General features: G+C 68.3%; 39 protein-coding genes, 1 tRNA gene and 2 pseudogenes. 23 read left to right on the top strand and 19 right to left on the bottom strand.

The annotated features are described in order from the left end of the window. The coding region (locus TFC3_RS06340; RefSeq protein WP_082771881.1) for a nitrate- and nitrite sensing domain-containing protein at positions 1 to 2,217 on the bottom strand (2,217 nt) is incomplete at its 3' end. Positions 2,218 to 2,412: 195 nt separating this feature from the next. On the opposite strand from TFC3_RS06340, the gene TFC3_RS06335 reads away from it, so the two are divergent. The 3 genes from TFC3_RS06335 to TFC3_RS06325 are packed head-to-tail and all read left to right on the top strand — an operon-like array spanning position 2,413 to position 4,905. Beyond that, complete coding sequence (locus TFC3_RS06335; protein WP_067496873.1) at positions 2,413 to 3,036, top strand: hypothetical protein; 624 nt, start codon at positions 2,413 to 2,415, stop codon at positions 3,034 to 3,036. An 11-nt stretch (positions 3,037 to 3,047) separates the two neighbouring features. Continuing rightward, entirely contained in the window at positions 3,048 to 3,878 is an 831-nt protein-coding gene (locus TFC3_RS06330; RefSeq protein WP_153040114.1) for a hypothetical protein, read from the top strand. A gap of 22 nt (positions 3,879 to 3,900) precedes the next feature. Further along, positions 3,901 to 4,905, top strand: a complete 1,005-nt coding sequence (locus TFC3_RS06325; RefSeq protein WP_067496867.1) for a YafY family protein — start codon at positions 3,901 to 3,903, stop codon at positions 4,903 to 4,905. On the opposite strand, the gene TFC3_RS06320 is transcribed toward TFC3_RS06325, so the two are convergent. The 3 genes from TFC3_RS06320 to TFC3_RS06310 form a co-directional block, all read right to left on the bottom strand. After that, the gene (locus TFC3_RS06320; RefSeq protein WP_236718010.1) at positions 4,863 to 5,606 is read right to left on the bottom strand and encodes a polysaccharide deacetylase family protein; all 744 of its coding nucleotides are present in this window, start codon (positions 5,604 to 5,606) and stop codon (positions 4,863 to 4,865) included. The two genes, TFC3_RS06325 and TFC3_RS06320, sit on opposite strands and share 43 nt — an antisense overlap. Before the next feature lie 170 nt (positions 5,607 to 5,776). After that, a complete protein-coding gene (locus TFC3_RS06315) occupies positions 5,777 to 6,319 on the bottom strand; it encodes a hypothetical protein (protein WP_153040113.1) in 543 nt (180 codons plus the stop codon). 208 nt (positions 6,320 to 6,527) lie between these two features. Then, positions 6,528 to 8,543 (bottom strand): M48 family metallopeptidase, encoded by a 2,016-nt coding sequence (locus TFC3_RS06310; RefSeq protein WP_067496858.1) that lies wholly within the window; start codon positions 8,541 to 8,543, stop codon positions 6,528 to 6,530. Positions 8,544 to 8,722: 179 nt separating this feature from the next. On the opposite strand from TFC3_RS06310, the gene TFC3_RS06305 reads away from it, so the two are divergent. Then, complete coding sequence (locus TFC3_RS06305) at positions 8,723 to 9,937, top strand: cytochrome P450 (protein WP_067496855.1); 1,215 nt, start codon at positions 8,723 to 8,725, stop codon at positions 9,935 to 9,937. On the opposite strand, the gene TFC3_RS06300 is transcribed toward TFC3_RS06305, so the two are convergent. After that, the gene (locus TFC3_RS06300; RefSeq protein ID WP_067506088.1) at positions 9,934 to 11,400 is read right to left on the bottom strand and encodes a beta-N-acetylhexosaminidase; all 1,467 of its coding nucleotides are present in this window, start codon (positions 11,398 to 11,400) and stop codon (positions 9,934 to 9,936) included. The two genes, TFC3_RS06305 and TFC3_RS06300, sit on opposite strands and share 4 nt — an antisense overlap. A gap of 130 nt (positions 11,401 to 11,530) precedes the next feature. Between TFC3_RS06300 and TFC3_RS06295 the strand changes: the two genes are divergently transcribed. After that, a complete protein-coding gene (locus TFC3_RS06295; protein ID WP_067496852.1) occupies positions 11,531 to 12,076 on the top strand; it encodes a GNAT family N-acetyltransferase in 546 nt (181 codons plus the stop codon). 77 nt (positions 12,077 to 12,153) lie between these two features. Here TFC3_RS06295 and TFC3_RS06290 read toward each other — a convergent pair whose 3' ends face one another. Beyond that, the gene (locus TFC3_RS06290) at positions 12,154 to 12,624 is read right to left on the bottom strand and encodes an NUDIX domain-containing protein (RefSeq protein ID WP_067496849.1); all 471 of its coding nucleotides are present in this window, start codon (positions 12,622 to 12,624) and stop codon (positions 12,154 to 12,156) included. Positions 12,625 to 12,627: 3 nt separating this feature from the next. Beyond that, positions 12,628 to 13,473: an LLM class flavin-dependent oxidoreductase gene (locus TFC3_RS06285; RefSeq protein WP_067496846.1), complete on the bottom strand. Its 846-nt coding sequence runs from the start codon at positions 13,471 to 13,473 to the stop codon at positions 12,628 to 12,630. 153 nt (positions 13,474 to 13,626) lie between these two features. Here TFC3_RS06285 and TFC3_RS06280 point away from each other — a divergent pair, with 153 nt between their 5' ends. Then, positions 13,627 to 14,403, top strand: coding sequence for an ATP-binding protein (locus TFC3_RS06280; protein ID WP_067496843.1), 777 nt, complete (start codon positions 13,627 to 13,629; stop codon positions 14,401 to 14,403). Here the strand turns inward: TFC3_RS06280 and TFC3_RS06275 are convergent. Further along, on the bottom strand, positions 14,366 to 14,986 hold the full coding sequence (locus tag TFC3_RS06275) for an NADAR family protein (protein WP_067496841.1): 621 nt from the start codon (positions 14,984 to 14,986) through the stop codon (positions 14,366 to 14,368). The genes TFC3_RS06280 and TFC3_RS06275 overlap by 38 nt on opposite strands. A 471-nt stretch (positions 14,987 to 15,457) precedes the next feature. Next, positions 15,458 to 16,468, bottom strand: coding sequence for a YafY family protein (locus TFC3_RS06270; RefSeq protein ID WP_067496838.1), 1,011 nt, complete (start codon positions 16,466 to 16,468; stop codon positions 15,458 to 15,460). 321 nt (positions 16,469 to 16,789) lie between these two features. Between TFC3_RS06270 and TFC3_RS06265 the strand changes: the two genes are divergently transcribed. From TFC3_RS06265 to TFC3_RS06255, 3 genes are all read left to right on the top strand, one after another. After that, positions 16,790 to 17,875, top strand: a complete 1,086-nt coding sequence (locus TFC3_RS06265) for a magnesium and cobalt transport protein CorA (protein ID WP_067496835.1) — start codon at positions 16,790 to 16,792, stop codon at positions 17,873 to 17,875. Further along, positions 17,872 to 18,378, top strand: coding sequence for a GrpB family protein (locus TFC3_RS06260; protein WP_201787122.1), 507 nt, complete (start codon positions 17,872 to 17,874; stop codon positions 18,376 to 18,378). Before TFC3_RS06265 ends, TFC3_RS06260 begins: the two co-directional genes overlap by 4 nt. A 138-nt stretch (positions 18,379 to 18,516) precedes the next feature. Further along, a complete protein-coding gene (locus tag TFC3_RS06255) occupies positions 18,517 to 21,093 on the top strand; it encodes a lipopolysaccharide biosynthesis protein (protein WP_067496832.1) in 2,577 nt (858 codons plus the stop codon). A 10-nt stretch (positions 21,094 to 21,103) separates the two neighbouring features. On the opposite strand, the gene TFC3_RS06250 is transcribed toward TFC3_RS06255, so the two are convergent. The 3 genes from TFC3_RS06250 to TFC3_RS06240 form a co-directional block, all read right to left on the bottom strand. After that, complete coding sequence (locus TFC3_RS06250; protein WP_067496829.1) at positions 21,104 to 21,550, bottom strand: hypothetical protein; 447 nt, start codon at positions 21,548 to 21,550, stop codon at positions 21,104 to 21,106. Between the two features lie 71 nt (positions 21,551 to 21,621). Further along, on the bottom strand, positions 21,622 to 22,107 hold the full coding sequence (locus TFC3_RS06245; RefSeq protein WP_067496827.1) for a GNAT family N-acetyltransferase: 486 nt from the start codon (positions 22,105 to 22,107) through the stop codon (positions 21,622 to 21,624). Positions 22,108 to 22,111: 4 nt separating this feature from the next. After that, positions 22,112 to 22,582, bottom strand: a complete 471-nt coding sequence (locus TFC3_RS06240; protein WP_067496824.1) for an Lrp/AsnC family transcriptional regulator — start codon at positions 22,580 to 22,582, stop codon at positions 22,112 to 22,114. A gap of 71 nt (positions 22,583 to 22,653) precedes the next feature. Here TFC3_RS06240 and TFC3_RS06235 point away from each other — a divergent pair, with 71 nt between their 5' ends. From TFC3_RS06235 to TFC3_RS06190, 10 genes are all read left to right on the top strand, one after another. Further along, positions 22,654 to 23,121: a DUF2000 domain-containing protein gene (locus TFC3_RS06235; protein WP_067496821.1), complete on the top strand. Its 468-nt coding sequence runs from the start codon at positions 22,654 to 22,656 to the stop codon at positions 23,119 to 23,121. Positions 23,122 to 23,196: 75 nt separating this feature from the next. Next, positions 23,197 to 23,547 (top strand): DUF2750 domain-containing protein, encoded by a 351-nt coding sequence (locus TFC3_RS06230; RefSeq protein WP_067496818.1) that lies wholly within the window; start codon positions 23,197 to 23,199, stop codon positions 23,545 to 23,547. Positions 23,548 to 23,649: 102 nt separating this feature from the next. Then, complete coding sequence (locus tag TFC3_RS06225; protein ID WP_082771879.1) at positions 23,650 to 23,853, top strand: Flp family type IVb pilin; 204 nt, start codon at positions 23,650 to 23,652, stop codon at positions 23,851 to 23,853. Further along, positions 23,850 to 24,269, top strand: a complete 420-nt coding sequence (locus tag TFC3_RS06220) for a TadE/TadG family type IV pilus assembly protein (RefSeq protein WP_255363800.1) — start codon at positions 23,850 to 23,852, stop codon at positions 24,267 to 24,269. The genes TFC3_RS06225 and TFC3_RS06220 overlap by 4 nt, the downstream gene beginning before the upstream one ends. Further along, complete coding sequence (locus TFC3_RS06215) at positions 24,257 to 25,324, top strand: pilus assembly protein TadG-related protein (RefSeq protein WP_067496810.1); 1,068 nt, start codon at positions 24,257 to 24,259, stop codon at positions 25,322 to 25,324. The genes TFC3_RS06220 and TFC3_RS06215 overlap by 13 nt, the downstream gene beginning before the upstream one ends. Before the next feature lie 10 nt (positions 25,325 to 25,334). Beyond that, a complete protein-coding gene (locus TFC3_RS06210) occupies positions 25,335 to 26,093 on the top strand; it encodes a Flp pilus assembly protein CpaB (protein ID WP_067496807.1) in 759 nt (252 codons plus the stop codon). Then, positions 26,090 to 27,262, top strand: a complete 1,173-nt coding sequence (locus TFC3_RS06205; RefSeq protein ID WP_067496799.1) for a P-loop NTPase — start codon at positions 26,090 to 26,092, stop codon at positions 27,260 to 27,262. The genes TFC3_RS06210 and TFC3_RS06205 overlap by 4 nt, the downstream gene beginning before the upstream one ends. Then, positions 27,259 to 28,653, top strand: a complete 1,395-nt coding sequence (locus tag TFC3_RS06200; RefSeq protein WP_067496796.1) for a CpaF family protein — start codon at positions 27,259 to 27,261, stop codon at positions 28,651 to 28,653. Before TFC3_RS06205 ends, TFC3_RS06200 begins: the two co-directional genes overlap by 4 nt. Further along, complete coding sequence (locus TFC3_RS06195) at positions 28,650 to 29,606, top strand: type II secretion system F family protein (RefSeq protein ID WP_067496793.1); 957 nt, start codon at positions 28,650 to 28,652, stop codon at positions 29,604 to 29,606. The genes TFC3_RS06200 and TFC3_RS06195 overlap by 4 nt, the downstream gene beginning before the upstream one ends. Next, positions 29,606 to 30,526 carry a type II secretion system F family protein gene (locus tag TFC3_RS06190; protein ID WP_067496791.1) on the top strand — a complete coding sequence of 307 codons (921 nt, stop codon included), beginning with the start codon at positions 29,606 to 29,608 and terminating at the stop codon, positions 30,524 to 30,526. The genes TFC3_RS06195 and TFC3_RS06190 overlap by 1 nt, the downstream gene beginning before the upstream one ends. On the opposite strand, the gene TFC3_RS06185 is transcribed toward TFC3_RS06190, so the two are convergent. Beyond that, positions 30,455 to 33,208, bottom strand: coding sequence for a transglycosylase domain-containing protein (locus TFC3_RS06185; protein ID WP_236718009.1), 2,754 nt, complete (start codon positions 33,206 to 33,208; stop codon positions 30,455 to 30,457). The genes TFC3_RS06190 and TFC3_RS06185 overlap by 72 nt on opposite strands. Positions 33,209 to 33,519: 311 nt before the next feature. Here TFC3_RS06185 and TFC3_RS06180 point away from each other — a divergent pair, with 311 nt between their 5' ends. Together TFC3_RS06180 and TFC3_RS06175 are read left to right on the top strand one after the other, a co-directional pair. Then, complete coding sequence (locus TFC3_RS06180) at positions 33,520 to 33,957, top strand: response regulator (protein WP_067496784.1); 438 nt, start codon at positions 33,520 to 33,522, stop codon at positions 33,955 to 33,957. 34 nt (positions 33,958 to 33,991) lie between these two features. Beyond that, positions 33,992 to 34,336, top strand: coding sequence for a PRC-barrel domain-containing protein (locus tag TFC3_RS06175; protein ID WP_067496781.1), 345 nt, complete (start codon positions 33,992 to 33,994; stop codon positions 34,334 to 34,336). Between the two features lie 3 nt (positions 34,337 to 34,339). Here TFC3_RS06175 and TFC3_RS06170 read toward each other — a convergent pair whose 3' ends face one another. After that, a complete protein-coding gene (locus TFC3_RS06170) occupies positions 34,340 to 34,729 on the bottom strand; it encodes a hypothetical protein (RefSeq protein WP_236718008.1) in 390 nt (129 codons plus the stop codon). A 46-nt stretch (positions 34,730 to 34,775) separates the two neighbouring features. On the opposite strand from TFC3_RS06170, the gene TFC3_RS06165 reads away from it, so the two are divergent. After that, positions 34,776 to 35,507: a hypothetical protein gene (locus tag TFC3_RS06165; protein ID WP_067496778.1), complete on the top strand. Its 732-nt coding sequence runs from the start codon at positions 34,776 to 34,778 to the stop codon at positions 35,505 to 35,507. 22 nt (positions 35,508 to 35,529) lie between these two features. On the opposite strand, the gene TFC3_RS06160 is transcribed toward TFC3_RS06165, so the two are convergent. Together TFC3_RS06160 and TFC3_RS06155 are read right to left on the bottom strand one after the other, a co-directional pair. Further along, entirely contained in the window at positions 35,530 to 36,777 is a 1,248-nt protein-coding gene (locus tag TFC3_RS06160) for an Ig-like domain-containing protein (protein ID WP_082771878.1), read from the bottom strand. Between the two features lie 129 nt (positions 36,778 to 36,906). Then, complete coding sequence (locus tag TFC3_RS06155) at positions 36,907 to 38,184, bottom strand: Ig-like domain-containing protein (RefSeq protein ID WP_067496772.1); 1,278 nt, start codon at positions 38,182 to 38,184, stop codon at positions 36,907 to 36,909. A gap of 155 nt (positions 38,185 to 38,339) precedes the next feature. Here TFC3_RS06155 and TFC3_RS06150 point away from each other — a divergent pair. Next, positions 38,340 to 38,412: transfer RNA gene (locus TFC3_RS06150), tRNA-Lys, on the top strand. A 320-nt stretch (positions 38,413 to 38,732) separates the two neighbouring features. Here TFC3_RS06150 and TFC3_RS35390 read toward each other — a convergent pair. The 3 genes and pseudogenes from TFC3_RS35390 to TFC3_RS39105 all read right to left on the bottom strand — a co-directional run. After that, positions 38,733 to 39,432, bottom strand: a pseudogene (locus TFC3_RS35390) (transposase family protein); the annotation flags it as partial. Positions 39,433 to 40,629: 1,197 nt separating this feature from the next. Continuing rightward, positions 40,630 to 40,840 (bottom strand): annotated as a pseudogene (locus TFC3_RS35385) (transposase); the annotation flags it as partial. A gap of 487 nt (positions 40,841 to 41,327) precedes the next feature. After that, positions 41,328 to 42,605: RHS repeat-associated core domain-containing protein (locus tag TFC3_RS39105; RefSeq protein WP_236718007.1), on the bottom strand; the 1,278-nt coding region annotated here is incomplete at its 5' end.

The raw sequence follows: 42,605 nt of genomic DNA, 5'->3' as shown, positions 1-42,605 counted from the left end.
GCGGGACGCTGAGCCGCGGCGTTGGACCAGTCCGTCGGCGCTGAGGCCGGCTGCTACGGCGCTGGGGGCGGGGCCTGTGATCGGCTTGGCGGTGCCGGCCTCCGGGCGCTCGGCGTCGAGGCCAGCGGCGGCAGAAGGGGCTCTCGCAGGACCGCCGGTCAACGGGACCGCGGCGGGCACGTCAGCGGCCGGGTCCGAGACGGGAATCCCAGCGGAAGGAGCCAAGCCAAGGGAATCAGCGGGCGGAGCGGCGGATGGATCCAAGGCTGCGGAGTAGGGAGCGGGGTCGGGGCCGATCTGCAGGGCTCCGGGACCGGGTGGGGCTGCGGTGGTCAAATCGCTCGGAATGAGGACCACTGCGGTTACGCCGCCGTAGGGGCTGGGGCGCAGGCTGACGCGGATGGTGTGACGGGCGGCCAGTTGGGCTACGACGAACAGGCCCAGGCGGGCGCTGTCGGTGGGATCGAACTCGGGGGGTTCGACGAGTTTGCGGTTGGCTTCGGTGATCGCGTCGGCCGACATGCCCAGGCCGCGGTCTTCGATCTCTATCGCGTAGCCGTTGGGGAGGATCTGGCCGCTTACCTGCACGCGGGTTGTGGGCGGGGAGAAGGATGTGGCGTTTTCGAGCAGCTCGGCGATCAGGTGGATGACATCGCCGACCGAGCGGCCGAGGACGGCTGAGGGCTGGATGGCGACGATGTCGATGCGCTTGTAGTCCTCGACCTCGCTGATGGCGCCGCGGATGACGTCGATCAGCGGAACCGGGTTGCGCCAGCCCCGGCCGGGGGCCGCGCCGGCCAGGATGACCAGGTCTTCGGCGTGGCGGCGCATGCGGGTGGCCAGGTGATCGACGCGGTAGAGGTCTTCCAGCTCGGCGGGCTCGGTTTCGCGGCGTTCCATGCGGTCGAGCAGGGCCAGCTGGCGGTGCAGCAGGGTCTGGCTGCGGCGGGCGATGTTGAGGAAGACCTCGTTGATGCCGCGGCGCACGTTGGCCTCGTCCACGGCGGACTGTACGGCGGTTGTCTGCACCTCGCTGAACGCGTGGCCGAGCTGGCCTATCTCGTCGCGGCCGTACTCCAGCGGCGGGGTTTCCGCGTCCACGTCGACGGTTTCGCCGCGCCGGAGCCGGCCGATGACCGAGGGCAGGCGTTCGTCGGCCATCTCCAGGGCCTCGCCGCGCAGCCGGACCAGGCGGCCCACGATGGAGCGGCCGACCCGGAGGGACACCACGATCGACACGATGATGGCGGCCAAGCCGAGCAGGCCCGCGAGAGCGAGCCGGAGCAGGATGGAGATGGCGACCGGGCGGGCGTCCTCGGCGAGGGAGTCGGTTGCGTTGAGCTCGAACGCGCGCAGCTGCTGGGTCGACGTGTCGTATGCGGGTTGCCAGGCGTCCTGAGGAACCGGGGATGCCTGACCGGCTCGGCTCTCGGAGAGCAGTCGGTCCTGCAGCTCGGTGAGCCGGCCGAACGCGGCGCCGTTGCTCAGCTTCTGGTAGGCGCCCCGGTCGCGTTCGGGCAGGTCGGCAACGCCCTGGCTGAACAGGAAGCGGGAGGTGCCGATCGCCTGCAGCAGCTCGACCCGGCTCGCCGCGTTCAGCTTGCCGGCTTCGTTGGCCCCGGCGAGCAGCGCGTCGACCCGGCTGAGGTGCTCCTGACCGCGGCCGACGGTGGTCAGCGCCCGGATCTCCCGGTCGACCTTCTCGTCGCCGAACGTGGCGGTGGCCGCGAACATCTCGAAGCTGGTGTCGATGATGCTGTTGTAGAGGTTTTGCGCGCCCACCACGTCGACATCCCGGGCGTCGATGTAGCCGCGGGCTTTGCCGAGCCCCTCGAGGTCGGTGACGATCTGGCGGATGCGCGTCTCAAGCGTGCCGCTGGCCGCGCGCCAGGCCTCGCCGCTGACCGCGTCCACGGCAGTGCTGGTGAAGTCGGTGGCGGCGCGGTCGGTGACGGCGCGCTGGGCGGTGAGCGACGCCGCATCGGCCTTGGGGTCGGACAGATAGGCGACAGAAAGTTTGCGCTCGCGCTGAAGCTCGCCCACGAGGACCTCGCCCGGATCGCCAACCGATTCGAGCAGCGTGCGCGCCGACAACAGGTTGACCGCCGGGCCTGCGGTGATTGCCGTTGCGAAGGACCAGAGCGCCAGCAGTGCGACCAAGGGGACCACTACCAGCGCAATGATCTTCGAACGGATCGACCAACTCCGGGTTCTCATCAGACTCCGCCCGAACGGGTGCAGGACCGCGTACACGATTCAATATCTGTCTATGACTCGCGTACGCCCCCGCGAGGATACGTAATCATGGCCAGCCCATCCACCACCCCTGTGGATAAGTGGCTTTGATCCGAGCCCGATGATTGATGATCACGGTTGAGTGGGCATATCCACCGGTGAAGAAGGAGGAGACCGATGTCCCCCACATCCGTGATCATTCTCATCGTCGTCCTGCTGGTGGTGATCGCCGCCGTCCTGATCGGTGTGCGCAACTCGCGCCGCAAGAAGCTGCAGCACAAGTTCGGCCCGGAGTACGACCGCGTCGTCGGGGACGCCGACAGCCGCGCCGCCGGGGAGAAGGAGCTGCTGGAACGTCAGAAGCGCGTCTCGCAGTTCGAGCTCAAGGCGTTGCCCGCGCAGGCCAAGGCCCAGTATTCGGTCGCTTGGGAAGAGGTGCAGATCCAGTTCGTCGACGCGCCCAAGGAAGCCGTCAACACCGCCGACGAGCTGGTGACCCGGCTGATTGCCGAGCGGGGATACCCCACCGGCGACTATGACGAGCAGGTGGCCAACCTGTCGGTGCAGCACGCCAAGACGCTGGAGCACTACCGCGACGCGCACGCGATCAGCGAGCGCAACAAGCGGGGTGAGGCGGACACCGAGGACCTGCGCCAGGCTCTCGTGCACTACCGCGCGCTCTTCGCCGACCTGCTCGGCGAAAACCCGGTCCGCTCGGAGGGTGCGGTCGTGCCTGACAGCGAGCCGAAGATTCCGGCCCAGAAGATCAACGACTACGACACCGACGCCACCAGCCGCTGAGGAGCCCGATGATGCGTTTCTTCTCCAACGACGCCCGCGAGGCGCCGGACGACGACCCCGATCACCGCGCCGCCGACGAGCAGCACCCCGACCGGGTGCAGTCCGAGCCGGTCGCGGTGCCCGGCCCCCGCCCGCCGTCGCCGTGGGCCACTCCGGCCGAAGCGAGCGCCCCGGCCGCCGTACCCGCGGAAGACCACCACCGAGATGACACCCAGGTGATCGACGACCCGGAGCGTACGCAGGCCTACGAGCCCGGCCCGGTTGCGGAGACAGTCGAGTCACCCTCGGAGACCAACACGACGACGTACGCGGCAAGCATCGCCGGTGATCGGCCGGAAGCGCACCACGATGATGTTGTGGACGTACCGCTTGACGACACGGACACGACCGAGGAGCCGAAGGGCGGCAACGACGTGACGGACCGGGTGCTCAAGGATGAGGGCGGCTTCGAGGACCCGCAGGCGATCGACCCGGCCACGGCACGACCGCTGGAGACCCGGGCGCACGACGAGCAGGCGATCCCCGGCGAGCAGCCCCCGGTGGTGCCGGTCCCGGTGCCCGCGGCGCAGCCCGAACAGCAGCAAGCTCCGGACACGTTGTTCGCGGCGAACGACGCCACCGCCCTCAAGGAACGTTGGCGTGACGTGCAGTTGCGCTTCGTGGACAGCCCGAAGGAAGCGACCGAGGAGGCGGCCAAGCTGGTCGAGGAGGCGGTCGACCAACTGACCGCGAGCCTGAAGTCCCGTAAGGACGGGCTCGGCGGTGCCAGCGACGACACCGAGACGCTGCGCGTGCAGCTACGCGGCTACCGCGACATTCTCAACCGCATCACGGGACTGTGAGCCACTGAGGGAGACTGGGCGGGTGCGTGCATCTCGCCTGGTCTCCCTGTTGTTGCTGCTGCAGACGCGTGGGCGGATGACCGCGCGGGAACTCGCCGACCAGCTTGAGGTCTCGATCCGCACGGTTTACCGCGATGTTGAGTCGCTGGGGGCGTCCGGGGTGCCGGTGTACGCCGATCGCGGGCCTACCGGTGGCTATCAGTTGCTGGACGGCTATCGCACCCGGCTGACCGGGTTGACCGAGGCCGAGGCGGGCACACTGTTCCTGGCCGGCGTGCCGGGGCCGGCTGCTGAGCTGGGGCTCGGGTCGGTGCTGGCGGCCGCCGAACTCAAGCTGCGGGCCGCATTGCCAGGTGAGCTGGCCGATCGGGCCGACCAGGTGCGCGACCGGTTCCACTTGGACGCTCCGGGCTGGTTCCGCGCCGACGAATCCACCCCTTACCTGGCTACCGTGGCCGGCGCGGTGTGGCAGGAACGTCAGCTCGAAGTCAGGTACCGCCGGTGGCGGGCGCCGCGGGAAGTGACCCGTACCTTGTCTCCGTTGGGCGTGGTCCTCAAAGCCGGACGCTGGTATCTGGTCGCGAAGTCGGGCGACCGCGTGACCGCCTACCGCGTCGTCAACATTCTTGAGGCGCAACTTCTGGAAGCTGTGGTCGTACGGCCGAAAGAATTTGATCTTGCGCGCTTCTGGCGGGATTGGACTGACCGGTACGAACAAAGCGTCTACACCGGGCGAGCCATCGTCCGGCTGACCCCCGAGGCGCTGGCGCGGATGCCGTTCATTTTTCCGCCGGAGATGGCCCGCACGGCCCAGGCGTACGCGTCGGAGCCCGGTCCGGACGGCTGGCTGACCACCGAAGTGCCGATCGAATCAGCGAAGCATGGGCACATCGAGCTGCTCAAACTGGGGGCCGATGCCGAGGTGCTGGAACCCGCTGAGCTGCGATCCTTGTTCGTGGGCACCGCGCGGGGCCTGGCCGCGACCTACTTGGATCGCCACAGCTCGGACAGGGTGACGAACTCGTAGCCGCGCGTCTTGAGGCCAGCGATCATGGCGGGTAGCGAGTTCAACGCGATCAGGCGGCGCTTGTCACCGGCATCGTGAGCCAGCACGATCGAACCCGGACGCACCGTCTCGATCAGGTTGCGCGCCTGACCGGCGGGGTCATCGGCGAAGTTGCGCTCGTGCATCTGGTGCGACCACAGCGCGATGTCGTAACCCATCGTGTCGGCCGCCAGCACGGTCGAGCCGCCGAGATGACCGTACGGCGGGCGCATCACCGTGACCTCGCGGCCGAGGTGCCGCTTGATGGCCTCGTGCGTGCGCTCCAGCTCGCGGCGGGCGCCGTCCAGGTCCAGCGTGGCCAGATCGTCGTGCGACCAGGAATGATTGCCCACCTCGTGCCGGTCGAGGCGGCCGCGAACCAGGTCGGCATGCTCTTCCAGATGGCTGCCGACGAGGAAGAAGGTGGCGGGCACCTGAGCCGTGTCGAGGGCGTCGAGGAACCGCGGCGTGTAGTCCGGCAGCGGCCCGTCATCGAAGGTCAGCGCCACAACTTTCTCGGCGGTCGGCTGGAAGTAGTGAATTTTCACGCCACCATGAGCCACCGCACCGAGGTTGTCGGCCGCCGAGGCGTACCCGCCACCCAGCGGTGGCCGGTCCCAGCCCAGCCAGTGCTTGACCTGATCGGTGCCGGCGAAGGCGGTGGCCGCACCACCGGCAGCCAACAGACCTCCACGCATTATTGCCCGACGAGTGACCATCGATCTCCCCCATGAACGTCTCCGGCCTCGCAGCCTGCTTGATCATGGGAGGTACACGCTTCGGCCGGAGGGCGGGTTTCGCTGGGCTTGGTGATCGGCCATAAGTAGTAGGCGGGGGTGCGGCCCTCGCGCCCTCAGGACGGATCGTAAGCCGCCGGAACGCCGTCGCCGGCAGCCCCGTCCGGAGTCGAAATATCCGGATCGGTGGGCTCGTCGGAGGTTCCGCCGGTCGGGTCGCCAGCCGGGTTGGTTGTCGACTCGGTGGGCGGCGTGGCCGGGTCGGAGGTGTCGTCGCCGGTCGGCGGGGATTGCGAGCTCGCCGGTTCCTTGGCCGACGGGTCTGCATCCTCCGATGCGGACGGCGAAGCCGACTCCGACGGGCTTGCTGTCGGCGTGGCCTCCGAGCGGGTCTTCCGTGGCCCCGCGTTCTTTTTGGGGTTATTCGCGACGATTTGGGCCGGGTCGGTGGGCGTATCGCCTGCGCCCGTGCCGCCGTCACCGCTGCCGCCGGTTTCATCGCCACCAGCGGGCGGGATGACCTCGTTCTGCTGGACTGTCACCGCCGGGGGACGCTGCGGCGTCACCGTTGACTCACCGAATTGCGCGCCCAGCCACAACGCCGGTCCCAGGCCCACCGCCAGGATGGCCCCGAAGAGCGCCAAAGGTCCCCGTTCCATCGACGCCCTCTCCCCCCGTGTTACGACGATTTTCGCTAGATCGCGGGAAAACTCTCTACCCATTTCCACGAACGGTAAGCAAACGTCGCCGGATCTTCATTGTGACGCCGAGTGATGTCCCGGTTACGCCTCAGTCGCCGATGCGACTCCGGCCGGAGCGACACGACCTGGCTTCACCCAAGGAGCACGGGCCGGAGACCTCGAAGGTTCATCTCGTACGGGACAAGAAGTCGACGGCGTTGTCCAGGGCGGACCATCCACCGGGCAGTTCGTCGGAATCCAGCGCGCTGCGCACACTCAGCGTGCCGCCGTCGCGCAGATCAAGTGTCCACGAGCGCCGCTTGAGCTGGGTCGCGTTCACCACGTCGGCGTACGCCACGAACCGCGTCTGCAAAGAACGCTGCGCTGGATCCTCAGCGGCGACGCGGGCGAGCCGGCTTTTCGCCGAACCGTTCTGCGTCCGGGGCAGGCCGGGCACCAGGACCAGTCCCGTGTCGACAATCAGAACGTCGGTGCGCGAACCGTCCACGACCAGGTTGACCACCCCGCCCACCACCTCGGGCCGGGCCGGCGGCAGGTCGGCCGAGGGTGCGGTGGCCACGTCGATGTCCAGCGCTGTCAGCCGTTCCCGAGCCGTGTCCACGGTCGCCGGGTCAACAGCCAGGGCAGCCAGTCCTCCGAGATCAAGATGTGACCCGTCTACGGCCACCAGCTCGGCCGTACCGGTCCAGCTGTGCCGCCAGCGGGCCGCGCCGCTGCGCAGGGCGGCCAGGGCCAGCAGCAGGGTGACCAACTCGACGGTCCGGCCGGTGGTCTTGTCGGGCGGCAGGTCGGGGAAGACCTGTTCGGCGATCTTGTGCAGGCGACCGTCGGCGGCCAGGTCGAGCACGTCGGCGGGGGTGGTGACGGGGCTGCCGGCCGCGCGGGAGAGCGTGGTCAGCGCGGCGTCGGCCTCGCGTTGCATCTCCACGGTGCGCGCGGCGCCGAAGAACTCGTCCCAGCCCACCCGGGTGCGGCCTTGCGGCGGGTACGCCACCTGCTGCAGCACCTTTCCGAGCCCAGGCAGGTCCGGGACCAGCGTCAACGCCGGGGCAGAACGTTCCCGGCGCGGCGCCCGGGAATCAGCAGGCGCCCGGGAATCGGCCGGCGGCGGAGAGTCAGCCGGCGGCAGGGAGTCAGGGGCCGGTCCGGTCGCGGATTCTTCCGGGGCCCGGTCGGCGACCGCTACCGAACTCGCGGTGGAGGCGCCCGCGGCCACGGCGGCGAGGTCTTCGGCGGGAGCCGGTGACACCGGTGCGGGCGGCGCGGAGCTGGCCAGCGCGGCCAGCCGCTCCTGGCGTGCCGGGTGAGTGTCCCAGGTGGACGGCGGTGCGGGTTCGCGGGCGCGCAGGATAGCGACGTCCTCGGCCCGGGCTGACAGCACGCGCAGGAAGCCGCCGAAGATGTCGTCCGGTACGTGACCGGCCTGGAAGCCGGGTCCGAGGTATTCGGCGTGGAACACCCGGTGGACCGCGTCGAGCGCCGGGAGGTCGCGCAGCACCGCAGCCGCCGCGGCCGGCCCGGCGAACTCGGCGGCGATGCGGTCGGCCTGCAGTTCCTGGGCGCGGCTGAAGGGGGCGTCGACGCGGCGGTAGAAGGTGGCGTACGTACGCAGGAGCGGGCCGGCTGGGTTGCGGCGGGAGATGCGCGGAGCGACCCGGGCGATGGCGGCGCGCCCACGCCAAGCGAGCGGGGCCAGACGGCCGAGGCGGGGTGAGTAGTGGGCCAGCTCGTGGGCGGCTACCGCGCGCAGGTGCTTGATGTCCCAGGCTTGCAGCAGCGGTAGTCCGAGGTAGAAGTCGCGGCGACCGCCGATCACCCCGAGCAGGTGGGTGCGTTCCACGACCCGGGCCACGGCGTCGGCCACGATGGTCAGGCGGTCGGGGGCCCGGGTGCCGGCGGCAACGGCTGCCGCGTCCAGAACGGCCCACAGGTCGGGCGCGTCCTGGCGGCTCACCGGGATGCCGACCGGTTCGGGGCGGCGATGGTGCAGGGCGCGCCAGGTCGCGTACGCCATCACGCCAACCGTGGCTGTGCACACGGGCACGCCGATCCGTGCCGCTGCCGAGCCCGGCAAGGTCGTGAGCACCAGCATGACCGGCACGACAACCACCACGAGCTGCAGCGCAGCCACCGTCAGGAAGCCGGCCAGCGCGAGGACCGACGTCCACACCAACTTTCGCACCCGAGCAACAGTAGGGCGGGGGTGGGACACTCCGGCATGGGGTAGATCGACTGTGATCCTCATGAAGGCGGCTTGAACTGGGAGAACATCGTCGCCGCCGGTTGTCGAGATTTAAGAAAGATTTCGGACGCTCGTGGCGGCGGTCGTTTCGCCGGGTCCCTGGCGGGGATGCAGGGATCATGGCTCAGCTTGATCAGACTGCCCTGGCCGCGCTCAAGGGATACGCCTGGCTGCCTGACCTGCGACGCGAGGCGGGCGGCGGCCCGGTGCACCTGCGCGTCATGGGACAGCCGGCGGTCGGGATCTGCGGTACCGAGGCGACCCGCTTCTTCTATGCGGCCAACAATGTGGAGCGGCACACGGCGCTGCCCAGCCTGGTCGTCAGCACGCTGTTCGGCAAGGGCGCGGTGCATACGCTGGATCGCGAGGCTCATCGGGCGCGCAAGGCTTTGTTCGTACCGTTGCTGATGGGTGACGGGATCGATGCGGCCGCCAAGCTTGTGGGTGAGGCTTTTGACCAGGCCGCGGACTCGTGGCGCGGCGGGGGCGAGATCACCCTGATGGACGAGTCGGCGCGGGCGATCACCCGGGGCGTGACGCGCTGGACCGGCATACCGCTGGAAGATGACGAGATGGACGGCCTGGCGGCGGATCTCCTGGCGATGGTTGACGGTTTTGCGACGGTTGGTCCGCGCCATTGGCGGGCGCTGCGGGCGAGGCACCGGCGGGAGCGGTGGCTGGCGTCCCTGATTGACCAGGTACGAACAAAGCGCTCCCCCGCCGCCCCCGATTCGGCCCTGGCCCAGGTGGCCTTCTTCGAGCAGGACGGCGGACCCCTCGACCCGCGCACCGCCGCTGTCGAACTGCTCAACATCATCCGCCCGGCAACAGCGGTGGCCTGGTTTGTCGCCTATACCGCCCACGCCCTCGACCGCTGGCCGCAGCACGCCGCCCGCCTGCGTTCCGGCGACGACGCGTTCACCACGGCCTTCGTGCACGAGGTTCGCCGCTTCTACCCGTTCGCCCCGTTCCTCGGCGGGCGGGCCACCCACGACATGCTCTTCGAGGGCGAGGAGGTCCCGCGGGGCACCCTGGTCCTGCTCGACGTGTACGGCCAGAACCACGATCCCAAGCTGTGGCCCGACCCGTACGCGTTCAGTCCCGAGCGCTTCCTGGATCGCCCGATCGGCGAGTTCGAGCTCATCCCGCAGGGCGGCGGCGACCCGCGAACAGGTCACCGCTGCCCCGGCGAGCAGCTGACGATCGCGATCCTCGGCACGCTCGTGCAACGCCTGGCCCAGTTGGACTACTACGTGCCGCCGCAGAACATGGCTGTCGACCTGAGCCGGATCCCGGCCCGGGTGGCCAGCGGCGCCAAGATCGTGGTGACCTAGGGCCAGTCGATCTCCGGCGAGGGGTGGAACGCGATGCCCTGCTGCCGCCAGCGTGGGCCGTACTCGGCGAGCCGGGCGCGGAAGGACTCCCAGTCCCGGGAATCGCGCGGTGACCAGCCGATCTCCGCGATCGCCGGGAGCCGTGGGAACGTCATCGTCTCCGCGTCGGTGAGGCTGCGCAGCGTTTCGGACCACAGCGGTGCTTCCACGCCGAGCAGGGCTTCCTCCCCCACCCCGGGCAGCCGTTCGGCCGGCTCCCATCCGTACGCGGTCTTGACGTCGATCAGTCCGGCCCACTCCAGGCCGGGCCGGGTGTCGGCGGCGTAGCGCATGTCCAGGTAGGTCTTGTCGGCCGGCGACATGATGATCTTGTTGCCGCGCGCCGCGGCCCGAGCGGTGCCCTCGTCGGCTTCCTCGATGCGCCAGAACTGTGCGACGGCGGCGGTGGGCAGGTCAACGGCGGCCATCTCGTGCCAGCCGATGGGCCGCTTGCCGTATTTGGTCACCAGCGGCAGCACCCGCACGATGAAGGTGCGGTAGTCCTCGGCCGTGGTGGCCTGCGCCTCGTCGCCACCGATGTGCAGGTAGGGCCCGGGGGTCAGCGCGGCCATCTCGCGGATCACGTCGTCGGCGAACGCGTAAGTCTCGTCCTTGCCGGCCACCAGCGAGCTGTAGCCGACCTCCATGTCGGTGCGCGGCATGGGCGCGACGCCGTCTGCAGTCAGCTCGGGATAGGCAACCTGCACGGCGTTGACGTGCCCCGGCATGTCGATCTCGGGGACAATCGTGACAAAGAGCTTCTCCGCGTACGAGATGAGCTCCTCGTAGTCGCCCTTGCTGTAACAGCCGCCGCCGAGTCCGTCCACGCCCGTGCCATCGCCGCCACTCAGCGCGGTCAGCTTGGGCCAGCTCTCGATGTCAATGCGCCAGCCCTGGTCATCGGTCAGGTGCAGGTGCAGGTGGTTGATCTTGAACTGGACGAGCGCGTCGAGGTAGGTCTTGACCTCGTCGACGGTGAAGAAGTGCCGCGCGACGTCGAGCATGGCCCCGCGATAGCTGAAGCGCGGCCGGTCCACGATCACCCCGCCGGGCACGATCCAGTCGGCCTGCTGCGCACTGTCGGCGTAGATCTCCACGGGCAGCAGTTGGCGCAGTGTCTGCACGGCGTAGAAGACCCCCGCCGGGTCACCGCCGGTGAGCACGATCCGCTGCGAGGAAACGTCCATCCGGTACGACTCAGAGCCCAGTTCCGGGTCCACGGCCAGCGCGATCGCCCCGGCACCGGAGTTGATCGCCAGCTCGAAGCCGGTGGCCGGGCGCAGGACTGCGACCAGGTAGTCGGCCACTTGTTCGAGGCCCGGAGCCGCACTTATGGACGTACCGGAATCAATGGCGAAGTCAACGGCCGCATCGGGCCGCACCTCGGCGGGGACGGGTATGACATCGCCCAGTTCTCTCGTCACCACTACGCCCTTCTCGCAGGAACCGCCGGCCGGTCCGCCCGAAATATTAAACCCTCTTTCCAGTTTCCGGTCACGGCCTCTGGGATCGCTCCCATCCCAGGGTCGCCGACCCGGTCGATAAAGTGACAAGATGGCAATCTCAACGCGGCGCGCGACCCTTGAGGACGCGGCCGTCCTGCACGATGTCGCGGCGCGCACCTTCGGGCTGGCCACGCCGGCGGGCACTGCGCAGAGCGACATCGACGCGTTCATCGCGCTCAGGCTGTCCCGCGAAAGCTTCGAGAACTACCTCACCGACCCGCTACGGGTGCTGCTGCTCGCCGAGAACGAAGACCGGCCGGTTGGCTACTCGATGCTGGTGGGCGGCGAGATCGCGGACGCCGACCTCGCCGCGACCGTGAAGCCGGCCACACCGGACGGTGGCAGCGCGATCGAACTCAGCAAGTTCTACGTGCTGCTCGACAACCACGGCTCCGGGTTGGCCGCGACGCTGATGACGGCTACCGTGCAGGCCGCGGCGGCTACGGGCGCGACGCTGTGCTGGCTCGGCGTGAACCAGCAGAACGAGCGGGCCGCGAGGTTCTACACCAAGCACGGCTTCGAGATCGTCGGCACGAAGCGGTTCCTGGTCGGCTGCACCTGGTTCGACGATCACGTCCGCGCCCGCCAGATCTAGCTGCTCTTCGCCGGCTTCCCGCTCTTCGCCGGCTTTCCACCGGCGCGCGGGCGCTTCAACACCGGTGCGTGGGCGCTTCAGACCTGGAAATGGGCGGCCGCGTCGGGTTGTTGTGCCCATTCGATGCGGGTGCGTTGCCGGTCGGACAGCGGCGGCAAAGCGTCCACGGCGAACCAGCCCACCTCCAAGGACTCGTCGTCGTTCACCCGCGCCTGTCCGCCGGTGGCCCGGCAGCGGAACGTGATGTCGACGTACTCGGTGCGGTCGCCGTTCGGGTAGACGTTCGGCGGATGCGTGGTCACGGCGACGATACGTTCGGGCACGACGTGGACGGCCGTCTCCTCCCACACCTCACGCACGACCGTTTGCGCAGGCTGCTCCCCCGGGTCCATCACCCCGGCGATCAAGGCCCACGTGCCGTCGTCCGCGCGGCGCCCCAGCAGCACCCTCCCCTCCTCATCAAAGACGACGGCGGTCACTCCCGGCAGAAACAGCAGGCGGGTGCCGACAACAGCACGCAGCTCCCTCAGGTACGGCGAAATGGCCACGCCTCATTCAACGAGCGCGCGTACATCCTTGGCCACGAATTGCACGAACTCTTCCACCGGGTACGGGTCCTCGTTGGTCGGCTCCAGCACCACACTGGTCGCGCCCGCTTCGGCCACCGCACGCACGCCGGCGGCGATCTCCTCGGCTGTGCCGCTCACCCCGGGCCAGTCCGAGCGGAAGTATTCCTGCTTGCGGGCGAGCCGGTCGGCCGCTCCGGGGCCGAAAGCGGCCGGAAGGAACACTACGATCTCGTGCTTGTCGCCGGGCTTGATGTGCTCGACGGCTGCCCGGACGGCCGCTGGGGACGTGCCCCCCGCAAGGATTGTGCCGTCCGCAAGCTCGCCCGCGAGTTGCAAGGTCTTGGGCTTCATGCCCCCGATCAGCACCCGCGGCGGCGAGGCCGGCGGCCAGTCGAGTTTGACCTTGTCGAGCTTGACGTACCGGCCGTCGGTGGTCACCTCCTCGCCGTTGAGCAGCGACTTCAGCGCCGTGGTGTATTCGCGCAGCAGCGTCATCGGCGACTGCGCGCGGGCGCCGACCTGGCCCATCCAGTCCTGCACGCCGTGACCGAAGCCGGCGATTGCCCGGTCACCGAAGAGCCGGTGCAGCGTGGCGACCTCCATCGCGGCCAGGGCTGCATTGCGGAACGGCACCGGCATCAGACCGATGCCGACCTGCAGGTTCGTGGTGCCGGCGAGCGCCGCCGAGGCCGCCGCGATGCCGCTGTTGAGGAAGCAGTCCTCCCACAGCCAGAGCTGGTCCAGGCCGGCCGCGTCGGCGGCGCGGGCCACCTCGGGCAGCCGTTCGGGAGGGTTCTGGGGGAGGAAAATCGCGCCTAGGTTCGTCACGCCACCATCTTGCCGGGGCCCTGTGACAAAACCCGGCCGGAACCGCCCCGCCAATCCCCGCCGAAGGGACTAATCCTTTGCGGTGATGCATACGTTGACGAGTTCCGATCCGCACCGAAAGATCTGAGTACTCGACCACGGGGAGGCCGCGCCATGGAGGAAGAACCTCCGTACCTTTTCGATTCCCGTGACACCAGCGTGAGGGTGACCACCGATGACGACGGCGCGGTGATCGACATCGTCGTCCGGGGACCCTGGACGGCAGCACTCGCGGCGACCCTGCCCGCCATGATCCGCCAATGCCTGGCCGAGTGCCCCTCCGGCATCACCGTCGACCTGGCCGAACTCGACGACCCGCAAGGCCAGAGCGCGCCAACCTGGCTGGCCCTGGCCCGCGATGCCGAACCCACAAGACTGGCCGTGTGCCTGCCGCCGCACAGCATCCTGCGCGACCACATCGAGAACGCGTTCCCGACGGTGGCGGCTGCGCGGGACTCACTCGTGGACTGCCCGCCCGGCACAGCCCCGATCCGGCTGTCCCTGCCCCCGGCTCCGGAATCCTCCAGCGCGGCCCGCAACCTGGTCGGCGAGGCCTGCCATCAGTGGCAGTTGCCGAGCCTGCTGCACCCGGGCCGAGCCGTCATGTCGGAACTTGTCGGAAACGCGATCGAGCACGCCCGTACGCCCATGGAAGTCTCGGTCTCCCGCCGTGGCACCGGCTTGCACTTGGCGGTCCGCGATCACGATCCGGCGCTGCCACACGTTCGAGCATTGGCCCCGGTGATCGCCGGACGACCGCTGGACGAGCGGGGCCATGGGTTGCTGGTGGTGGATGCGGATTCGGTGGCTTGGGGCGCCATGCGAACGGTGGGCGGCAAGGTGGTTTGGGCGACTATTCGGGATCGGGGTGGCTCTCCGCGGCGCTGGTGAGGTCTTCCCTCGCGGCCATGAGGGAGTTGTCCCTCGCGGCCATGAGAGAGTTGTCCCTCGCGGCCATGAGGGCGAAGCCGAGCAGATTGAGGCCGCGCCAGCGCGAGGGATTTCCGGCGCGCTCGTCGGTGGCGGCCAGCCCGATGCCCCAGATACGGTCCGTGGGGCTGGCTTCGACGAGCACTCGGTTGGCCGTACCTGTCAAAAAGGTTTGCATGTCCTTTTGCTGGCCGAACTTCTGCACGCTGGCCTCGGTGACAATGGCGAACCGCTCACGCTCCCACACCTGTTCATCGAAACCGCGAACCCGCCCGCCGAGCAGCTTGGCCTCGCGCGGATGCCGAGCGGCAAGAATGCGCTCAGCCGCTTCCTGGTCATCGAACAGCCTGGCCTTACGCCACATCATGTAATGCTCAGCGGTCGCAAACGCCAATCCGTCCACAACAAACTCGGCCGGAAACCACTGACTCAAGCAACTCGCGCCAATACCGCCGTCCCGCTGCGGCTGATGCCCCCAGAAGAACAGATATTTGACACGCCGCCCGGAATTCGTCGCCCGAACCAACTCATCGACGGATCGCATAGCCGTCCCACCTCACTCTCGCCTCGCGAATAATGCCACCCCGAGCACCAAGCAAGCCCCAGGTTTTTCCGGTACGCAGTAAGCGCGCGACTTTCGTTGCCGCTGTGGCGTCTCGTCGGCAGTCAGGTTCTGTCGGCGATCTCCTTTGCGGCACCTCGGTCGTCTTGCCGGCGAACCGGTCGTCGTCTCGGCGGAGACGGGTCACCGCCTTGCCGCTGCGCTTTGCCGGCAGGTCGATCAGCGCATTGCCACCGGTCAGCGCCCTGCCGCCGGGCCGGTCAGCGTCCTGCCGCCGGGCCGGTTTTCGTCTCGCCGCCGGGCCGATCGGTTGTCGCAGCTCCGAGCCACTGTGGATGGTCGCCGCAGAAAAATGTCAGAGGGGGCCGCTAGGTTCGTTGCCGTGGATCGGCGCCACGGGGGTGCCGATCCACGGCGGTCGCCTGCCCGGTTGCCGGGCAGGCGGCGCGCCTACTACTGGACTGGTGGCGCGGCTGTTGGCGGGCCGGCGGTCTGGGTTCCTTGCATGAGGGTTTCGGCGACTTGGCGAACCTTGGTGTGCAACTCGGGAGGGGACTCGATGACGAAGGCGGCACCCAGCGAGCCCAGGACCATGGCCGGCCAGTTCAGGTCGTCCACGTTCATGCGCAGCCGGCACCCCTCATCGATCGGCTCGACCTGGCCCCAATGCCCCACGAAGTCGCGCACGACTCCGGCCTCGCGACCAATCAGGATCGACACCTCGTAACGCTGCCCTGCACCGGACAGGCGGGACTGCAACCACGCAGCGGCGTCCCCGCCCGGGATGTCGCGTGGGCGGAACCGGGCGCCGGTGGGGGCGGGCTTGCTGAGGCGGTCCACGCGGAAGCTGCGCCAATCGGTGCGGTCCAGGTCCCAGGCGAGGAGGTACCAGCGGCGGCCCAGCGAAACCAGCCGATGCGGCTCCACGTGACGCTCGGTCATCGGGGGTGCTGGGCTGGTGGAGTCGGAGGTACGCGGGGTGTAGGCGAAGCGGAGGCGTTCTTCGGCGCGGCAAGCCAGGGCGATGGTGGTCAGGGTGGTGGCGTCGAGGGGTGGGCTATCGGCGGAGAAGGCGCCAGGGGCGGTGGCTGCACGCAGGGCGTCGATGCGTTTGCGGAGGCGGGGTGGAAGAAGCTGGGTGACTTTGGCGAGGGCGCGGACGGAGGTTTCCTCGAAGCCGGCTACCGCGCCGGCCGCTGCGGTGCGCAAACCGACGGCAATGGCCACGGCTTCCTCGTCATCGAGCAGCAGTGGAGGCATGGCCGCGCCTGCTTGGAGCTGGTAACCGCCCGCTACGCCGCGGCTGGCGTCCACCGGGTAGCCCAGTTCGCGCAGGCGGTCCACGTCTCGGCGCAGGGTCCGAGGGCTTACCTCCAGGCGGTCCGCAAGTTCCGCACCGGGCCAGTAGCGGTGGGTCTGCAGCAAGGAGAGCAGCCGGAGCATCCGCGCGCTGGTGTTCGCCATGCGTCCAGGATGCCCCTGATTGCGGCCACAACCTGACCGGAGGTGAGAAGACGAAGATCGGGATCAGATCAGCACGGACTGATGATCGCGGAGCTAGCGGCCGAAGCCGGGCACGGACAGGCCGGGCACGGACAGGCCGGGCACGGACAGGCCGGGCACGGACAGGCCGGGCCGGGACGACAGGCGGCCGGAGCACGGAAGGGCGCAGGTGAGATCGACGGAGTTGGACGCCGGGTCTGTGGGGGGCTGCGGGCGCCCGCTAACGTCAAGGCTCGTGAGTGTGCATTTGCTGTGCAGGCTTGAGCGGAGGAGTGCGGGCGGATGGTCGGGTGGCGGCGGGAGCCGTATGCGATTCCGCGCGCGTTCGGCCGGTTGATCGGGCAGCTCAGTGGGGCTCGGCGGGTTGTTCCTCAGCAGCGGGGGCGCAATCCCGGGGCTGTTGTTGACTGTGCCGTCTACTCCGGCGGTGGGCGGCGGCCGGGGGCTGTGCACTACGCCGATGCCGTTCGCGGGGTGCGGCGCCAGCGCAACTCCTTTGTCTGGCTGGGATTGCATGAGCCGGACGAGTTGACCATGACCTCGATCGCCGCTGCGTTCGGGTTGCATGAGTTGACCGCCAGCCAGGCCTCCTCCGGTGGGCACCGGCCCGCCGTGGAAATCATCGGGGATGTGACCCGGCTGGTGCTGCGGACGGCCGAGTACGTCGAGCATGAGCAGCTGACCGCCACCTCCGAGGTGGTCGACACCGGGGACGTGACCGTGCTCGTGGGTGCGACCTTCGTCATCACGATCCGGCATGGGGCGGCGGGCGCGCTTCGTACCGTACGGAAAAATCTTGAAGGGCGACCGGCTCTGCTGGCTGAAGGTCCGTGGGCCGTTGCCTTTGCGGTGTGCGACCGGATGGTGGAGCTGTACCTCGACGTGGCCGGGCGGGTGGAACGCGATCTCGAGGCCGTGGAAGCCAGCGACGCCCCCGACATCGCGCAGATCTACCAGCTCAAGCGGGAGTTGGTGGAGTTCAAGCGGGCCGTGCTGCCGCTTCGCGACCCCGTACAACGGCTGGTGGAGGGCGACCTCCTTCCTTCCTCTCTGGTCCCCTACCTGGTGGATGTGCGCAGCCGGCTGACCCGGGCCGTGGAACGCGTCGCCGGGTACGACGACCTGATCAACTCCATCCTGCAGGCGCGGCTGGCCCAGGTGTCGGTGGATCAGAACAACGACATGCGCAAGATCGCTTCGTGGGCGGCCATCGCGGCCGTGCAGACCGCCATCGCCGGTGTGTACGGCATGAACTTCGCGAACCTGCCCGGCCTGAACTGGAAGTACGGCTATCCCGCCGCGCTGCTGGCCATGGCGGTGGCCGCCGTAGCGCTTCATCGACGACTGAAGAAAGCAGGCTGGTTGTGACTGTCGCCGAGCCGGATCCGCGTTGGGTCGAGCGCGGGCAGCAGGCGGTCTCGGTGCTGGCCCCGCTGTTCGATGAGATCGAACACATCGGGAGCACGGCGGTGCCCGGACTGGCCGCGAAGCCGGTGATTGATCTTCTCGCCGCAGCCCCCGACCTGGACGAGGTGAACGACGACGCGCTCGCGTCGCTCGGCTACCGCCACGAGCCGAGCAGCATGCCCGACCGCCTGCTGTACCGACGCGAGGACTACGACAGCCTGCGCTACCACTTGCACGTGGTGACGACCGTGAGCTGGCCCGAACGCAACCAGCGGCTGCTGCGCGACTACCTGCGGGCGCACCCGGAGGCCCGCGACCGTTACGCGGCGCTCAAACGCGACCTGATGCGCCGGTTCGGAGAGGGCGAGGCTTATACGCGCGGTAAGACCAATTTGATCCAGGAATTTACCGATGCCGCCCGAGCCGAGCTCGGTCTGCCCCCGGTTCCGGTGTGGGAGGAATAGTCCCTGGTCACAGCCGTCACTGAGGCCCCATCGCCTCCCCCTTTCGGCCAGCCGGGACTGCCCCGATTCGCCCTGGCAACTCACTACGCGGCGTAACTACCGTTGACAGTCGATCACGTCGACGGGGGTGCAGTTTTGGTGGAGACCGCGACAGCCGAGGTGCCTGGGCGTACCGGCATCATTGCTGTCCTGCGCGGCCACCTGGACCTGGTGATGAACGCCGGGTCGCTGATGGCGACGACGGCGATCACCTCGCTGTTCGGGTTCGCGTACTGGTGGCTGGCCGCCCGCGCCGCTCCGGCCGAGGCCGTCGGTCAGGCCTCCGCGGCGGTGTCGGCGATGACGCTGATCGGGACCATCGGCATGTTCGGCATGGGCACCATGCTGATCTCCGACCTGCCGACGCTGCGCGGGCGTAAGTGGGAGCTGATCACCACCTGCCTGCTGGTCGCCGGGTCCGCCGCGACGGCCGGCGGGTTGATCTATGTGGGTTTGGCGCACTGGGCGTTCCCCGGGCTGCGCGATGCGCTCGGCAGCACGCCCGCGACCCTGCTGCTGGTTGTCGGAACAGCCCTCAACGCGATGACTCTGGTGCTCGATGAGGCGCTGGTCGGCCTGCTGCAAGGCCCGATGCAGCTGATGCGCAACGCCTGGTTCTCGGTGATCAAGCTGGTGCTGCTCGGCGCGGTGGTGCTGCTGCCGATCACCGTCAGCGGCGGCGAGCTGCTGCTGACGTGGGTCGCGGGCATGGTGGCTTCGATCGCCATTCTGGGGCGGGGCCTGAGGACCAGAGGCCTGATTGATTCGGTACGGCCACACGCCCACCTCCTGCGCGGACGCGGCCGGTCAACCTTTGATCACAACCTGCTGAACCTGGCCACCTATCTGCCCCGGGCCGCGCTGCCCCTGGTGGTGACCGCGGTGCTGTCGGCCGAGGCGAACGCGTCTTTCTACACCGCGTTCATGGTCATCTCGTTCCTGTCGATGATTCCGGGCAACGTGGCCATCACCCTGTTCGCGGTGGCCAGCGGCGACAAGGCGGCCCTGCGCTCCAAGGTCCGCGTCGGGCTGGCGATCTGCCTGGTGGTGGGGCTGCCCGCTTCGCTGCTGACGGCCCTGCTGGCCCGGCCGATCATGTCGATCTTCGGCGCCGGCTACGCCGAGTCCGCCGGCTCCGCGCTGGCGATCCTTGCGCTGACCTACATCCCGTTCGTGTTCCACCACTTCTTCCTGGCGATCTCCCGCGTGCAGGGCACCGTGCGCGGCGCCGGCATCTTCGCCGTCTTCGCCGGGGCGGCCGAGCTGATCGCGGCCTGGTACGGCGGCAGCCAGGGCAGCCTCACCGACCTGGTCGTCTGGGTCGCAGCCGTGATGGCCATCGAGACCGTGCTCGTGGCGCCGACCGTGTTGCGTGTCGTGTTCGCCCGAGGAGCCAAGGAAGTCCCGGAAGGGGTCACTCTCATGTCCGCTACGAGCCTGACGCTGCATGAGCGCGCGTGGTTGCCGCTGGAGTACATCCGTACGGTCGGGCCGTTGACCGGGGTGAGCGCGGAACGGCTGCGCCAGGCAATGATCGGGCTGCACGCCGCCGACCCGGCGCACCGGGCGGTGTCGAGCCTCGACCGCAGCGGCGCGCGGTGGCTGCACATGGATGCTCCCGCCTTCGCCCGCTACGTGCGTGACGCGGTGACCGATCTGGGCGACGAGCCGGCCGATTTCGACGCCATGACCCGGGAACTGCAGGCCGAGCAGCGCGCGCATCACCCGGTGCGGATCCTGGCCGGCGGCGGCTACGTGGCGATGAAGGTGTCCCACGCGTATGGCGACGCCGGACCGGTGAACGTGCTGCTGCGCGAGCTGATCCGGGCCGCCGCCGAGGATCGGGCCGCGGTGGTCGCCCCCTCGGTGCGCCATCGCTGGGCGTTGCCGCTGGCCTGGTGGAAGCAGTTCGGCACCAAGCCGGGCCGCTGGAAGCAGGGGCTGAGCTTCGCGCGCCCGCCGCACACCGAGCCCGGCCCGATGCAACCGTGGACTGCGAGCCTGACCGTGGTGACGGACCGCTCGGCCACCGTGCTCGGCACCATGCGCACCTGGCGGGATCAGCACGCCCCCGGGGTGACCACGTCTGCCATCACGTTTGCGGCGTTCACGACGGCGCTGCGCGAGCTGGGGCTGGAGCCGGATCTGCGGGGCGGGGTGTTCCTCGCCGATGCGCGGCGCTACACCGGCAAGGACGTCAGCATCGACAGCAACTTCGTGATGGGCCCGTACCTGTCGCCGGCGGATCTGACCGATCCGAAGTCGATCCACACGACGCTCAAGGCCGAGCTGGCCACCGGCCGGATCCTGAGCATGATGGTGCTGCGCGAGGGCAAGATCCTGCTGTCCGGGGCGCCGGGTCTGCCGGATCCGTACCCGTCGCAGGCCCCGGCCACCCCGCGGCCGGCGCTGACGTTCAGCAACCAGGGCCGCCATGACGTGCTCAGCGATCTGCCGTGGGCCGGGCCGGCGGCGGGCCGGGTGAACCAGAGCGTGCCGACGGCCAGCAGCCCGGAGGGCATCACGCTGACCACCTCGGAGATGAACGGGGTGCTGCACCTCGAAGCGACGTTCCACGCCTCGACCTACGACCCGGCAGTGGTGGCCCGGGCGTTGGCGATGGTGCTGGATGCGGAGACTTACGCGCGGCCGGCCGCCCCCGCCGGCCGCGCGTAACCGCCGGTTCCTAGAAGACGTCGTCGACGATGACAGGCAGGTTGACGGAGACCTTCTCGGTCTTCTCCACCGCGTTCTTGCCACAGGTGTTGTAGACCATCTTTGCCTTGAGCTTGACCACTGTGGTCTTGTCGTAGTGCGCGGTCACGTTGATCGCCGTCCGGTCGGTTTTGCCGGCCTTGAGCGACGAGCCCTTGGCGAACGAGGAGTACCGCTCGGTGTTGTCCGGGTAGATCACGTCGACATCCGTTCCGCTGAGGGTGACCTCGGCGTCGCACACCGCCTTGCCGGTCTTCCAGTACAGCTGGATCCACGTGCCCTGGTGCGCCGGGACCGCGCGGGCCCAGTCGGTGATCAGGTGCGGGCCCTTGACCGCCGCGACCGCTGGCGCTCCCGTGACAACCGTTGCCAGGCCCACCGCCGCCGCGACCGCGGCGACCCACCGAATCTTGCGCATGCCGATACCTCCGAATGCCGCTGGCTGGAACACCCCGAGGTTAGGCGACAAATGGGACTCGCGTGCCGAACTTACAGTTTTTGGTACATAACATGCAGCCCTACGAGACCCTCCGAAGCCGAATCGAACGCTTCCGGAATCGTGGTCATCACGGCAAAACCCAGAGACTTCCACAGGTGTACGGCCGCAGCATTGCTTTCCACAACGGCGTTGAACTGGATCCCGCGGTAGCCCTCCCGGCGCGCCCAGTCGATCACGTAACCGCCCAGCGCCCGGCCCACCCCGCGCCCGTGCACGGCCGGGTCGACCATGAAGCTGCCGGTAGCGATGTGCGACCCACGCCCCGGCCGATTCGGTCCCATCTTGGCCGACCCCAGCACCGCGTCCCCGTCCACAGCCACCACCACGTGCCCTGGCTCCGGCTCCATCCACCAGCCCCGGGCATCCTCGCTGCTGGCCCCGAGCGGGTAAGCGTAGGTCTCCCCCGCCTCGACGATGGCGGACCAGAACGGGTAGATCGCCGGCCAGTCCTGCTCGGTCGCTTCCCTGATCTCCATGCGCTTATTGTGGCTTGATGGGCGCGATCCGGTCGTTGCGCAGGTGCTCGTAGACGACCGAGGTACGCACGTCGGCCACGTGGGCGTGCTCGGTGAGCCGGTCGATGACGAAGGCGTACAGGCTGTCGTTGTCGGCCACCGCGACGTGGATGAGGAAGTCCTCGGTGCCCGTAGTGACGAAGACGCCGAGCGTGTCCGGCAACGCGGTCACCCAGTTGCGGAACGCCTCGATGTTGCGGCGCGACGGGGGACGGATCCGTACCGCGATCAGGGCTTGCACCGGCCGCCCGATGGCCGCCAGGTCGAGCTGCAGGCTGGCCCCGCGGATCACGCCACGCTCGCGCAGGGCCCGCGTCCGGTCCAGTGCCGTGGTCGGCGAGACGCCCACCGCGGCGGCGATGTCGCGGTTGGTGCGCCGTGCATCCACCTGCAACTCCCGCAGCAGCGCCGTATCAAGTTCGTCCAGGTCAGCCATCCGGCCACCCTAACCGAATCAAGTACGGAATCCTTGCCTTAGGACCGTAGTCCTGCCTACCGTTTTCGGACATGAGCGACGTTTATCAGGTGGGCTTCGAGCCCGGCGAGATCCGCACCGGCGAGCCGACCCGCAGCGCGCGGCTCAAGTGGGTCATCGTGGTCGACGAGGCTCTGCCGGCCGGGCGGGCAGCCAACGCGGCGATCTGCGTGGCCGCCGCAACCGCCACGTCGGTGACCGGGTTGCTCGGCCCGGACGGCAAGGACGCCGGCGGCACGATCCATCCCGGGTTGCCATGGGCCGGGTGCACGGTGCTGGGTGCGCCCGCCGACAAGCTTGCGGCCATCCGGGTCAAGGCCGCAGCCAGCATCGGTGTCTACGTTGCCGACATGCCGGCCCAGGCCCAGAGCACCAGGGTCTACGACGAATACCTGAGCCAGCTCCAAGATGCCGACGCCCTCACCTATCACGCGATCAGCCTGGTGGGACCCCGGAACCGGATCGACAAGCTGGTGCACCGCCTGCCTCTACTCGGCTGATTTACCTGAACAAATCACCTAGAACCTCCTGACAGGCGACGATAAGGAACAGCGTCGGTTCAGGAGGTACGGCACATGTCGGTCAGCGCGGCCCACACCGCGGCATTTCGCCGTGAGGTGCCTCAGGAAGGCCGGGTTTATGCGATCCGGGACCCGCGTGGCTTCCCCGCCCCCCGCGCGGCGGATGGTTCCCGTGCCATGCCGTTCTGGTCCAAGCAGTCACGCGCCCGGCGTGTGGTCGGCGCGGTACCGGCGTACCAGGGGTTCGACGTGGTCGAGATCCCCGTCTCCGACTGGCTGGACAGCTGGCTGCCCGGCCTGCGCCGCGATGACCTGCTGGTGGGGGTCAACTGGGCCGGCGCCCGGGCCACCGGCTTTGATCTGACGCCCGCCCAGGTTGCCGGTTGGTTTGCCGAGCTGCCATGAATGCGCCAAAAGCTTCAGTGATTCCGCCAGGGACCGATACACATTGCGACAGGCTGACCATGCCGGCGCAAACAGTCGCGGCACCCTCGAAGGAGAACCACGATGCTCATCATCCTGCTGCGCGAGATGGCGCGTCGCTGGCCCTCGCACGACGACGAGGGCGCGACCGCCGTGGAGTACGCCCTGCTCGTCGGGCTGATCGCCGTGATCATCATCTCCAGCGTGACGCTGCTGGGCGGCAACATCGACGCCATGTTCGACGACGTGGCGAACCAGCTCGGCGGCGGGACCGACGACGGTTCCTGACCGGCCCGGCGCCGCGACGCAATGACGATCGGGGAGCGGCCGCCGTTGAGATGGCGGTCGTCCTGCCCCTGCTGCTGCTGATCGTCCTGGGCATCATCGAGTTCGGGCTGGGCTGGAACCGCCAGCTCAACCTGACCGAGGCGGCCCACCAGGGCGCCCGGGTGGCCGCGATCAACGGCGATCCCGCTGCGGTGACCCAGACCGTCCAGCAGATCCTCGGCGCATCGGCCGGCAACACCCAGCTGGACACCAGCATCACCACGTGCGACGACGACTCCGCGGAGTCCGCGACAGTCGACCTCACGCTGTACTACGACTCGCCAACCGGCCTGGGCAGCCTCATGGCGCACTTCGGCCGGCGCAACGTCACATCTTTCGAGCTGCATGCCACCGGCGTGATGCCATGCGTGGGCTGAAGCGGCTGTTCCGACGCGACGACGACCGTGGCGCGGTCGCCGTCCTCGCTGCCGTGCTGCTGTCCGGCGGCGTGCTGATCGGCGCGACCGCGATCGTGGTGGACGTCGGCAACCTCTACGCCAAGCGCGAGCAGTTGCAGGCCGGCGCGGACGCCGCAGCCTGGGCGATCGCGCAGGCCTGCATCGACTCGCCGGACGCCTGCACCAACCAGGAGCAGCAGCCCAAGGCCGATGAGTTGGTGGCGGCTCAAATGTACGGCCCGCAACCCGGCAACAACCTGAGCGCAGCCGTGGCCGCCCAGGTGTGCATCGAGGGCATCGACTGCGCCGTCTGGAACACCGATGTCGAGTGCCCGTCGCTGCGGATGACCTTCGGCCCGTACGTCGAGGTGCGCGCCTACTACGACGACGCTGGTGACACAATCATGCCCGCGCCGCTCGCCGGGGCCTTCTCCGGTGAGGACAAAGGCTCCCGGGTCGGCGCGTGCTCCCGGGTGTCGTGGGGCACGGCCGAGTCGCTGCGGCTCAGCTCGCTCGCACTGCAAGCTGCCTGCATACCGTCGGCGTTCTACAGCGTGCCCGGCATCCCGGACGACACCGAGGACACGATCGGCGCGGTGCCCCGCCGCCTTTCCCCGCCTCCCGCGAACGCGGCGACGGCCATCCCCGAGGACGACGGAACCGGCACGACGTGCGGCTTCACCTGGCTGGACAGCGGTGGGACCTGCGCGGTGGAGCCCACTCCCCCGCTGGACATGGCCGCCGCTGCCACCTCGTGTCCCGATGCGCTGGCCGAGGCCCGTGACCAGCACCTGCCGCTGCTCGTACCGGTCTACGACAGCCGCGCCGGAATGCAGGTGCACGTCGTGGGCTACGCCGCTTACGCGCTCACCGAGTACGCCGGGCAGGCCGATCCGGCGGCGGTGTGCACCGACCCGGTCATGCCCTGCGTGGCCGGCTACTTCACGCAGATGCTGGCGCCACGCTCGCAGCCCCGGTTCTCCGTCGAGGGGGCCCTGGACTACGGCGTGACGGTGATCGGACGGACCGGATGACGGGGGAACAATGCGACGCCGGGTTCTGATCGTGCTGGCCGCGCTGGTGCTGGCCGGGTTCAGCGGGATATCGATGCTGCTCTACACCCGCGGCGTGGACCAGCGGGCCGTGGACGGGCGGCGGGCGGTGAGTGTGCTGCTGGCCACCAAGCAAATTCCCGCGGGTACGACCGCAGCGCAGATCCGCAAGGCCAAGCTGGCCCGCACCGTCGTCATGCCGGCCGGCACGGTGCCCGAGGGTGCCCTGACGAGTTTGGATCCGGCGCTGGATTCGTTGCGCCTGACCAGCGATCTGGCCCCGCAGCAGCTCGTGATGCGGGGGCTGTTCAGCAGCTCGGTGAGCAACTCGGCGAGCACTGTGGGCGTACCGGATGAACAGCTCGGCATCAGCGTGGAGGTCTCCATGGCTCCCGGCGTCGCCGAGAAGGTCACCGCCGGCGACCGCGTCACGGTTTTCGTCACCTATCCCCGCGACGCGCGCGCCAGCGACCAGCAGACCCGGGTGCTCATCCCGGCGGCCACGGTCATCAGCATCACCAGCGGCCAGCCCGCCGACGTGCGCCCGGCCCCCACGCCCACCCGCTCGACCCGCACCGCCTCGGCGCAGTCGTATCCCGTGACGCTCGCCGTCGACCAGCAGAACGCCACCCGGCTGGTGCACGCCGCGCAGACCGCCGAGATCTACCTCGGCCTGATCGGCGAAGGCGCCCAGGTCACCCCGTCGGCGGCGGTGAACTACGACTCGCTCTGGCCGAAGGAGACGCCGTGACGTTCTACGTCTATGTGGAGTCCGACGCCGAACGGCGCAGCACGGCCGGAGCGGTCTACCGCGAGTACGGCTTCGACATCGTCGACGACCTGGCCGGGCTGGAAAGCCATCTGCCGCGCAACCCCGAGACGCTGCTGGTGATGATCGGCGCGGCCGTGGACCTCGACGAAGCGCTGACCTTCACGGCGTACCAGCGGGTGCAACGGCCCTTGATCGGGGTTTTGCTCCTGCGCCGCAGTCTGGAACCCGATGTGCTGGCGCGGGCGATGCGGGCCGGGGTCCGCGAGGTGGTCGATGAGCTGGACGCCGAGGGGATCCGGGTCGCCTCGGCGCGCTCGATCGACCTGTCCAAGGCTTTGAGCACGACGTTGCGCAGCTCGAACGAGGTGCAACGCGCCAAGGTCGTGACGGTCTTCGCGGGCAAGGGCGGGTGCGGCAAGAGCGTGGTGGCCACCAACCTGGCCGCAGCGCTCAGCGCCGATGGCAGCCGTCGCGTGCTGCTGATCGACCTGGCCCTGCAGTTCGGTGACGTGGCGATCATGCTGCAGCTACCGCCCAACCGCAGCATCTCCGACGCGATCTCGATGGGCGGCAAGCTCGACGAGGCCGGGCTGCGCTCGGTGATCACGCCGTATCGGCCGGGCTTCGACGCGCTGCTGGCTCCCTCCAGCCCGGCCGAGGGTGAGCACGTCGGCCGGGAGCTGGTCTCCGAGGTCATCGAGGTGGCCCGCAACATGTACGACTACATCGTGCTGGACACCCCGCCAGCGGTCACCGACCAGGTGCTCTCGGCGCTGGATCTGACCGACTGGTTCGTGCCGATCGTGACCCCGGATCTGCCCACGTTGAAAAGCGTGCGGCTGACCATCGAGATGTTCGACCTGCTCGAGTACGCCCGGGATCGCCGGCTCGTGGTGTTCAACCGGGCCAACACCGAGGTCGGGCTGAGCCTGGAGGACGTCGAGGAGGCGGTCGGCGCGTACCTGTCCGTGCACGTGCCGTCGTCGCGCGACGTCACCGTGTCGGTCAACCGGGGCGTGCCGCTGGTGTTGCAGGACCCGACGCACCCGGTGAGCCTGGCGATCCGCAAGCTGGCCGACCGCTGCGCCGGGGTGTCCAGCGCGGTCGAGTCACGCCGCCGGATCTTCGCCCTCGGCAGGCGCAAATGAGCCTCTCCGCGCGGATCGCAGCCCGGACACAGTCGCAGGCCCCGCCCTCGGAACCGGCCGAGCAGGGGCCGTTGTCGGCGACCACCGAGCGCTACCGGGCGGCCGGCATGCAGACCGGGGACTCGGTCACCGAGGTCCGGCTGCGCATCCAACGTCAGCTCGCCGACGAGCTCGGGCCCACCCTGTACGCGGCCGGCGCGGCCGGGGACGACCTGGATGCCCGGGTCAGGCAGACGCTCACCGAGCTGATCGCGCGGGAGCAGACCCCGCTCGCGGGCGCGGACAAGGCCCGCATCATCCGCGACGTCACCGACGACGTGCTCGGGCACGGGCCGATCGAGTCGCTGCTGCGTGACCCGTCGGTCAGCGAGGTCATGGTCAACGGGCCGGACCTGATCTTCGTGGAGCGCTTCGGCCGGCTCGAACGCGCCGATGTGGAGTTCGACGACGAGGCCCACCTGCGGCGCATCATCGACCGGATCTGCTCGCGGGTGGGCCGGCGGGTGGACGAGGCCAGCCCGATGGTCGACGCGCGCCTGCCCGACGGCAGCCGGGTCAACGCCGTCGTACCGCCGGTGGCTCTGGACGGCTCCTCGCTGACCATCCGCAAGTTCTCGGCGTCGCCGCTGACCGTTGACGACCTGATCCGCTTCGGCACGCTGACCGCCCGGACCGCCGAGTTCCTGGAGACCTGTGTACGGGGACGCCGCAACATCGTGGTCAGCGGTGGCACCGGCTCCGGCAAGACCACGATGCTCAACGTGCTCAGCGCGTACGTGCCCTACGACGAGCGGATCGTCACCGTTGAGGACGCGGCCGAGCTGCAGCTACGGCAGGACCACGTGGTCCGGTTGGAGTCGCGCCCCAACAACTCCGAGGGCCGCGGCTCGATCAGCACCCGCGACCTGGTGCGCAACGCGCTGCGGATGCGCCCCGACCGGATCGTGGTCGGCGAGGTGCGCGATGCCGCCGCGCTGGACATGCTGCAGGCGATGAACACCGGGCACGACGGCTCGCTGACCACCCTGCACGCCAACGCACCCCGCGACGCCATCGCCCGGATGGAGACCATGGTGCTGATGGGAGGCATGGACCTGCCGGTGCGCGCGATCCGCGACCAGATCGCCTCGGCGGTCGACGTGATCCTGCAGATCAGCCGGCTCAAGGACGGCAGCCGCCGGATCACCCACATCTCCGAGGTGGTCGGCATGGAGTCGGACGTGGTCAGCGTGCAGGACCTGTTCCTGTTCGACTTCAAGGCCGGTACGGACAGCGCCGGACGGTTCCGGGGCACGCTGGAACCCACCGGGCTGCGCCCCCGCTTCGCCGACGACTTGGCCGTGTACGGCGTCACCATGCCGGCCGCGCTGTTCACCAAGGGCCGCCGGTGATCTGGCTCGCGCTCGCGGTGATCGGGCTGACCGCTGCGGTCTTCCTCATCGCGTACGTCATCCTGGATGCGCTCTTCGGCCGTACCTCCTTCCAGCGCCGCCTCGCCTCGCTGCGCCGCTTCGCCGTGCAGAACCCGATCCAGAACGGGCGCTGGCTCGTCCTGCTGCGCACCGAGGTGACCCGGCTCGGCGAGTGGCTGGCGCGGATCATCCGGCTTGACAGCCACGCCCTGCTGGACGCGGCAGCCGTGCCCATCCGCCCGGCCGAGTGGCTGGTTATCAGGGCCGCCGCCGCGCTCGCCCTGGCCCTGGTGCTGGGCCTGATTCTGCCCTGGTACCTGGGGGTGCCGGCCGGGCTGGCCGCCGGTCTGCTGCTGCCCAACGCGCTGTTGCAGGGCCGGGTCGAGCGCCGCAAACAGCGCTTCGCCGAGGAGTTGCCGGACACGCTGCAGATGGTGGTCAGCTCGCTGCGCTCGGGTTTCACGCTGCAGCACGGCTTGGAGAACGCGGTGCGTGACAGCACCGGCCCGGTTCCCGCGGAGCTGCGGCGGGCGTTGTCGGAGACCCGGCTGGGCGCCGAGCTGGAGGACGCGCTGGAGGGCGTCGGGCAGCGCACCGGCAACCACGACATGCAGTGGCTCGTCATGGCAATCAAGCTGCAGCGTGAGGTGGGTGGCAGCCTGTCCGAGGTGCTGCAGACCACCGCCGACACCATGCGCGACCGGCAGAACCTGCGGCGCAACGTGCGGACCCTGTCCGCCGAGGGCCGGCTGTCCGCGGGGATCCTGCTGGCCATGCCGCTGATCCTGGGCACCTGGATGCTGCTGTTCCGACGCGAGTACATCCGGCCCCTGTACACCGATCCGCGCGGGCTGCTGATGCTCGGGATCGCGGCGGTGCTGCTGGTAGTGGGTGGCCTGTGGCTGCGCCGAGTGGTCAAGGTTGAGGTCTGATGGGGCTGCTCGTCGTCCAGATCGTCGCGGTGCTGACCGCGGCCGCGTCCGTGGGCATGTTCGTGCTGGCGGTCGCACTGCCGCCCACCCGGGGCGAGCGGATGATGCGCACGCTGGGCATGTTCGGGGCCCGCGGCAGGCTCGTCGACGAGCGCGGCCCGGCTCTGGATCAACGGCTGCGGGCGGCCACCCTCGCGTTTTTCGACCGGCTGGGGCGCGCGGTCACGCCGGCGGGCGCCCGGGTACGGCTGGAGCGCCTGCTCGACTACGCCGGCAACCCGATCGACCGGCCCCTCGACACGGTGGTGCGCCGCCGCGCCCAGCTACTGATCGGCATGGGGCTGGCCGGGGTGCTCGGCGGGGCTGCGCTCGCCGGGGCACCAGGGGCGCTGCTGTCCGGGCCGTCCGCCGCCGTGCTGGGCCTGTTCCTGCCCGACATCGCGATCCACGACCTGGGCTCGAAGCGCCAGCGGGAGCTGGGTCAGTCGCTGCCCGACGTGCTGGACGCGCTGGTCATCGGGGTGGAAGCCGGGCTGGGCCTGGACGCCGCGATGGCCCAGGTCTCGGCCAACCTGACCGGCCCGATGCCCGCCGAGATCACCCGGGTACTGCAGGAGATGAAGATCGGCATTTCGCGAACGGAGGCCCTGCGCTCGTTGTCCGCCCGCACCACCGTGCGCGAGCTGCAGTCGTTTGTCACGGCGGTGATCCAGGCCGGCGAGCTCGGCGTGCCGATCGCGGGCGTGCTCCGGGAACACGCCCGCGACCAGCGCACCAAGCGCCGTCAGAAGGCCGAGGAACTGGCCCAGAAGGTGCCCGTGAAGCTGCTCTTCCCGGTGCTGTTCTGCCTATTTCCGGTCATCTTCGTGGTCATCCTCGGACCCGGCATCCTGCGGTTGCTCGACACCCTCGGGCGTTGAGCTGCTGCTCGTCTGCGGGTCCGGGCTTCCGCTGGTCCCAGGCCCGGCGCTCGGCGGATCGGTGGGCTGAGTCTGATCGGCAGGCTGAGTCTGACTCGGCTGCGGGCTCGATGGGGGGCTCGGCGTTGTCTTCGACGGCGACGGCCCGGGTTGCGGCTTCGCGTCGATGGTCCGCTCAGGCAGGTCGAACGTCCACCCTTCCCGCTTGAGCTTCGGGATCAGCTTCGTGAGCGCCTCGACGGTCTGCTCGCGCTCGCCGCCACCGTCGTGCACCAGCACCACCGCCCGCGGGGTCAGCTGGTCCTCAATGCGCTGGGCGATGACTCCGGCGCCGGGCAGCAGCCAGTCGTCCGGGTCGACGAGCCAGCCCAGCGGGGTGTGGCCCAGCTTCGCGCCCTCCTTGGCCGAGGCCCCCCACGAGCCGTACGGCGCCCGGAAGTACGTGATCGTCGCCCCCGGAGCCGCCGCCGCAATCGCCGCATCGGTGCGCTGGATGTCGGCCTTCGCGGCGGACGCGCTCATCTGCCCGAGGTCGTCGTGCTCCCACGAGTGATTGCACAGCTGGTGTCCCTCGGCGACGATCTGGCGCACGGTCGCCGGGTAGTTCTCGACCTCCTCGCCCACCATGCAGAACGTCGCTTTGATCCCGTACTGCTTCAGGATCGCCAGCACCTGCGGGGTGTACGACGATGGCCCGTCGTCAAACGTCAGCGCCAGCCGCTTGCCGGTGCCAGCGGTGTGCACCACCGGCGTGCCGAACCCGAGCTTGCTGTCGCCGTCCGGCTTGCCGCCCTCGCCGATGCTCTCGCCGCGCCGGCCGTCAGTGCCCTTCTTGGCGATGTTCTTGGCCAGCCCGGCATCGCCCACGTCGGTGCGGCCTACGTGCGCCGCCTCGGGCAGCGCCACCTTGGGCGAGCCGGTCAGTGCGGCGCGGGTGAAGTCGCTCCACAGCCGCGCGGGCACGGTCTCACCGTTGATCGGCTTGCCGTTCTTGTCGCGGATCGGGCCCGGCTTCTCCTTGCCGATCCACACCGTGGTCGCCAGGTCCGGGGTGTACCCGGCCATCCACGCGTCCTGCGTCTCCTTGGTGTTGCCCCACTGCTGCGAGCCGGTCTTGCCCGCGGCCGGGCGCCCCGGTGCCAACTTGTCGCTGCTGACCACCGCGCTGAGCACCGAAGTGACATCGGCGGCCACCGCCTGGTCCAGAACCGGCGTGGACTTGGGCACCGCGGTGTAGAGCCGCTTGCCGCCGGCGTCGTCGGCCGTCTGCACGAAAAACCGGTCATGGCGTACGCCACCAGCCGCGAACGTCGCGTACACCGAGGCCAGGTCGCCGGGTGTCACCGCGTAACGCCCAATCGCAATGTCGGCGCGCGTCTTGCCCGGCTTCGGGTCACCCTTGACGTCGACCAGCGTCGGCGTGGACCCGTACTTCCGGCTGATGCCCAGTTCCCAGGCCATGTCGCGGACCGCGGTGACGCCGATCTGCTCGGTGACCGCGTAGAACGGCGTGTTCAGCGAGTCGACCATCGAGGTCTGCAGCGTGCAGTAGGGGCACTGCAGGTTGTGGTGGTTCTTCAACGGCACCCCGAGGCGCCCCGGGAACAGCCGCGGCGATCGGCCATCCCACTTGGACAGTGCGCTGATGCCCTTGTCCAGCGCGGCGGCCAGTACGATCGGCTTGAACGTGGACGCGGCCGGGTGCGAGGCTAAGGCGTCGTCGAAGTAGCCGCGTTCGGCGCCGCCGTAGTATGCGCGTACCCCTCCGGTCTGAGGGTCGAGCGCGACCAGCGCGGCGCGCAACCCGGCCGGCTGGTCCTTGAGCTTCGCGGCGATCCGCTGCACTGCCGCCTTTTGAGCGGTGGTGTCCAGAGTGGTCACCACCCTCAGCCCGCCGGTGTGCAGCATCTGCGAGTTGACGCCGTGCCGGGCCAGCTCGCGCTCCACCCGGTCGATGAAGATGCCGTCGGCGCCCGGGTTCTTGGCAGTGGCCGCGCTGACCGCGGGGTATTCCAGCGCGCCGGGCAGCCAGTTGAGGTCGCGCTCGGCCTTGACCACCCAGTTCCACCGCTTGCGCGCCGCCGTGGCGTCGTTGGCCGGGTCGAAGCCCCACGGGTCCTTGATGACCGAGGCGAGCACCGCGCCCTGCGCCGGGGTCAGCTGCTGCGGGGTGATGCCGAAATAGGCGTGCGCGGCAGCGGCGATTCCCTGCGCGCCGCGTCCGTAGTAGATGGTGTTGAGGTAGCGCTCAAGGATCTGGTCCTTCGTGTACTTGCGTTCCAACTGCACCGAGAGCGCCATCTCCTTGGCCTTGCGGCCCATCGAGACGTCCTGGGTGAGGAAGGCGTTGCGGGCATATTGCTGGGTGATCGTCGAGGCGCCCTGGCGGCCCCCGCTGACGTCGGCCACCACCGCCCGGACCACGCCGCGCATCGAGACCCCGCCGTGGCTGTAGAAGTCACGGTCCTCGGCGGCAAGGATCGCTTTGCGCACCTCGACCGGGATCGCGGACAGCGGGACGTCGCTGTGGTCCACCGTGCCGACGCGCGCCAGGATCGTGGTGGCGTCACGGAAATACAGCGTCGAGGCCTGCGGCTCGATCGGGGCGGACGGCAGCGGCACGGACTCCACGTAGGCCTCGGCTGCCGCGGCGCCGGTCACCCCGTAGAAGAGCGCAATCACCAGAAGACGGACACCGATCCGGCGCCACAGCCTCCGGCGCGGTTTGGGCTTCTTCCGGGTTGGGTATTGATCCCCGTTCGCTGTCACGAAGGGTTGACGTTTGAGACCCGGCAATTAGTGGCAGTCGATGCCCGACTACTTTGCGCCACGATTCACTCACGATTGTTTCGTACGTGGTGAGCTGGCATTTCTGGCAGGTTGCAGGGTGGCGGTATGACACTCATCCCATCTTCACGTAATTCATACCTTCCTCATGTGGTGGTGTGCCTCCCCCGCACCTATGCTTGCGCCACTGCAACCAAGGGGGCACGGTGCGAACTCTCGAGATCCTCGTCGTCGATGATGACGATGCCGATGCCTTCATGATCTCGGAGGCGCTCGAGAACTCGGAGCGTTCCACGACGGTCAACCGCGTGGCCGACGGCCGCGAGGCGCTGGACTACCTGCGCCGCAACACCCCGTTCGAGCACGCCCACCGCCCCGACCTCATCCTGCTCGACCTCAACATGCCCCGCATGGACGGGCGCGAGACGTTGGCCGCGATCAAGACCGATGACCAGCTGAAGAGCATCCCCGTGGTCATACTGACCACCTCGGGTGCGGCCCTCGACATCGCGGCCAGCTACCAGCACCGGGCCAACGCGTACGTGACCAAGCCCTTCGGCCTCGACGAGTTCGAGTCGACTGTCCGCACAATCGACCGGTTCTACCGCGAGGTCGCCATCCTGCCGCCCGGCGATCGGGGCTGATTACAGCTTCCGGCCACGGGGTACGTGCCGGCGTATGGCTGACACAGAAACTGCCCCCGAGGACCTTGGCGCACCCCAGTCGTTCCTGGTGCTCAGCGACGACACCCCGGTCTACGATCGGGCCGGCGACAAGGTCGGCACGGTGGAGCACGTGCTCTCCGACGACCAGGACGAGATCTTCAACGGCCTGGTGATCAAGACCAAGGACGGCCACCGGTACGCCGCAGCCACCCTGGTTGACGGCATCTACGAACGAGCCGTGATCATCGCCCAGCCAGCCGCCCAGCTTCCCGAGCCCAGCGAGAACGCTACCGGCGACGACTCCTCGCTGACCGACGGCCTGCGCCGCGCCTGGAACTGGCTCATCCAGCCGAAGTAACCCTCACCCCACGGCTTCCAGCCCACTGTCGCGGCACACCTGGACCATGTCGGCGGCCGCGGCGCTCACCGCGGCCACCTTGTCCGGTTCATCAGCGGCGCCGTGCGCGGCCACGGCTGCGGTGTAGGCGTCGTTGAGCCGGTTGGCGGCATCGGCGACCGGGGCGTCGGCGGTGAGGCCGGCCTGCTGGATGGCGGTGACCACGCCCGCCGTCATGAGCGAGGCCGCGTCGACCGCTGCAACGGCCTGACCGCAAGCCAGGGTGCCGGGCGGTTGATCATCGGCGGCGGTGACGGCAGGACTGGGGGTAGGCGGCGCCGCTTCGGGCTTCCCGGCGCTGCACCCCGACATCAGGATCATCATCGACACGCTTACGCTCAGTGATCGCCGCACCGCATGAGGGTAACGCCTTTTCCTGATCGTTTACCGTGGTGTCACGATGAGCGACCAACCCGAGGTACCCGCCTGGATCGAATGGCCCGTCCGGGTGCTGGCAACCATCGTGGTGCTGCCGTTCCGGCTGGCCTGGGAAGCACTGCACCTCCTCGGCCGGGGCCTGGCCCGGATCGGCCGTGGCCTCGCCTGGCTGTGGCATTACCTCGTCGTGGTTCCGTTGCTTTTTCTGTGGCGCTACCTCGTCGTGGTCCCGCTGGCGTTTCTCTGGCGCTACCTGGTCGTGGTGCCGGTTCTCTGGATCATCCGGTACGTCCTGACGCCGGTCTGGGACTTCCTCGCCTGGCTGACCGCGCCGGTGTGGCGGGCCCTGGGCCGGGCAGTGGCCTGGGTCGCAGGCGGGCTGATCTTCGTGTTCGAGGCGCTGGTCCGCTTGCTGTACCGGTGGCTGCTGCTGCCGTGCTGGTGGGCGATCCGCTGGGTGTCGGTGCAGCTGTACCGCTGGGTGCTGCGTCCGGGCTGGCTGGGCGCCGGCTGGTTGCTGAGCCTCGGCTACCGCTGGGTGCTGCGGCCGCTGGGCCTCGCCATCACCTGGGTCTCGGTGCAGGTCTGCCGGTGGCTGCTGCGGCCGGCCGGACTGGCGGTGGCGTGGGGCTGGCGCTGGACCGTACGCCCGGCTTGGCGTGCCCTGGCCGCCACGGGCCGCTGGATCCGCAGCGAGATCCTGCACCCGGCTGCCGAGACCGCCCGCAGCTTCCTGCGGGCGATCGGCTTGTAAGAGAACCGGGCTGGTCGACGATCTAGAGGGCGCTGCCCTTCTTGTACTCGTCCCAGCTCAGCTCCCAGTCGGTCCAGCCGTTGCCCCACTGCAGCTTGCGGCCGGTGCCCTTGACCTGGACCACGTCGCCCATCATCGTGCGGTCGAAAAGCCACTTGCCCATCGCCTCGGAGACGTTGACGCAGCCGTGCGAGACGTTTTGCTTGCCCTGCACGCCCTCGGACCAGGAGGCGGCGTGCACGAACTCGCCACCCCAGGTGTAGCGCTGGGCGTAGTCGATTTTCGTCCGGTAGCCCTCGCCCTCGGGAAGCTCGTCCATCGTGTCGAAGACGGTGTGTTCCTTCTTCTCGATGATGACGGCGGTGCCGCTGGAGGAGGGGGTGCTCGGCTTGCCCAGGCTGATCGGCAGGGTCTTGATGACCTTGCCGTCCTGGGTGACGGTCATCTGCTTCTTCTTGGCGTCGGCAACCATGATGAAGGAGCGGCCGACCTTGAGATCCACCGTCAGGTCGGAGCGGCCGTAGTAGCCCTTGTCCATCTCCACACCAGCCAGCCCGAGGCTGTAGTGAATCTTGGTGTTGGCCTTCCAGTAGGTCTTGGGGCGGTAGTGCAGCTCGGTGCCGCTGAGCCAGTACCAGGAGCCTTCCTGGCTCGGGGTGGCCGAGACGACCATGCGGCGCTCGACGTCGGCGCGGTATTGCTTGGGCACCGAGCGGCCGAACTTGACGATCAACGGCATGCCGACGCCGACCGTCTGGTCGTCACCGAGGAAGCTTGACACCCGCACCAGGTTGGCAGGCTTCTTCATCACCGTGAACTTGCTGGTGGTGGTGCCGGTCTTGTCGCCCGAGGCGGTGCCCGTGACCTCCACGGTGTAGGTCTCACCCCAGCTCAGTGCCTTGGCCGGGGTGAAGGTCTTGTCGTCCTTGTCCAGCGTGCCCTGAACTTCCTTGCCGTCGGGGTCGGTGACCTTGACGGTGGTGTTGCCCGGGTCCTCGGAGTCGTACTTGACAGCGGTGATCGCTTTGACGTCGGTGGCGTCGGACGCCGGAGAGGTGACCTTCACCGTGCTCTGCTGAGGCTGCGGCGATGCGGCGTCGCCGGCGGGAGCACCGCTGGACGCTCCCCCACCCTGCCAGGCCGGCGAGGACGACTTGTCGTCGCCGCCGCTGCAGCCCGCGCTCAGCAGCACGGTCGCGGCGACCAGCGCCGCCGCGGCAGTGCGCCACTGCCGCCGTCCGGTCCCGCCGGTCACTCTGCGAAGCCTCATGATCCCTCTCATTGCACTGTTGTCCGGTGCCCATCATCCGTCATGGATGCCAGGCTCCCCATCCCGGATTCGTGCCACCCGGTCCGTCCGGGCGCTTGGACTTTACGCTTCAAATATCACGACTTGACGTCACGCCTGTCCGGCCTGAGCGGCCAGTTCGGCCGGGACCGGCAGAGCGCTGCCCTTCACGAACTCTTTCCAGCTCAGATCCCAGGGCGTCCAGCCGTTGCCGTACGCCAGCTTGTCCTCGGTACCCCGAACCGTCACCGGATCACCCACCAGCGTCTTGTCGAACAGCCAGCGAGCGTTGGACGGGGACACGTTGACACAGCCGTGTGACACGTTGCGCCGGCCCTGCGAGCCCACCGACCAGGGCGCCGAGTGGATGTACTGGCCGGACCAGGTCAGGCGCTGCGCGTACTCGATGTCGGTGACGTAGCCCTCGCCCGGGGGCATCTCGTCCAGGGTGTCGAAAACCGTTGCGGCCTTCTTCTCCATCACCACCATGGTGCCACTGGACGACGGGTTCTTCGGCGAACCCAAGCTGACGGGCAGTGTTCGTACCGTCTTGCCGTTCTCCACGACCGTCATCTTTTTGCTCTTGTTGTCGACCTTCATCACGAAGCTCCGGCCGATCTTGGCGCTCGCGGACCGGTCCTGGTCGCCGTACCGCCCGCCGCCGGCGGGCAGACCGCCGACCGCGATGCGCACGTCAAGCTTTGTGCCGGACTTCCAGAAGGTCGGCGGACGGTAGTAGACCTGGGTGCCGGCCTCGGTCCAGGACCAGGTTCCGGGCTGTGCGGGCTCACTCTTGACGAAAAGCCGCTTCTGTACGGCCGCACGATCCTTCTTCTTGATGCCGGGACTGAACTCCACCACGATCGGCATCGCGACGCCGTAGGTGTGCTCGTCGAACAGGTAGAGCCCGGTGCCCGTCTTCTTGGCCGGCTTGGCCATCGTCGTGAACCGGGTGGTCTGCGTCTTGCTCGCGCCCGCAGCGTCGGTGGCGGTGACGCTGGCCTCGTACGACTGGCTGTTCTTCAAGGGGCTGCGCGGCACCCACGCCGAGCCGTCCTCGCGCAGCTCGCCCGCGACGGCCTTGCCCTTGTCATCCTTGAGCGAGACAGTCGTCACCTTGCCACCCGAGACCGTGAAACCGATTTCGGCGCTGACCGGCACGCCCTTCTTTCCGGAGCCGGGCGTCACGCTCAGCTCCACGGCACCGGGCGCGCTACTCACCGCCCCGGATTCGGGAACGGCCGAGGCCCCCGCGGCAGGAGCGGCCGAACTCGCAACCGGAGCGGCGCCGGCCGCCTCCGAGTCGTCGTCGCCGCAGGCAGCCAGCGCCAGGGGCGCCACCACCACCAAAGTCACGATCGCCAGAAGCGAACGCCTTGTGCTGACCATCCTCTGCCCCGTTCTCACGTTCCGCGCGGCCATCCTGCCCTACCAAGGCAAGAGACGGGGTCCACCAACCGGTGGGTTGCACGTCACGATCATGCGGGAGGGGCCGATTTCAGCCCCCGGTGGAGCCCGTGTTAATGTTTCTCCGTTGCCAACGAGCGCCGCTAGCTCAACTGGCAGAGCAGCGGACTCTTAATCCGCGGGTTGTAGGTTCAAGTCCTACGCGGCGCACAGGCTATCTTGGCCCTGATCAGGCATTTTACGTCTGATCAGGGCCATCTCTCTGTCCAGCGTGGACGCTTGTGTAACCCATGTGTGCTCTAGAGCTGTTGGTAACCCCGGTGGTAGGCGGTATCAGGCAGCGCTGCGAGCCACCTGTGGCGTAGCCACAGGCCCGTGAACGGTGGGGCTGGGGGTTCGATAGCCTCAGTTTCCGCTCGTCAACCGGCACACGTCTAGTGCGAGACGCCGGGGTCCGTCCGTGGAGGTTCGACCGGGGATGATTAAGTTGCTCCACGTGCCGTCGCCCGGGAGGCGATCGAGCTTCAGCCCAGCTTGGTTAGGACTTTCCAGGTCTTGAGGGGTCGCGTTGGCGCGTTCTCCGTAGGAACGGATCCGGGCGTGGGCGCGGTCGACCTTCTTCTGCCAGCGGGACAGCTTCGGCCGGTAGCGGTGGCGTTTGAACGGCGTTCGGATGCTGCTGTGGGCGCCTTGGTATGCCTTGCCGGCGAACGTCATCACGTTTTCACTGGTCAACGTGTCGATGTTGGCGTGGGCGCGAGCGGCGGTCAGGTCGTGGGTTGAGCCTGGCAAGGCTGCTGATGCCCAGACCAGCCGGCCTGCCGGGTCCGCGATGACCTGCACATTGACGCCGTGACGGCGGTGTTTGCCGGAGTAACAGGGCTTCTGATCGGCGACCCGGTCGATGGCGATGAGAGTGCCGTCGAGGATCGTGTAGGCCGGCAGCCGGATCCGGGCCATTGCGGCGTCCAGGTCGTCTGCGGTGGCGGCGAGCAGGTCGATGGCTTCGCGAGCGTATCGCCAGGCGGTGGCAACGCCGATCTCGAATCCGCAGGCCAGGCGGGTCAGCGTGTCGCCGTTGCGCAGGTGGGCCAGGGCGAGCAGGGCTTGTCGGCCGGGGTCGAGTCGACGCCACCGCGTCGACCAGCGGGGTGACCTTGGACGGGAACACCTCGCCGTTGATCGGGGCGGAGCCGTCCGAGGTGGAATTGATCGGCAGGTCGTACTCAAGCGGCTTGTCCAGGGTGATCGTCGCGTTCAGCGGGTCCCCGGAGGTCACCATGAAAACTTGCTGGCGCATGTGCAGGTTTTCCAGGTCGTAGTCGCTCGGGACCGCCTTCATCTGCTCGTAGAACTTCTGCGAGTTCGCGGCCATCACGTTGACCAGGCCGCCGACCTTCAAATTGTCGAACGGCGAGTTCGCCGCGAGGTAGACCGTCTTGTCACCCTTGCGGCCGGCGTAGTTGGCGTCGCCCGGCTTACCGCGCAGCGTCAGCCCGTTGGTCCAGCGGTCATTGACCGTGCCCTCGAACAGATCCTTGCGATTGGCCGGCGCTGCGGCGTACTGCGCGGCGTACTTGTCTGCCACGGCCCGGGTTTGCACCCGGAACAGTCCACGACCGGGCCAGAGCCAACCGCCGGTTGCTTCGCCGGAGGTCATCGCGTCCTCGTCCCAACGCGAACCGTCCTTGGTGATCGTGTCGTACCGGGTGTTCGCGTCCGGGGCGTACACCAGATGCGTACCCGTCGCCGGGTCCGATCCGGCCCCACGCAGGATCAGATAGTCGGCGTCCAGGTGCAGCTCGTGGCTGACGTTCAGGGTGCACGCGGGCAGCAGGATCCGGCTTTCCTTGGTGTAGTCACCTGTCGGCGAGCACTGCGCCTTGACCTGATCGACCGCCGCCTGCAACCCGCCGGTGTCATCCGCCCCATCGTTCGGCTTCACCCCGAACTTCGTACGCAGGTCGTCCGCGCTGATCCGGCACGCCGTCTCCGTGCGCACGTTGGCGTCCGTCGGCAGGATCGTGCCACCACCGAAACCGGCCTTCGACCAGTCGTACAAGCCCGACACCGGCTTACGCCGGTTGTCCGCGCTCACCCACAGGCTCTTCAGTGCCGGGCCGGGCTCCTCATATACCTGCTTCGGCGGGGCCCATCCTTCCGGCACGACCGTGAACTCCGCGGTCACCCAGTCGGTGTCCGTCCACCGCGCCTTCAGCTTGTGCGCACCGTCCGTCGTTGACACCGACCACGTGTACGGCGCCGCTGCGCTCTTACCCACGTAATGGTCGTCGAGCAGCCACGTGATCGTGCCGGTGACCGCGTCCGCGTTCTGCAACGTCGCCGTGAACGGCGAATTGACGGTCGCACCGTCCAACGCCCGATAATCGACCGACAGATATGGCTTCGTGTCGGCCGCCGCGGCCGGGGCCGCCCACGCCGGCCCGTCTTTCGCGAAGCCGGTGTCATCGACCACCCACACCGTCGGCGAGACCACACCAACAGCGGAAGTCGCGACCCGTCTCCGGACACCGGTCACATCCCACGTCGACGAAGTCAGAAACTGTTGCAGATGCTGGTGGTCAACGCCCAGACGGGCTGCCATCGGCTGCATCGACTTCCGCTGTCCGTCCAACATCAACCCGCGCAGATACCGGGCATTTGCCCTCCGATTGGACCTGCATCGCGCTGAGGTTTTGCGGAAACGAGTTTCCATCGCTTGGTGACATTAGACCAAAGTCCATATTTGACCTTGAACTAATCGGCCAGAATTACCATTTACCTTACACATGGAACTCGTTCGTGTGAGCGCCCACTGCGCGCTAATGGGCGCCCACACGCCGATTACTTCCTTATAAGTCTGACTGATTCTGCTTCGATCGACAATGAAACCATCATTGACCGTTTTAAGTCTGACCGACCAAGCATTTTATGAGCTAGAGCCGTGATCTACTCGTCTGATCGCCCAAATGCCGCTAAAAATGACCAGACCAACACCGAGCAAGCCAAATAGCGTCAGAACGGCGCCCGCAGTTGAGAATGGACTGCGCCAGTATAAGAATGCAACAATACCGCAAACCGCTACGAAGACAGTTAGGAGAGCAACGACACGCGCCTTTGATTTATTAGTCATCTAAGCAGCTATCAAACTTCACGCATTGACGAACAGACATCGCATCCAGTCCGAGTGACACGGCACCAACGACCGCCACTCCGGCGATGAGTGGCGCACTGACCGGGGCAAGTGCAACACCAATCATTGTTCCGCCGATCATGGCGAGGTTCGTGAACATGTAGTCGATGCCGGAGGTTTGCCCGGTTGGGTCGATGTAGTTGACGGGGTTCGCACCCGCGTAAGCATAGCGGTTCCCCTTGCTTGGGTCGCCGGCGAAGCTGAGGTTGTCCTGCTGGGTGAAGCGGCCCTGGTAGGAGTTGTACCAGCGCTGGCCATACTTGGTCAGCGTGGTGTTCTTATCGTAGATACCACCAACGTAGCGAACAATGTTCGGTTGCCCGAGTCCGGTTTCGTCGGTGCTGGTGGCAGCGCCGTAAGGGTCATACTGATAGGTGGCGGCCACAATGTTGTTGCTACCGACGATGGCCATGACTGAACCTTGTCCATCCAGGACATAGGCATAGTCGGCGGTGCCGATGCGCAGACCGAGTGGTGAGCCGAGTCCGTCGCGTTCGACATAGGCAGTGAGGGCTGCACCGTTGGTCCAGGACTGCAGCCATGCCATGCCGTGCTGGTCGTCGTGGCCATAGTCCAGCTTAATGGAGCCAGCCTGAGTCAGTTCGACTTGGTCGGTCCCGGCGTAGGTATAGCTGGCCTGGTCACCAGGCCCGGAGGCGGAGGTCATCTGGTTAGCGGCGTTGTAGGTGAGCGTGCCGATGACCGGCTCGCTGACCTTGGTTTGATTGCCGCGGTTCTCGTACACGTTGCTAGTGGTAGTGACCTGGTTGGCTGAGTTGTAGGCCAGGGTCTGGGTCGTGGTGCTGTCGACCTTAATGCTCTTGCGGTTGCCGTTGCTGTCGTAATCGTAGTCGTAGGTTTTGCCATTGAAATTGGTAGCCTTCGTCAGGCGGTTACCCTTGTCATGGCTGTATTCGCTGACCTTGCCGCTGATTTCATTTTTCTGCCACTGACGCAGGCCGGTGTCCTTATCCTTGTCCGTAGAGCAGGACTGGCCCGAGACGTACTTGGCGTAGCAGTAGGTCGTGTCGAAAACTTTTGCCGGGGAGGCGGAGTTTCGCGTTGATGTGATGCGTAGCGGCCGGTCGGACTTGTCGTATGTGGTTTCGGTAGGCAGCGCCCATGTGCTGTTGGTGTCGTTGGTGGCGAAGTATTGGTGGGTGCGGTTGCCGCTCTTGTCGTACTGGAAGTTGTAGCGGGTGCCGCCGGC

The organism is Actinoplanes sp. TFC3 (genome assembly GCF_001553785.1).
GTDB lineage: Bacteria > Actinomycetota > Actinomycetes > Mycobacteriales > Micromonosporaceae > Actinoplanes.
The sequence above is the reverse complement of the archived record's forward strand: the minus strand, read 5'-3'. Positions and strand labels throughout refer to the sequence as shown.

What these genes read in the sequence shown, in the direction of transcription:
- TFC3_RS06335 (WP_067496873.1), top strand. Translation starts at nt 2,413, where the DNA reads ATGTCCCCCACATCCGTGATCATTCTCATCGTCGTCCTGCTGGTGGTG.
- TFC3_RS06330 (WP_153040114.1), top strand. Translation starts at nt 3,048, where the DNA reads ATGCGTTTCTTCTCCAACGACGCCCGCGAGGCGCCGGACGACGACCCC.
- TFC3_RS06315 (WP_153040113.1), bottom strand. Translation starts at nt 6,319, where the DNA reads ATGGAACGGGGACCTTTGGCGCTCTTCGGGGCCATCCTGGCGGTGGGC.
- TFC3_RS06305 (WP_067496855.1), top strand. Translation starts at nt 8,723, where the DNA reads ATGGCTCAGCTTGATCAGACTGCCCTGGCCGCGCTCAAGGGATACGCC.
- TFC3_RS06295 (WP_067496852.1), top strand. Translation starts at nt 11,531, where the DNA reads ATGGCAATCTCAACGCGGCGCGCGACCCTTGAGGACGCGGCCGTCCTG.
- TFC3_RS06280 (WP_067496843.1), top strand. Translation starts at nt 13,627, where the DNA reads ATGGAGGAAGAACCTCCGTACCTTTTCGATTCCCGTGACACCAGCGTG.
- TFC3_RS06275 (WP_067496841.1), bottom strand. Translation starts at nt 14,986, where the DNA reads ATGCGATCCGTCGATGAGTTGGTTCGGGCGACGAATTCCGGGCGGCGT.
- TFC3_RS06270 (WP_067496838.1), bottom strand. Translation starts at nt 16,468, where the DNA reads ATGGCGAACACCAGCGCGCGGATGCTCCGGCTGCTCTCCTTGCTGCAG.
- TFC3_RS06265 (WP_067496835.1), top strand. Translation starts at nt 16,790, where the DNA reads ATGGTCGGGTGGCGGCGGGAGCCGTATGCGATTCCGCGCGCGTTCGGC.
- TFC3_RS06250 (WP_067496829.1), bottom strand. Translation starts at nt 21,550, where the DNA reads ATGCGCAAGATTCGGTGGGTCGCCGCGGTCGCGGCGGCGGTGGGCCTG.
- TFC3_RS06245 (WP_067496827.1), bottom strand. Translation starts at nt 22,107, where the DNA reads ATGGAGATCAGGGAAGCGACCGAGCAGGACTGGCCGGCGATCTACCCG.
- TFC3_RS06240 (WP_067496824.1), bottom strand. Translation starts at nt 22,582, where the DNA reads ATGGCTGACCTGGACGAACTTGATACGGCGCTGCTGCGGGAGTTGCAG.
- TFC3_RS06235 (WP_067496821.1), top strand. Translation starts at nt 22,654, where the DNA reads ATGAGCGACGTTTATCAGGTGGGCTTCGAGCCCGGCGAGATCCGCACC.
- TFC3_RS06230 (WP_067496818.1), top strand. Translation starts at nt 23,197, where the DNA reads ATGTCGGTCAGCGCGGCCCACACCGCGGCATTTCGCCGTGAGGTGCCT.
- TFC3_RS06225 (WP_082771879.1), top strand. Translation starts at nt 23,650, where the DNA reads ATGCTCATCATCCTGCTGCGCGAGATGGCGCGTCGCTGGCCCTCGCAC.
- TFC3_RS06215 (WP_067496810.1), top strand. Translation starts at nt 24,257, where the DNA reads ATGCGTGGGCTGAAGCGGCTGTTCCGACGCGACGACGACCGTGGCGCG.
- TFC3_RS06210 (WP_067496807.1), top strand. Translation starts at nt 25,335, where the DNA reads ATGCGACGCCGGGTTCTGATCGTGCTGGCCGCGCTGGTGCTGGCCGGG.
- TFC3_RS06200 (WP_067496796.1), top strand. Translation starts at nt 27,259, where the DNA reads ATGAGCCTCTCCGCGCGGATCGCAGCCCGGACACAGTCGCAGGCCCCG.
- TFC3_RS06190 (WP_067496791.1), top strand. Translation starts at nt 29,606, where the DNA reads ATGGGGCTGCTCGTCGTCCAGATCGTCGCGGTGCTGACCGCGGCCGCG.
- TFC3_RS06175 (WP_067496781.1), top strand. Translation starts at nt 33,992, where the DNA reads ATGGCTGACACAGAAACTGCCCCCGAGGACCTTGGCGCACCCCAGTCG.
- TFC3_RS06165 (WP_067496778.1), top strand. Translation starts at nt 34,776, where the DNA reads ATGAGCGACCAACCCGAGGTACCCGCCTGGATCGAATGGCCCGTCCGG.
- TFC3_RS06160 (WP_082771878.1), bottom strand. Translation starts at nt 36,777, where the DNA reads ATGAGGCTTCGCAGAGTGACCGGCGGGACCGGACGGCGGCAGTGGCGC.
- TFC3_RS06155 (WP_067496772.1), bottom strand. Translation starts at nt 38,184, where the DNA reads ATGGTCAGCACAAGGCGTTCGCTTCTGGCGATCGTGACTTTGGTGGTG.